We start from the raw sequence: 57,671 nt of genomic DNA, 5'->3' as shown, positions 1-57,671 counted from the left end.
CGGGTGCCCGTCGCCGACTCCCACACCCACCTCGACATGCAGTCGGGCACGGTCGAGGAGGGCCTCGCCAAGGCCGCGTCGGTGGGCGTGACGACCGTCGTCCAGGTCGGCTGCGACATCAAGGGCTCGCAGTGGGCCGCCGAGACGGCCGCCGCCTTCGAGAACGTGCACGCGGCCGTCGCCCTGCACCCCAACGAGGCCCCGCGCATCGTGCTCGGCGACCCCGACGGATGGTCCCGGCAGGGCGCGCGCGTCCCGGGCGGCGACGCCGCGCTCGACGAGGCGCTCGCCGAGATCGACCGGCTCGCCGCGCTGCCCCACGTCAAGGGCGTCGGCGAGACCGGCCTGGACCACTTCCGCACCGGGCCCGAGGGCAAGGAGGCCCAGGAGAGGTCCTTCCGCGCCCACATCGAGATCGCCAAGCGGCACGGCAAGGCCCTGGTCATCCACGACCGCGACGCCCACGACGACGTGCTGCGCGTCCTGCGGGAGGAGGGCGCCCCCGAGCGCACCGTCTTCCACTGCTACTCCGGCGACGCCGACATGGCCCGGATCTGCGCCCGCGAGGGCTACTACATGTCCTTCGCCGGGAACGTCACCTTCAAGAACGCCCAGAACCTGCGGGACGCGCTCGCCGTGGCCCCGCTGGAACTGGTCCTCGTGGAGACCGACGCGCCCTTCCTGACCCCGGCGCCCTACCGGGGGCGGCCCAACGCGCCCTATCTGGTGCCGGTCACCGTGCGCGCGATGGCCGCCGTGCGCGGCATCGACGAGGACGCGCTGGCGACCGCCCTGGGCGCCAACACCGCGCGCGCCTTCGGCTACTGAGCACCTGGGCGCCTGTTCGAGGCGCCACCGTGCGTAGTCGCGTCGCTTTGGAGAGTGACGCCCGCTCCGCTAGGTTCTGGGGGCCCGATCCGGACCCCTCTGGCCCCCTGGAGCGTGTCGGCGTGAGCAAGTCGCCGTACGAGACGTACGACCCCTACGGCGGTGACGCCTGTCCGCACACCGCGCAGACGCTGCCGTACGGGGTGTACGACCCCGACGAGTACCCCGGGATCCCCGCGAGCGACGGGACCGGCTGGAGCGGCAGGGACACCTACCGGCCCGCCTACGAGGCCGAGGCGTACCTCGTCCCCGAGCCGCCGCTGCCGCTGCCCAGGCAGGGGGGAACCGGCGGGGCGTGCTTCGCGGAGACCGTGCCGGACTTCCGGGGTGCCGGGGCCGTGGCCGGGGCCGGGTCCGAGGCGACCGTGCCGGACTTCCGGGGTGCCGGGGCCGTGGCCGGGGCCGGGTCCGAGGCGACCGTGCCGGACTTCCCGGGCTTCGGGGACGGAGGTGCGGGCGCCGGGGCCGGGCGGTCCGGGGAGCCCGCGCGGGACGGCGGCCGCGGGGCGCGCCGGCGCAAGGGGCGGGGCGCCGAGCGCCCCGACTCCGCGGTCCGCCGGCTGCTGCCCCAGGCACTGGTCGTCGCGTTCCTCGCGGGCGGCACCACCGCCTTCGTCGTCAAGGACAAGGCGGTCGAACTGAGCGTCGACGGCCGGCCCCGCACCCTGCACACCTTCGCCGACGACGTGACCGAGCTGCTCGCCGAGGAGGGCGTCCGGGTCGGCGCCCACGACATGGTCGCGCCCGCCCCGGGCGCCGCGCTCGCCAGCGGGGACGAGGTGGCGGTGCGCTACGGCCGCCCCGTACGGCTCACCCTGGACGGCGAGCGGCGCGAGGTGTGGACGACCGCGGACACGGTGGACGGGGCCCTCAGGGAACTCGGGGTGCGCGCCGAGGGCGCCTACCTGTCCGCCTCGCGGTCCCAGGGCATCGGACGGGCCGGACTCGCGCTCGACGTCCGCACCGAGCGTTCCGTCACGATCCTGGCCGACGGCCGCGCCCGCACCGTCCGCACCAACGCGGCCACCGTCCGCGAGGCCGTCGAGGAGGCCGGGATCACCCTGCACGGGCAGGACACCACGTCCGTCCCGGGCGCGGCCTTCCCGCGCGACGGGCAGACCGTGACCGTGCTGCGGGTGACCGGAAGCCGGGAGGTGCGCGAGGAGCCCATCCCGTTCGCGGTCGAACGCGCCGACGATCCCACGATCTTCAAGGGGACCGAGGTCGTCGAGCGGCCCGGCCGGCCCGGGCTGCGGCGGATCACCTACCTCGTGCGCACCGTCAACGGCGTCCGGGAGAGACCGCGCCAGGAGCGCGCGGAGGTGGTGCGCGAGCCGCGCGGGCAGCTGGTGAAGGTCGGCACCAAGCCGCGTCCGGCGTCGGTGAGCGGTGCGGACGGGCTGAACTGGCACGCTCTGGCCGTCTGCGAGTCCGGGGGGCGGCCCGGGGCGGTGGATCCTTCGGGCACGTACGGGGGGCTGTACCAGTTCGACACCCGGACCTGGCACAGCCTCGGCGGCTCGGGGCGGCCGCAGGACGCGTCGGCGGAGGAGCAGACGTTCCGGGCGAAGAAGTTGTATGTGCGGCGGGGTGGGAGTCCGTGGCCGCACTGTGGCGCTCGGCTGCGGTCGTAGGGGCGGGGTCTGGGGTGGGGGTCCCTGTGCGTGTCCCTGTGCGGGTGCGTGGGGGCTGGTCGCGCAGTTCCTCGCGCCCCTTGGGGTGGTTGGGGTGTGTGGTCGGGTGCCTGGCCGTGGGGGCTGGTCGCGCAGTTCCCCGCGCCCCTGAGGGGGTTGGGGTGCGTGGGTCGGTGCGGGTGCGTGGGGGCTGGTTGCGCAGTTCCTCGCGCTCCTTGGGGTGGCTGGGGGGCGTGGTCGGGTGTGGGTGTGTTCGGGCGGGTGGGGGCTGTGCTGCTGGGTGGCTGGTGGGAGTGGGGGGTGGGTGACCGTACTCTTGGGGGGTGAGCAGCCCCACCCCCGACGCCCTCCTCGGTCCCGCCGACATCCGTGAGCTGGCGGCAGCGCTCGGTGTCCGCCCCACCAAGCAGCGCGGCCAGAACTTCGTGATCGACGCCAACACGGTCCGGCGTATCGTCCGGACCGCCGAGGTCCGCCCCGACGACGTGGTCGTCGAGGTCGGGCCCGGGCTCGGTTCCCTCACGCTCGCCCTGCTGGAGGTCGCGGACCGGGTCACCGCCGTCGAGATCGACGACGTGCTGGCCGCCGCGCTGCCCGCGACGATCGCGGCCCGCATGCCCGAGCGCGCCGACCGGTTCGCGCTGGTCCACTCCGACGCGATGGACGTCACCGAACTGCCCGGCCCGCCGCCGACCGCCCTGGTGGCGAACCTGCCGTACAACGTCGCCGTCCCCGTGCTGCTGCACATGCTCGCGACCTTCCCGAGCATCGAGCGGACGCTGGTGATGGTGCAGTCCGAGGTCGCCGACCGCCTCGCCGCCGCACCCGGCAACAAGGTGTACGGCGTGCCCTCCGTGAAGGCGAACTGGTACGCCGACGTGAAGCGGGCCGGCGCCATCGGACGCAACGTCTTCTGGCCCGCGCCGAACGTCGACAGCGGCCTGGTCTCCCTGGTCCGGCGGACCGAGCCCATCGACACGACGGCCTCCAAGAAGGAGGTCTTCGCGGTGGTCGACGCGGCCTTCGCACAGCGCCGCAAGACCCTGCGCGCGGCCCTGTCCGGCTGGGCCGGGTCCGCGCCCGCCGCCGAGGCCGCCCTGGTCGCCGCGGGCATCTCGCCGCAGGCGCGCGGCGAGTCCCTGACGGTCGAGGAGTTCGCGCGGATCGCCGAGGCGAAGAAGGAGACCGCTCAGTGAGCGTCACCGTACGGGTCCCCGCCAAGGTCAACGTCCAGCTCGCGGTCGGCGCCGCCCGGCCCGACGGCTTCCACGACCTGGCCAACGTCTTCCTCGCCGTCGGCCTGTACGACGAGGTCACCGTGACCCCCGCGGACGCGCTCCGTGTCACCTGCGAGGGCCCGGACGCCGCCCAGGTCCCGCTGGACCGCACCAACCTCGCCGCGCGTGCCGCGATCGCGCTCGCCGCGCGCCGGGGCATCGAACCGGACGTGCACATCCACATCGCCAAGGACATCCCGGTCGCCGGCGGCATGGCGGGCGGCAGCGCGGACGGCGCGGGCGCCCTGCTGGCCTGCGACGCGCTGTGGGGCACCGGCGCCTCCCGCGCGGAACTCCTCGACATCTGCGCCGAGCTGGGCAGCGACGTGCCGTTCAGCCTGGTCGGCGGCGCCGCCCTCGGGGTCGGCCGCGGCGAGAGGCTGACCGGACTCCAGGTCGGCGGCACCTTCCACTGGGTGTTCGCGATGGCGGAGCGCGGCCTGTCCACCCCGGCGGTCTTCCGCGAGTTCGACCGGCTGGCGCAGGGGCGGGAGATCCCGGAGCCGGTGGCTTCGGCGGACCTGCTCGACGCGCTGGCGAAGGGCGACCCGGACGCGCTGGCGGCCACCGTCTCGAACGACCTCCAGCCCGCCGCGCTCTCCCTCTTCCCGGAACTGGCCGACACGCTCGCCGCCGGCCGGGGGGCGGGCGCGCTCGCCGCGCTGGTCTCCGGTTCGGGTCCGACGACGGCGTTCCTCACCCGCGACGCCGAGTCGGCGGAGAAGACGGCGGCCGCCCTGCGGGCGTCCGGCACGTGCAGGTCGGTACGGACCGCGGCCGGTCCGGTGCCCGGGGCCACGGTGGTCTGAGAGCGTCGCCTCCGGCCGGCGGTGGTCGGGCCGCCCCCACCCGCTCCGCCACCCCCGCCGCAGGCCCTACGCTTGAAGGCTGACCGACCCCCGCGCACAGGAGTGAAATGGCCGTCAACCTGGTCAATGTCGAGAACGTCAGCAAGGTGTACGGCACCCGTGCCCTGCTGGACGGCGTCTCGCTCGGTGTGTCGGAAGGGGACCGGATCGGCGTCGTCGGACGCAACGGCGACGGCAAGACCACCCTCATCCGGATGCTCGCCAAGCTGGAGGAGGCCGACACCGGCCGCATCACCCACTCCGGCGGCCTGCGCCTCGGCGTGCTCACCCAGCACGACTCCCTCGACCCCGCGGCCACCGTCCGCCACGAGGTCATCGGTGACATGGCCGACCACGAGTGGGCCGGCAACGCCAAGGTCCGCGACGTGCTGACCGGTCTGTTCGGCGGCCTCGACCTGCCGGGCTTCCCCAAGGGGCTCGACACCGTCATCGGACCGCTGTCCGGTGGCGAGCGGCGCCGCATCGCGCTCGCCAAGCTGCTCATCGAGGACCAGGACCTGGTCGTCCTCGACGAGCCCACCAACCATCTCGACGTCGAGGGCATCGCCTGGCTCGCCGAGCACCTGCGGAGCCGGCGCTCGGCGCTGGTCTGCGTCACCCACGACCGCTGGTTCCTGGACCAGGTCTCCACGCGGATGTGGGACGTGCAGCGCGGCGCGGTCTACGAGTACGAGGGCGGCTACTCGGACTACGTCTTCGCGCGCGCCGAGCGCGAGCGCATCGCCGCCACCGAGGAGACCAAGCGGCAGAACCTGGTCCGGAAGGAGCTGGCCTGGCTGCGCCGCGGCGCCCCCGCCCGCACCTCCAAGCCGCGCTTCCGCGTCGAGGCCGCCAACGAGCTGATCAAGGACGTGCCGCCGCCCCGGGACACCTCCGAGCTGATGAAGTTCGCGAGCTCCCGGCTCGGGAAGACCGTCTTCGACCTCGAGGACGTCACCGTGCAGGCCGGCCCCAAGGTGCTGCTCAAGCACGTCACCTGGCAGCTCGGCCCCGGCGACCGCATCGGCCTGGTCGGCGTCAACGGAGCCGGCAAGACCACCCTGCTGCGCGCCATGGCCGAGGCCGCCCGCACCGAGGGCGAGACGCAGCCGGCCGGCGGGCGCGTCGCCGTCGGCAAGACCGTCAAGCTCGCCTACCTCTCCCAGGAGGTCGCCGAACTGGACCCGAACATCCGGGTCCTGGAGGCCGTGCAGCAGGTCCGCGAGCGCGTCGACCTCGGCAAGGGCCGCGAGATGACCGCCGGCCAGCTGTGCGAGACGTTCGGCTTCAGCAAGGAGAAGCAGTGGACGCCGGTCGGCGACCTCTCCGGCGGTGAGCGCCGCCGGCTCCAGCTGCTGCGCCTGCTCATGGACGAGCCCAACGTCCTCTTCCTCGACGAGCCCACCAACGACCTCGACATCGAGACCCTGACCCAGCTGGAGGACGTCCTCGACGGCTGGCCCGGCTCGATGATCGTCATCTCCCACGACCGGTTCTTCGTCGAGCGCACCACCGACCGGGTCTTCGCCCTCCTCGGCGACAGCACCCTGCGGATGCTGCCACGCGGCATCGACGAGTACCTGGAGCGCCGTCAGCGCATGGAGGAGACGGTTGCCGCCTCGGCCGCCGCCACGACGCCCAGGGCCGCCGCCCCGGAGCGCAGCGCCGCCGACCAGCGCGCGGCGAAGAAGGAACTCCAGAAGATCGAGCGCCAGTTGGACAAGATCTCCGAGAAGGAGTCCAAGCTGCACGCCCAGATCGCCGACAACGCCACCGACTTCGGCAAGGTCGCCGAACTCGACGCCCAGCTGCGGGACCTGGCCGGCGAGCGCGAGGAACTGGAGCTGCGCTGGCTGGAACTGGCCGAGGACGCGTGAACCGGACCGCGTGAGCGGGACCGTGTGACCGAGGGAGAGGGGTGTGCGCCGTCGAGGCGCGCGCCCCTCTTCCCGTTCCCCGCCTCCCGCGCCAGGCACCCGGGCGTCGCGCCCCCCGCCGCGCGCACAGTGTGATCCGGCCGCGCGCAACGCTCGTGCGCTCCCCGCGTGAAGGGGGAGTGAAGGCGGGTAACGGCGGCATCACAGGCCGGTCGTCCCTTGGGAACAGCGGCCCGCGGACCCCTCTGCGGTGTCGGTGCCGGGTGATAGAAAGAGCCGACCGGCAACGGTCCGAGAGCGCCCCTGGGGCCGTGACGAACCTCGGGACGTGGCTAAAAATCAGTGAACGAGGGGGAGAGCGCTGATGACTCAGCCGCCCGGCCGGCCGCCGCAGGACGGCTCCGGAGCACCACAGGACCAGCCGCCGCACGACAACGGCCCCGGCGCCCCGCAGACACCGCCGCAAGCACCCCCGCAGGCACCTCCGCCGCCCGCCGCACCTCCCGGCGGCACCCAGCCGCCCCCGCAGCCCGGGTACGGCCACCCGCAACCCGGGTACGGCCACCCCCAGCCCGGCCCCTACGCGCAGCCCGGCCCCTACGGCACGCCCCCCGCCGCCGGCGCCCCGGGCCCCTACAACGCCCCCGGCCCGTACGGCGCTCCGCCGCAGCCGGGCCCGTACGCCCCGCAACCCGGGTACGGCTACCCGCAGTCCGGCCCCTACGCCCCGCAGCCCGGCTACGGCCACCCGCAGCAGCCCCCCTACCCCGGCGCGCCCGGCTTCGGAGGCCCGCCGCCGGCGCCTTCGTCCGGGCGGAGAACGGCGCTGATCATCGGCGCCGCGGCCGCCGCGCTGCTCCTCGTCGGCGGCACCGTCTACGCACTCACCAGCGGCGACGACGGCAGTGGCCCGAGCAGGCCGGTCGCGGGGCACAGCGACGACGCCAAGCCGTCGGCGTCCGGCGCCCCGGTGAACCCGGGTGACGGCAGCGGGGACGGCGGCGCCGACCCGGACGACCTCAACAAGGGCCGCGCGCCCGGCGAGGCGAAGGTGCTCTGGTACAAGAGCGCCCCCGACGCCCCCGGTTCCGGCGCCGACGCGCCCGGCATGTGGATCACCGGCGGCACGGCGGCGAAGGCCGCGTACAAGCAGGTCTTCGGCTACCGCGTCGGCGACGGCGTCCCCGCCTGGGACCCCGTCACCCTGCCGCAGAAGATCTGCGCGGTCACCCCGCGTCCCACGGCCGACGGCAAGGTGGTCGTGGCCTACATGAGCGGCGTCAGCGACCGCGCCAAGTGCAACCGGCTCCAGCAGCTCGACCTGGCCACCGGCAAGAAGGGCTGGAGCGCCGAGGTCGCCGACGGCGGCCTCTTCGACAGCGCCCTCAACGTCGAACTGACCGTCAGCGGCCGGACCCTGATGGTGGGCCGCTCGCAGTCCGGCACCGCCTACGACGTCACCACCGGCCACAAGCTGTACGACAAGAAGAAGTACGGCTCCACCTGCTTCCCCGCGGCCTTCGCGGGCGACGGCGGACGGCTGGTCCAGGTGGCCTCCTGCGACGCCGGCGGGAACGACGAGCACGACGAGATCCAGGAACTCGACCCGGCCACCGGCAAGGTGAAGTGGACCCGGAAGGTCAAGAAGGGCTGGAAGGTCGCGCGGACCTACTCCCTCGACCCGCTCGTGGTCTACCTGACCAACCAGAGCAAGAAGGCCTGGAACATCACCACCTTCGGCAAGGACGGCACGTTCCGCTCCGAGGTCAAGGTCGACGAGAAGTTCGCCCCGCGCTGCGGCTGGGCCATCCTCGAACGCGACCTCCAGGGCTGCCAGGGCGTCGCCGTCGACTCCGGCTCGCTCTACCTGCCCACCGGCAGCAGCACCGGCGCGAACGAGATCGTCGCGATCAGCCTCGCCACCGGCAAGGAGGAGTGGCGGGTCAAGTCCCCGGTCTCCGAGCCGATGTCCCCGCTGAAGACCGAGGGCGGCAAGCTCATCGCCTATGTGCAGCCGTCGTACGACAGCGGCGGCCAGGTCGTCTCCGTCCCCACCGGCGGCGGCTCGCACCGGCCGGTGACGCTGCTGCGGAACCCGGCGGGCACGGCGGAGATCGAGGACAGCTTCTTCGACGGTGACACCGAGTGGTCCGGCGGCCGCTTCTTCATCTCCTCCAGCCGGCTGACCGGCAACGACGAGTCCCAGGAGAAGCTGATGATGGCCTTCGGCAAGTGAGCACCGCCGGCCCCGGGCGGGCCCGGCCCCCGGGCCTCCCGGCCGCCGGCGCTCCCCGGCCCGCTCCCCGCGCCCTCCCCCTGTCCCGCCTGTCCGGCGCCGTTCCCGCGCCGCCCGGCCCCGAGCGCTTCACCGAGGTACCTCCGCCATGACCCAGCCGCCTCCGCCTCCACCCCAGCAGCCCCCGCAGCAGGGCGGTTTCGGCCCCCCGCAGCAGCCCCCCGCCGGACCCCAGCCGCCCCAGCAGCAGCCCCCCGCCGGACCCCAGCCGCCCCAGCCCGGATACGGCTACCCCGGGGCGCCGGCGCCGCACCCCGGCCAGGGCTTCCCGCAGGCACCGGCCGCCCAGCCCCCGGCCGCGCCGCAGCCGGGCTACGGCTACCCCGGCGCGCAGCAGAACCCGTACGCCCAGCCGCCGGCGCCCCCGTCGCCGTACGGCCCGCAGCCCGGGTACGGCCACCCGGGCGGCCCCGGCGTGCCCGGGCAGCCGCCGACCGTGCCGCTCGGTACCGGGGGCGGCGGGAAGAACCACGCCGCCCTCGTCATCATCGTCGCGGCGGCCGTCGCGATCGCCCTGATCGTCGGCGGCGGCATCTGGTACTCCCACTCCTCCCGGGGCGGCCGGGCGCAGGGCTCCGGGGGTTCCACGAACTCCCCCGACGGCGGCACCGGTTCCGGGGGCCTCTCCGGCGGCAAGGAGAAGGTGCCCTCCGATCCGGCCGCGAAGGTCCTCTTCCAGGTGCCGCTGCCCGACACCAAGGACGTCACCCCGACCTCCGGCTCCTGGCTGGCCGGCGGGGTGTACGCCAAGACCGGGGTCGACCGGATCGACGGCTACGACCCCGCCGGGGGAGCCGTGCGGTGGACGCTGAAGCTGCCCGGCCCGGTGTGCGCGGCCTCCCGGCAGGTCACCGGGGACGGCAGGACCGCGGTCGTCTACCAGCCCTCCGACGCCGCGGGCGCCGGCTGCAGCCAGGTCGCGGGCGTCGACCTCGCCAAGGGCACCAGGCTGTGGACGCGGACCGTACGCACCGGTGACTCCCCGGTCTCCTTCTCGAACGTGACGGTCTCCCAGCACACCGCGGCGGCGGGCGGCCTCTACGGCGGCGCCGCGTTCGACCTCGGCTCCGGCAAGGTGCTGTGGCAGCCCAAGCCCGGCGACGACTGCAAGGACGCCGGTTACGGCGGCGGCGCCAAGCTGGTCGCGGTGCGCAGGTGCGGCAGCTACGACGACCCCGTGCTGCACATCCAGACCATCGACGCCGTCTCCGGCCGGGTCGTCTCCGAGTACCGCATGGACCAGGGCGTCCAGTACGCCAGCGTCGTCTCCACCGACCCGCTGGTGGTGGCCGCCGACGTCGGTCACAGCGCGGGCGACGGCAGCGGCATCTCCGACTACTTCTCCATCGACGGCAGGACCGGCAGGCTGCTCGCCCGCATCCCCGCCCCGCGCGACACCTACAGCGGACGCTGCGACGGCATCGACCGGGTCGAGGCCTGCAAGCAGGTCGTCGCCGGCGGCAGCAGGCTCTACGTGCCCACGGCGGAACGCAGCGGCGCGGACGGGAGGGGCAACGGGGTCATCGCCTTCGACCTGGCCACCGGCAGGCAGACCGGCCAGCGCATCTCCTCGGACGAGGGCTACACGCTCTCCCCGCTGCGGATGGACGGCGGCAACCTGCTGGCCTACGAGCGCCCGCCGTACGACAAGGGCGGCCGGATCGTCAGCATCGACGGCTCGTCCTTCAAGGCCACCACCCTGCTGGAGAACCCGGCCGCGCAGAGCGTGCGGCAGGCGGAGACCGGCATGCTCCCGGACTCCGCGGAACTCCTGTACGGCGGCGGACGGTTCTTCATGTCGGCGGTCTACGCCCACAAGGCCTCCACCGTCGGCAAGGAGTACCTGGTGCTCGCCTACGGCACGGACGGCTGACCGCACGCCCCAATCAAGGAGAAGTGCCCCGGATTTCATCGATCCGGGGCACTTCTCTGCATAGGGGCAGCGCGACGTCGAACAAGCGTGTAACTTCCGGGGTCATGACGGGCGAGGAGCCGGGGGGCCCTCTGTCCACGGGACCGGTGGGCGTCCATAGTGGGGCATCCGTGGGGGTACTGGGGGGTTGCTCTATGGGAGTGCGGCTCATGGTCGTCGACGACCACCGCTTGCTGGCGGAGGCGTTGGCGTCGGCGCTGAAACTGCGCGGGCACCGGGTGCTCGCCGCGGCGGCGCCGGCCGCGGGTGCGGCCGAGCTGGTGATCACGCGGGCGCCGGAGGTGTGCCTGCTCGGCACGGCGGCCCCGGCCGAGCCGGGGACCTTCGACCCGGTGGTGCGCATCAAGCGGGAGCGGCCGCAGGTCGCGGTGCTGGTGCTCGGCCCCGTGCCCTCGCCGCGCGGCATCGCGGCGGCCTTCGCGGCCGGCGCCTCGGGATACGTACGGCACGACGAGCGCATCGAGGGTGTCGAGCGGGCCATCATGAAGGCCAGGGCGGGGGAGGCCGCGGTCGCCCCGCAGCTGCTCCAGGGCGCCTTCGGTGAACTGCTCAACCCCGCCGCCCAGCCCGACGACGAGGGCCGGCGCCTGATGGAGATGCTGACGCCCCGCGAGGTCGAGGTCCTCGTCCGTGTCGCCGACGGCGAGGACACCCGGCTCATCGCCGCCGGGATGGGAATCGCCCCCAGCACCGCCCGCACCCATGTGCAGCGGGTGCTGATGAAGCTGGGGGTCGGCTCCCGCCTGGAGGCGGCGGCGCTGGCGGCGCGGACGGGGCTGCTGGACCGGGCGGCCTCGGAGTCCTGACGCCCGCTCCCCGGCCCGGTGGCGCGGGGCCGGGCCGGCCGCCCGCCCGGTCGCGCCGGGCTCCGTTACGGCGCCTCCGCCCCTTCCTCGGCGTCCGCCGCGGGCGGCGGCGGGGGAGTGGGCCGCAGCTTCAGCCAGGCCAGGAAGAAGACCCCGAGGAGCAGCATCCCGATGCCGGTCCACAGGTTGATGTTGACGCCCTGCGCCTTGTCGATGGCGGACTGGGAGTCGGTGATCCCGGCGATCGTCACTATGACGCCGTAGACCACGAACAGGCCGCCGATGATGCGCCGCAGGTCGAAGATGCGGGCGGCCGTGGCGGACCTGCCCTCCAGCTCGGTGACCTCCCGCTGGACGTCCTGCTCGGAAGGGTCGTGGTGCTCGGTCATGGTTTCCTCATCCTCCCGCGATCAGAACGAGAACGGGATGTAGCAGGCGGCGGCGATGATGACGGCACCCCAGCCCAGCAGGGCCGGCTTGCGGTACCAGGCGTCGTCCCCCTCGGCCGGTGCCTCGGACATGCCCGGGGACCGGGTGCCGTAGACGAGGCCCTGGAGCTCCTCCTCCGGCTTCGCCTTGGTGAACAGCGACACCGCGACCATCACGACCGCGCCGGCGACGAATCCCGCGATCGCGGAGACGAAGTTGGCGCCCTGGTCGGTGGGGATCGAGATGATCCCCTTCTTGTAGAGGACGAAGTAGTTGACCATCGCGGTCGCGGTGCCGGCGAGCAGACCCCAGAAGCCGGACTTCGCCGAGGCGCGCTTCCAGAACATGCCGACGATGAACACGACGAACATCGGCACGTTGAAGAAGGAGAACAGCGTCTGCAGGTAGCTCATGATGTTCGAGAACGACGAGGCGAGGAACGCCGTGCCGACGGAGGCGCAGACACCGATCACGGTGATCAGGCGGCCGAAGCGGACGTAGTAGCCGTCCTCCTGGCCGGGCTTGACGTAACGGGCCCAGATGTCGGTGGTGAACACCGTGTTGAACGAGGACACGTTGGCCGCCATGCCGGCCATGAACGCGGCGAGCAGACCGGTGACCGCGATGCCGAGCACGCCGTTGGGCAGCAGTTCCTGCATCAGGTACGGGATGGCGTCGTTGTACTGCAGGCCCGAGCCGGAGGTGCCGATCTTCGGGACCAGCGCGGCGGCGACCAGGCCCGGGATCATCACCAGGAAGACGATGAAGATCTTCGGGTAGGCGGCGATCAGCGGCGTGCGCTGGCCCGCCGACAGGTTCTTCGCGGACAGCGCGCGCTGGACCTCGGCGAAGTTGGTGGTCCAGTAGCCGAAGGACAGCACGAAGCCGAGACCGAGCACGATGGTCAGCCAGTTGGCGCCGAGCGGGTTGGCGTGGCCGATGCCGGTGCCGCCCCAGGCGGTGGTGAAGTTGTGGCCGTGCGCCGCGTCGAGCTTGTGGGTCAGCCCGCCCCAGCCGCCGACCTTCTTCAGGCCGAGGACGGTGATCGGGATGAGGGCGGCCAGGATCACGAAGAACTGGAGGACCTCGTTGTAGATGGCCGAGGACAGGCCGCCGAGGGTGATGTACGCCAGCACGAAGGCGCCGGCGACCACGATGGCCACCCACTGCGGCCAGCCGAGCAGCGCCTCCACGACGATCGCGAGGGCGTAGAGGTTGACGCCCGCGATCAGGATGGCGGCGAAGGCGAACAGGATCGAACTCAGCAGGTGGGCGGCCTTGTCGAAGCGCAGCAGCAGGAACTCGGGGACCGAGCGGACCTTGCTGCCGTAGTAGAAGGGCATCATCACCAGGCCGAGGAAGACCATGGCGGGGATGGCGCCGACCCAGTACCAGTGCACGGTGTAGGCGCCGTACTGGGCGCTGTTCGCCGCCATGCCGAGGATCTCGGTGGCCGCCAGGTTGGCCGAGATGAAGGCGAGGCCGGTGATCCAGGCCGGGAGCGAACGGCCGGAGAGGAAGAAGTCGAGGCTGGTCTTCACCGAACGGCGGGCCGCGAAGCCGATGCCGAGGACGACGACGAAATAGATCGCCAGGATCGTGTAGTCCAGCCAGTTGGTGGGGAGCCGTAGCTCCGCCGCCAGATAGGTGGGTCCGTATGGGCGGGTTTGCATGAGAACTCGCTTCGTTGCGCGAACTGATCCAGAGCGGAACCTACGCCGCCGCCTTCAGATTTTGAACAGTTCTGTTGATGTTCTTTGTTTGATTGTGATCGTCCTCGATGTTGTCGAGTTGTGGTCTGTTATGTTTGATTGTGTTGGTCGATCGGGTGGCGCGACCGAGCGGCCTCGGCGCAGAGGGAAGGCGAGTTGCTGTGAAGAAGACCTCGACCCGGCTGGCCGACGGTCGTGAGCTGATCTACTACGACCTCCGCGACGACACCGTGCGCGACGCGGCCGACCGCCGTCCGCTGACACCCACGGTCACCACGTCCGAGATCCGCCGCGACCCGCTGCTCGGCGACGCGGTCGCCGTCGCCTCCCACCGGCAGGGCCGCACCTACCTCCCGCCCGCCGACGAGTGCCCGCTCTGCCCGACCGCCGGCGAGCGCCTCAGCGAGATCCCGGACTCCTCCTACGACGTCGTCGTCTTCGAGAACCGCTTCCCCTCGCTCGCCGGCGACTCCGGCCGCTGCGAGGTCGTCTGCTTCACCCCCGACCACGACGCCTCCTTCGCGGACCTCACCGACGAACGCGCCCGGCTGGTCCTGGACGCCTGGACCGACCGGACCGCGGAACTGTCCCATCTCCCCTCCGTGGAACAGGTGTTCTGCTTCGAGAACCGGGGCGCCGAGATCGGTGTGACCCTCGGCCACCCCCACGGCCAGATCTACGCCTACCCCTTCACCACCCCCCGCACCGCCCTGATGCTGCGCTCACTCGCCGCGCACAAGGCCGCGACCGGAGGGGAGAACCTCTTCGACGCCGTCCTGGAACGCGAACTCGCCGGAGAACGGGTCGTCCTTGAGGGTGAACACTGGGTCGCCTTCGTGCCCTACGCGGCACACTGGCCCTACGAGGTCCACCTGTACCCCAGGCGCCGGGTGCCCGATCTGCTCGCGCTCGACGAGGCCGCGCGCACAGAATTCCCCCAGGTCTATCTGGAACTCTTGAGGCGCTTCGACCGGATCTTCGGAGAAGGGGAGTCCGTGACGCCGTACATCGCCGCCTGGCACCAGGCGCCGTTCGGCGCGGCCACACCGGCGGACGGCGTCACCCGTGACGACTTCGCGCTCCACCTCGAACTCTTCACGATCCGCCGTACCACCGGCAAGCTGAAGTTTCTCGCGGGTTCCGAGTCCGGCATGAACGTGTTCATCAACGATGTGCCGCCGGAGCGCGCGGCCGAGCGACTGCGAGAGGTAGCGAGTTCATGAAGTACCTGGTGACGGGTGGCGCGGGTTACGTCGGCAGTGTCGTGGCCCAGCATCTGCTGGAGGCCGGCCACGAGGTCACCGTCCTCGACAACCTCTCCACCGGCTTCCGCGCGGGCGTCCCCGCCGGCGCCGCGTTCATCGAGGGCGACATCCGCGACGCCGCCAAGTGGCTCGACGCCTCCTTCGACGGCGTCCTGCACTTCGCCGCCTTCTCGCAGGTCGGCGAGTCCGTCGTCAAGCCCGAGAAGTACTGGGAGAACAACGTCGGCGGCAGCATGGCGCTGATCGCCGCGATGCGCCAGGCCGGCGTGCGCCGCCTGGTGTTCTCCTCCACGGCCGCCACCTACGGCGAGCCGGAGCAGGTCCCCGTCACCGAGTCCGCGCGCACCGCCCCCACCAACCCCTACGGGGCGTCCAAGCTCGCCGTCGACCACATGATCACCAGCGAGGCGGACGCCCACGGCCTGGCCGCGGTCTCCCTGCGCTACTTCAACGTGGCCGGCGCGTACGGCACGTACGGCGAACGCCACGACCCCGAGTCGCACCTCATCCCGCTCGTCCTCCAGGTCGCCCAGGGCCGCCGCGACGCGATCTCCGTCTACGGCGACGACTACCCCACCCCCGACGGCACCTGCGTCCGCGACTACATCCACGTCGCCGACCTCGCGGAGGCCCACCTGCTGGCCCTGACGGCCGCACGGCCGGGCGAGCACCTCGTCTGCAACCTCGGCAACGGCAACGGCTTCTCCGTCCGCGAGGTCGTCGAGACCGTCCGCAAGGTCACCGGCCACCCCATCCCCGAGATCACCGCCCCGCGCCGCGGCGGCGACCCGGCGGTCCTGGTCGCCGCGGCGGACAGGGCCCGCGAGACACTGGGCTGGAACCCGTCCCGCGCGGACCTCGCCGGGATCGTCGCGGACGCGTGGGAATTCGCGCAGAGCATCGCAAGGGAGCAGTAGTGGGGGCACAGCAGGCGCAGGTCCGGGACCGCTTCGCCGAGTTGTACGGAGCGGCACCGGAGGGGGTGTGGGCGGCGCCGGGCCGGGTCAACCTCATCGGCGAACACACCGACTACAACGACGGCTTCGTCATGCCGTTCGCCCTTCCGCACCAGGTGACGGCGGCCGTGTCCCGCCGCACCGACGGCGTCCTGCGCCTGCACTCGGCCGACGTGCCCGGCGGCGTCGCCGAACTCTCCCTGGACGCGCTCGCCCCGGGCGCCGACCCGGAGTGGACGGCGTACCCGGCGGGCGTCGTCTGGGCGCTGCGCGAGGCGGGCCACCCGGTCACCGGCGCGGACGTCCACCTGTCCTCCACGGTCCCGACCGGTGCCGGCCTGTCCTCCTCGGCGGCCCTGGAGGTCGTCGTCGCGCTCGCCCTGAACGACCTGTACGGCCTCGGCCTCCAGCGCTGGCAGCTGGCCCGCCTGTGCCAGCGCGCCGAGAACGTCTACGTCGGCGCGCCGACCGGCATCATGGACCAGACCGCGTCCGCCTGCTGCGAGCCGGGCCACGCCCTGTTCCTCGACACCCGCGACCTCTCCCAGCGGCAGATCCCCTTCGACCTCGCCGCCGAGGGCCTGCGCCTGCTGGTCGTCGACACCCAGGTCAAGCACGCCCACAGCGGCGGCGAGTACGGCAAGCGCCGGGCCGGCTGCGAGAAGGGCGCGGCCCTGCTCGGCGTCGACGCCCTGCGCGACATCGGCCACGACGGCCTGGACGCGGCCCTGGCCGGGCTCGGCGACGAGGAGGAGGTCGTCCGCCTGGTCCGCCACATCGTCACCGAGAACCACCGCGTGGAGCGCGTCGTCGACCTCCTGCGCGCCGGCGACCCGCGCGCCATCGGGCCGGTCCTCACCGAGGGCCACGCCTCGCTGCGCGACGACTTCCGCATCTCCTGCCCCGAGCTGGACCTGGTCGTCGACACCGCGCTCGCGGCCGGCGCCCTCGGCGCCCGGATGACCGGCGGCGGCTTCGGCGGCTCGGCGATCGTGCTGACGGAGGCGGCCGAGGTCGACACCGTCACCAAGGAGATCGAGAAGGCCTTCGCCACGGCCGCCTTCACCGCCCCGCGCGTGTTCGAGGCGGTGCCGTCGGCGGGGGCCCGCAGGCTGGACTGACGCCGTCGGCGACGGCCCCGTGCGCGCGGTGCGCACGGGGCCGGCCCGCTGCCTAGTAGGCGGGGTTGCCGTCCCAGCTGGACTCGTCGCAGCCCAGCTGCGTGCTGCCCTCGTACACACAGACCTGGATGCGCATCGCCCAGATGCCGCGGTTGTCCTGCAGCGAGGTCACCCACGTCTGCTCGGTGTCGGCCCCGGTGGTGACCGAACGCCAGGCGTAGCTGGTCACGACGCGGCTCGTGGTCTCGGACTGCACCCGGATCTGGACGTGGTGCCCGTCGGGGGCCGTGTCGGCCAGCGTCAGGTAGATGTGGTCGGCGATGTACTTGCCGTCGTACTGGAAGGTCGCGGAGCCCCATGCCCCGGGCAGGCTCGCGCCGACGTCACCGGCGGACGCCGGACCCGCCGCGAAGGCGACGGCACCCAGGGCTGCGGCACCCACCGCGAGGGTGCGGAAGATTCTGCTCTTCAAGGATTCACTCCTGTTTCCATGGTCGGCGATCGCGCCGGCCCGCATCCTATGAGAGCCATGTGCATGCCACCCCCGCTCCGCGTCCTTGTGACCGGAGTCACGCGACAGGAGCCGCCGGACAGTCTGCCGGGCGAAAGCCGCCTGCGCTCCCCGGCACGCCCGCACCCACCACGCCCGGCCCCGGCCGCCGACCGGATCCGGCGCATCGGCCCGTCGGCGATGAACACGGGTGTGCAAGGCTGTTGCCGTGAAGGCCGAAGCGGCCGACCGGCACCCCACACGGATGCAGCTCAACCACCGGCCGGCGGACGAGGGCGGCACGGCCACCCGGCCATCTGCGGTTCACCCGGAACCAGCACGCGGCCGACGACGGCTGCATCGCGGGGGCCGTCAGCGGCATCGCCACGCTCGACGAGGGCTTCGACGACCGGAAGGGCCACTGACGCCGATGGACCTCGACGCACTGCGCCACGGCAATTTCGCCAAGCTCGGTGAGGCCGTCACCGACCGGGAGGCCGACTCCGTCGACCGAGGACGCACTCGCCCGGCACCACGTGAGATTTCCCCAGGACGACGCCGACGATCTCATCCGCAACTCCGTCAACGAGGGCTGGGACGCGAGCAGTGAGTACCTCAGCAACACGAAGGAGCGTCCCTAGTGGAAACGGCACCGGCGGAGCGAGGACGGCGTGGGGTGCGCCGGGATACGAGGGTCGTCCTTCTGTTCTTCGTCGTGCTCGGACTCTTCTGCGGCGGGGGGTGGATGTTCCTGAACAAGGGCCTGTATCTGCTCCCGGGAAAGATGTGCGAAGGCACGCTCGGACGGGACACGGTCAAGGAGGTGCTGCCCAGAGCGAGATCGGCGGACAGCGGATCCGACGCCCAGGGCGCGGGGGACGGCTTCACGTTCTGGTGCCATGTCACCACCAGTGACGATGTGTCTCTCTCCGGGGAGGCGAAGGTCCAGCCGGGTTCCCTCGACGAATGGCTCGACAACTACCGGGGGACCGGGATCCGGCACCGGATCATCCGTGTCTCCGCCCACGGCGTAGAAGCTCTGGCCCAGACGGACCCCGGCGCGCACACGGCGTCGGTGTACGTGCCCTGCACCCCGCCCGGCCTCACCGCGAAGGAGGCCTCCGAGCCTTACGCGGTCGTCGGAGAGACCCGGACCTACGGAGATGCCAGGGCCACGGGCACGCCGCTGCACCAGGCCCTCACCGACTTCGCCTACCGGCTCACCGAGCACGCCTACAAGCTGGCCGGATGCAAGGCGCATCGTGACTTCCCGGAGCGGCTTCCGCGCTACGGGGGCCGGTGATGAAGGACGACGAGGCCCGGTCCCGGTTCGACGGGCGGGGAGCGGTGGAGATCCAGCTGCTCTACGGGTGGGGGGCGCGCCGGGTCGAGGCGATCGGGCATGTGCTGGGGTACGAGCTGCTGTCGAGCCGCCATGTCAGGCGGCACGTGCTCCAGCTCGTGTTCCGGCGGGACGACGATCCCCGGGCCCGGCGCCGCGCCGAGCGGACCGTCGAGCGGCTGCGGGCAGGTGGTCCCGTGCTGGTGGAGGACGAGGAGCCGGAGCCTCCGCCGCCGCCTCCGGCCCCGGCTCCGCCGCTCGACGCCCGGCCGCCCGCGCCCCGGCCCCGGCGCTCGATGGAGCCCCAGCCGCCGCCACCGGTGGGCCCGCCCGGGACGCGGATCCCGCCCCGGCCGGCCCACCCGCCGGCGTCCGCCCCGCCGTCGGCCCACCCGTCGGCGTCCGCCGACCCGGCGGACGGGGCGCCGTCGCCTCCGTTCGCGCCGCCCCCGCCCCCGCCCCCGTTCGCGCCGCCTCTGCCCTCGGACGCGCCGCCCTCGCCCGTGGGCGCGCCCGCTCCGCCTCCGTTCGCACCGCCCCCGCCTCCGGACGCGCCCCCTCCACCTCCGTTCGCCCCGCCACCGCCCGCGGAGTGACAGGCCGTCAGGTCAGGGGTTTGGTGAGGGTGAACTCCGTCAGGCCCGGGGGGTAGTCGGGGATCACGCAGACCACGTCGTAGCCCTGTTTGCGGTAGAAGTCCGGGGCCTGGAAGTCCCAGGTCTCCAGGCGGGCCGCCGCGCAGCCGCGGTCGGTGCGGGCGAGGTGTTCCGCGTGGGCGAGCAGGCGGGAGCCGAGGCCCGTGCCGCGGTGGGCCGCGTCGACCCAGAGGTAGGTGACGTGCAGCCAGCCCGCCCAGGTGTGGCCGACCAGTCCGCCCGCCAGCCCGCCCGCGCCGTCCAGGCCCCAGACGTGCAGCGGCGCCTGCCGCTCGGCGGGTGTTCCGCGCAGGGCGGCCAGGACCGGGGACGCCGCCGTGTTCGTCTCCAGCAGCCTGGCCCGCAGCAGATCACGTCGGTCTTTGTCGACTTCCGCCTCGATACGAAACATGCGGCACACCATAAACGCGACGGACGGCCAGTTCCGCAAAACGGCTTCCGCCGGGGCATCCCATCCGTACTCTGATGAACAGCGCCGGTGGGGGCCGGTGCTGTTCAGGGGGCGAGACAGGCGGGTACGGCGCCCGCGGTGGGGGTAGCAGTCTCCGCAACGGCGGCGGCCGTGCGGTCGACGTTCACCGTGGTGTCGTACCCGCGTGGGCCGTCGTTCTCTCCGGACCTTGGTTGTCCCCTGCTCCGCGCGGAGCCTGGGGAAGGGGGTTTCGTGGTTCGCATCCGAGTCCTGGTCGTCGACGACCACCGCATCTTCGCCGAGTCGCTGGCCGCCGCCCTGGCGGCCGAGCCCGACGTCGACGTGTCCGCCGCGGGCAGCGGCCCGGCAGCACTGCGCTGTCTGGAGCGCGCGGTCGGCGAGGGCCGCCGTTACGACGTCCTGCTGGTCGACGCCGACCTCGGCGGCGGCCTGTCCGGCGCCCGCCCCGCGGTGTCCGTGCGGGACGGCGACGAGGACGGGCTGGTCGACGGGATCTCTCTGGTCACCGGGGTGCGCACGGCGCAGCCCGCGGTGCGGACCGTCGTCCTCGCCGAGAAGGACGACCCCCGCCGCGCGGCCCTCGCGCTCCAGGCCGGCGCCTCCGGATGGGTCGCGAAGGACTGCTCGCTGTCGCGGCTGCTGACGGTGATCAGAGGCGTCCTGCGCGACGAGACCCATCTGCCGCCCGCCCTGCTCACCGGCGTCCTCAAGGAGCTGACGGCGGCACGCAAGCACCGCACGGAGAGCGAGCGGCTGGTGCAGTCGCTGACCCCGCGGGAGCGGGAGGTGCTGCGCTGCATGGTCGCCGGACTGGGGCGCAAGGCGGTCGCCGAGCGGCTGTTCCTGTCCCCGCACACCGTGCGCACCCACATGCAGAACGTCCTCGGCAAGCTCGGCGTCCACTCCACGCTGGCCGCCGTCGCCCTGGCCCGGCGCGCCGGAGTGGGCCCGGCGGACCTAACCGGGGATGTTGTCGAACGGGGCGGTCAGCTGGCGTAGCAGACCGGCGAGCTCGGCGCGCTGTCCGCCCGACAGCTCGACGAGGATCGCCCGCTCCTGCTCCAGCAGTCCCGCCAGCGCCTGGTCCGCGCGGTCCTGGCCGGTGTCGGTCAGCCGCACCAGCACGCCCCGCCGGTCGCTGGGGTCGGGGAGCCGCTCGACCAGGCCCTTCTTGGCGAGCCGGTCGATCCGGTTGGTCATCGTGCCCGAGGTCACCAGGGTCTGCGTCAGCAGCTGTCCGGGGGAGAGCTGGTACGGCGTCCCCGCGCGCCGGAGCGCGGTCAGCACGTCGAACTCCCAGGGTTCGAGCTGGTGCTCGGCGAACGCGAGCCGGCGCGCGCGGTCCAGGTGCCGGGCCAGCCTGCTCACGCGGCTGAGCACCTCGAGCGGCTCCACGTCGAGGTCCGGGCGCTCCCGGCGCCATGCTGCGACCAGCCGATCGACCTCGTCCTCCATGGAGATCAGTGTAGTGGTTGTGTCGACGTGAAGTCTCTTGACTTCAAGTGTCTTGACATCGAGATACCTGCCGGGGAGGGTGAGCTCCATGACGACGCCCACCTGGGACCCGGCCCAGTACCTCCGCCACGCCGGCCACCGCGCCCGCCCCTTCGCCGATCTCCTCGCCCGCGTCCCCGACCTCCCGGACCACCCCGGCCGCCCTCCCCGCATCGCCGACCTCGGCTGCGGCCCCGGCAACGTCACCGCCCTGCTCGCCGCCCGCTGGCCGGCCGCCCGCATCACCGGCTACGACAACTCACCCGACATGCTCGACGAGGCCCGCGCCGCCCACGAGGGCCCCACCACCGGCGGTGGCCTGCTGGAGTTCGCCCACGCCGACGCCCGCACCTGGACCCCCGGGCGGCCGCACGACCTGATCGTCTCCAACGCCACCCTCCAGTGGGTGCCCGGACACGCCGACCGCTTCGCCGACTGGACCGCCGCCCTGGAACCCGGCGGCACCTTCGCCTTCCAGGTCCCGGACAACACCGACGCCCCGCTCCACGCCCTCATGCGCGAGCTGGCCGCCACCCCCCGCTGGAAGGACCGCCTCGCCGGCGTCCTGCGCGCCACCGACTCCGTCCTCACCCCCGCCGCCTACCTGGACCGCCTCACCCGGCTCGGCTGCGCCGCGGACGTGTGGCAGACGACGTACTTCCACGTCCTCGAAGGCGAGGACCCCGTCCTGGACTGGGTCAAGGGCACCGGCCTGCGCCCCGCGCTCACCGCCCTCGGCGACGACCCCGGGGCCCGCGACGCCTTCGTCGCCGAATACCGGGACCTGCTGCGGCAGGCCTACCCCCGCGCGTCGTACGGCACGGTCCTGCCGTTCCGCAGGCTGTTCGCCGTCGCCGTCAAGGAGGGCCGGGCGTGATCACCGCGCTCGACCACGTCCAGCTCGCCGTCCCGCCCGGCACCGAGGACGTCCTGCGCGCCTTCTACACCGGCGTCCTCGGCCTGGCCGAGATCCCCAAGCCGCCGGCCCTCGCCGCGCGCGGCGGATGCTGGTTCGGCGCCGGCCCGGTGCAGCTCCATCTGGGGGTCGAGGAGGCCCTCGCCGGAGGCGGAAGATGTCACTGTCGGCCCGCGCGCAAGGCCCACCCGGGGCTGCGGGTCACCGGCATCGAGGCGTTCGCCGCCCTGATCGCCGCCCACGGCACGGCCGTGACCTGGGACGACGACCTTCCCGGCCGGCTGCGCTTCTTCGCCCACGACCCCGTCGGCAACCGTCTGGAGTTCCTCGAACCGACCGGGCCGGACACCCCGCACCCCTGACGCCCCGCACCCCTGAAGCCGGGGCCTCTGAGACTCGCGTCCCTGACGCCCGGGACGCCCGGGACGCCCGGCGCCCCTGAAGCCCCGCGCCCCCGACAGCCGTCAGTTCTTGCGGTGCCCTATCAGCCGCGGCTTCTGCTCCAGCCCGTCCAGACCGTGCCAGGCCAGGTTCACCAGGTGCGCCGCGACCTCCGCCTTCTTCGGCCGGCGCACGTCCAGCCACCACTGGCCGGTCAGGGCGACCATGCCCACCAGGGCCTGCGCGTACAGGGGGGCCAGCTTCGAGTCGAAGCCCCGGGACTTGAACTCGCGGCCCAGGATGTCCTCGACCTGCGTGGCGATGTCCGAGATCAGCGAGGCGAAGGAGCCCGTGGACTGCGGGATCGGCGAGTCCCGGACCAGGATGCGGAACCCGTCCGTGTACTCCTCGATGTAGTCCAGCAGCGCGAAGGCCGCCTGCTCGCACAGCTCCCGCGGATGCCCCGCCGTCAGGCTGCCGGTCACCATGTCCAGCAGGCGCCGCATCTCGCGGTCCACCACCACCGCGTACAGCCCCTCCTTGCCGCCGAAGTGCTCGTACACCACCGGCTTGGACACCCCGGCCTTCGCCGCGATCTCCTCCACCGACGTGCCCTCGAAGCCCTTCGCCGCGAAGAGGGTGCGACCGATCTCCAGAAGCTGCTGACGGCGCTCCGCGCCGGTCATACGGGTACGGCGGGTCCGCCGCTGCTTGTCGTTGCCCTGGGTGCTGGAGTCGGTCGCCACGGCGTCAATCATGCCGCCTCGACCGTCTCCTTCCCGCGCCGGGAGCCGCCTTCCCCGGTGTTGCGCCGCGAATCGATACGTGAGCGTGACGGCCAGCGCACGTCGTACGCCCAGCCGAGCAGCTCGAACCAGCGGATGATCCGCGCCGAGGAGTCGATCTGCCCGCGCTCCACGCCGTGCCGCGCGGAGGTCGGGTCGGCGTGGTGCAGGTTGTGCCAGGACTCCCCGCACGACAGCACCGCCAGCCACCACACATTGCCCGAACGGTCACGCGACCGGAACGGCCGCTTGCCCACCGCGTGACAGATCGAGTTGATCGACCACGTCACGTGATGCAGCAACGCCACCCGGACGAGTGAACCCCAGAAGAACCCGGTGAACGCACCCCACCAGGACCACGTCACCAGACCGCCGATCAGCGCCGGCAGCAGCAGCGACACGATCGTCCACAGCGCGAACTGCCGGGAGACCGCCCGCATCGCCGGGTCCCGCACCAGATCCGGCGCGTACTTGTCCTGCGGGGTCTGCTCCTCGTCGAACATCCAGCCGATGTGCGCCCACCACAGGCCCTTCATCAGCGCCGGAAGCGTCTCCCCGAACCGCCACGGCGAATGCGGGTCGCCCTCCGCGTCGGAGAACTTGTGGTGCCTGCGGTGATCGGCCACCCAGCGCACCAGCGGACCCTCGACCGCCATCGACCCCATGACCGCCAGCGCGATCCGCAGCGGCCGGTTGGCCTTGAACGCGCCATGGGTGAAGTACCGGTGGAAACCGATCGTGATGCCATGGCAGCCGAGGTAGTAGAAGAACACCAGCAGCCCGACGTCGAGCCAGCTGACCCCCCAGCCCCAGGCCAGCGGCACGGCCGCGACCAGGGCCACGAACGGTACGACGATGAACACCAGCAGCGCGATCTGCTCGATCGACCGCTTCTGCTCCCCGCCCAGCGTGGCGGAGGAGCCGGCGGCGCCGGCGCCGCCGTGTGCTTCGTCGATCACATCGGAACTTGAGGTCATGCGCGTCCCCTGTGGGGTCGAGGGTCGAGGCAGATGCCAGGCCGCCGGGACCCGGCGGGAGTCGAAACCGTATTCCCTACGGCTCCGTAACCTACGGCGTCGTAAGTATGGCAGCGTGTCGCCCGGCGGCAAGGGCCCAGGCGACTGCGCGCCCGCACGGACACCTATCCTTGGAAACGGTCGGACAGCGCGGTCCGCTCTCAATCCTTCCCGGACGTTCCGGCCCTTATGCGGCATTCGCCGCGTGGTGGATGGGATGACCGGGTTCCCTCCCAGACGAGCTTCAACACCGCAAGGAGCCGCACCTGTGAGCAGTGCCGACGACCAGACCACCACGACCAGCAGCGAGCTGCGCGCCGACATCCGGCGCCTGGGCGACCTCCTGGGCGAGACCCTCGTGCGGCAGGAGGGACCCGAACTCCTCGAACTCGTCGAGAAGGTCCGCCACCTCACCCGCGAGGACGGCGAGGCCGCCGCCGAGCTGCTGCGCGGCACCGAACTGGAGACCGCCGCCAAGCTGGTCCGCGCCTTCTCCACCTACTTCCACCTCGCCAACGTCACCGAGCAGGTGCACCGCGGCCGCGAGCTGCGCGCCCGCCGCGCCGCCGAGGGCGGCCTCCTCGCCCGCACCGCGGACCGCCTCAAGGACGCCGACCCCGAGCACCTGCGGCAGACCGTCGAGCACCTCAACGTCCGCCCGGTGTTCACCGCGCACCCCACCGAGGCCGCACGCCGGTCCGTCCTCAACAAGCTCCGGCGCATCGCCGAGCTCCTGGACACCCCCGTCGTGCCCTCCGACCGCCGCCGCCACGACATCCGCCTCGCCGAGAACATCGACCTCGTCTGGCAGACCGACGAACTGCGCGTCGTCCGCCCCGAGCCCGCCGACGAGGCCCGCAACGCCATCTACTACCTCGACGAGCTCCACGCCCACGCCGTCGGCGACGTCCTGGAGGACCTCACCGCCGAACTCGAGCGCGTCGGCGTCCGCCTCCCCGACGACACCCGCCCGCTCACCTTCGGCACCTGGATCGGCGGCGACCGCGACGGCAACCCCAACGTCACCCCCCAGGTCACCTGGGACGTCCTCATCCTCCAGCACGAACACGGCATCAACGACGCCCTGGAGATGATCGACGAGCTGCGCGGCCTGCTCTCCAACTCCATCCGCTACACCGGCGCCACCGAAGAACTCCTGGAATCCCTCCAGGCCGACCTCGACGGCCTGCCCGAGATCAGCCCCCGCTACAAGCGCCTCAACGCCGAAGAGCCCTACCGCCTCAAGGCCACCTGCATCCGGCAGAAGCTGGAGAACACCAAGAAGCGCCTCGCCACCGGCACCCCCCACGAGACCGGCCGCGACTACCTCGGCACCGACGAGCTCCTCGGCGACCTGCGGATCATCCAGACCTCCCTGCGCGAACACCGCGGCGGCCTCCTCGCCGACGGCCGCCTCGCCCGGACCATCCGCACCCTCGCCGCCTTCGGCCTCCAGCTCGCCACCATGGACGTCCGCGAACACGCCGACGCCCACCACCACGCCCTCGGCCAGCTCTTCGACCGCCTCGGCGAGGAATCCTGGTGCTACGCCGACATGCCCCGCGAGTACCGGGCCCGGCTCCTCGCCAAGGAACTGCGCTCCAGGCGCCCCCTGGCCCCCACCCCGGCACCCGTCGACGCGGCCGGCGAGAAGACCCTCGGCGTCTTCCAGACCGTCAAGCGCGCCCTGAAGACCTTCGGCCCCGAGGTCGTCGAGTCCTACATCATCTCCATGTGCCAGGGCGCCGACGACGTCTTCGCCGCCACCGTCCTCGCCCGCGAGGCCGGCCTCATCGACCTCCACGCCGGCTGGGCCAAGATCGGCATCGTCCCCCTCCTGGAGACCACCGACGAGCTCAAGGCCGCCGACACCATCCTCGAGGACATGCTCTCCGACCCGTCCTACCGGCGCCTCGTCGCGCTGCGCGGCGACGTCCAGGAGGTCATGCTCGGCTACTCCGACTCCTCGAAGTTCGGCGGCATCACCACCAGCCAGTGGGAGATCCACCGCGCCCAGCGCCGGCTGCGCGACGTCGCCCACCGCTACGGCGTACGCCTGCGCCTCTTCCACGGCCGCGGCGGCACCGTCGGCCGCGGCGGCGGCCCCTCCCACGACGCGATCCTCGCCCAGCCCTGGGGCACCCTGGAGGGCGAGATCAAGGTGACCGAGCAGGGCGAGGTCATCTCCGACAAGTACCTGATCCCCTCCCTCGCCCGGGAGAACCTGGAACTGACGGTCGCCGCCACACTGCAGGCCTCCGCCCTGCACACCGCGCCCCGCCAGTCCGTCGAGGCCCTCGCCCGCTGGGACGCCGCCATGGACGTCGTCTCCGAGGCCGCCCACACCGCCTACCGCGAGCTCGTCGAGGACCCCGACCTGCCCACGTACTTCCTCGCCTCCACCCCGGTCGACCAGCTCGCCGAACTGCACCTGGGCTCGCGGCCCTCCCGCCGCCCCGGCTCCGGCGTCTCGCTCGACGGCCTGCGCGCCATCCCGTGGGTGTTCGGCTGGACCCAGTCCCGGCAGATCGTCCCCGGCTGGTTCGGCGTCGGCTCCGGCCTCAAGGCCCTGCGCGAAGCCGGCCTCGACACCGTGCTCGGCGAGATGCACGAACAGTGGCACTTCTTCCGCAACTTCATCTCCAACGTCGAGATGACCCTCGCCAAGACCGACCTGCGCATCGCCCAGCACTACGTCGACACCCTCGTCCCCGACGAGCTCAAGCACGTCTTCGACACCATCAGGGCCGAACACGAACTGACCGTCCGCGAAGTGCTCCGCATCACCGGCGAGGACGAACTCCTCCAGGCCACCCCCGCACTCCAGCAGACCTTCACCATCCGCGACGCCTACCTGGACCCCATCTCCTACCTCCAGGTCGCCCTCCTCAAGCGCCAGCGCGACGAGGCCGCCGCCGGCGCCGAACCCGACCCCCTGCTCGCCCGCGCCCTCCTCCTCACCGTCAACGGCGTCGCCGCCGGCCTGCGCAACACCGGCTGACCGCCCCCCCACACCACAGGAGGGTGCCCCCGGGGTCCTGGACCCCGGGGGCACCCTCCTGTCGTATCCACGGTCACCGCACGGCAGTCCGGTCTCCGGTCACCGCACGGCTGTCCGGTGTCCGGTCACCGCACGGCCACGAACGCCGCCGTCAGCAGCGCCGCCCCCGCGATCCCCAGCATCCACGCCGGACGCGGCAGTCCCAGCCCGCCCGCGACCACCACCGCCGCCAGCAGCAGCGCACCCCCCAGCGGAATCCACGCGTACAGCACCCCCGCCGTCCCCGCACGCAACGCGTCCGTCGTCCCCGGCTTCAGCACCACGTCGTACACCCGCCCCTGACGCACCGCGACCGACCGCGCGAGCACCACCCGCGCATGCCCCGGCGCACCCGCCGACGCCGGCGTGAACGGACCCGAGCACCGGTCCCCGGCACACCCGGTCACCCGGACCGTCCCCGTCTCCCGCCCCTTCGTCAGCATCACGTACTGCGCGGCTCCCCAGGACCCCCACACCCCGGCGAACAGGACCAGCACCGCGATCAGACCCATCGTCACGACCCGGCCGAACCGCAACGCGGACACGGACGACCGGCGGGCGGAGGAGGCTGAGGCAGGCATGGCCGGGATCATTGGCCATACCCGCACGACCGGTCAACTCCGCCGTGGAACAAGCACGGACAAGTCAGGAGTTGTACGTCCCCTGCGCCCGCTCCAGCCCCTCCACCACCAGACACTCCACCGCGTCCGCCGCACGGTCCACGAAATAGTCCAGCTCCTTGCGCTCCGCCGACGCGAAGTCCTTCAGCACGAAGTCCGCGACCTGCATCCGCCCCGGCGGCCGCCCGATCCCGAACCGCACCCGGTGATAGTCCGCCCCCATCGCCTTCGTCATCGACTTCAGACCGTTGTGCCCGTTGTCCCCGCCGCCCAGCTTCAGCCGCAGCGTCCCGTAGTCGATGTCCAGCTCGTCGTGCACCGCGACCACGTGCGCGAGCGGCACCTTGTAGAAATCACGCAGCGCGTTCACCGGACCGCCCGACAGATTCATGAACGACATCGGCTTCGCCAGGATCACCCGCCGGCTCGCCGGCCCCACCGGACCGAGCCGCCCCTCCAGCACCTGCGCCTGCGCCTTGCCCGCCCGCTTGAACCTGCCACCCATCCGCTCCGCGAGCAGATCCACCGCCATGAACCCGACGTTGTGCCGGTTCATGGCGTACTCCGGCCCGGGATTGCCGAGCCCCACGACGAGCCAGGGAGCGTCGGCGTCGGTCGTCACGTTCATGTCTCCTTGATACGCCCGGCGGGCGGTCCGTGGATACGAGCCAGCCGCTGCCCCCCGAGGGAACAGCGGCTGACCCGGCGATGACTTACGAGGCTCAGGCCTCGGCGACCTCGTCGCCCTCGGCGGCCTCGGCGGCCTCCTCGACCTGCGCCTGCAGAACCTGCAGCACGACGGCGTCGGCGTCGACGGCCAGCGAGACACCGGCCGGCAGCGTGATGTCCTTGGCGAGGACGGAGGCACCGGCCTCCAGGCCCTCCACGGAGACCGTGACGGACTCGGGGATGTGCGTGGCCTCGGCCTCGACCGGCAGCGCGTTCAGCACGTGCTCGAGCAGGTTGCCACCCGGGGCCAGCTCGCCCTCGGTGTGGACCGGGACCTCGACCGTGACCTTCTCGCCACGCTTGACCAGCAGCAGGTCGACGTGCTCGAGGAAGCCCTTGACCGCGTCACGCTGCACGGCCTTCGGGATCGCCAGCTCGTTGGTCTTGCCGTCGATGTCCAGGGAGAGCAGGACGTTCGGCGTACGCAGCGCCAGCAGCAGCTCGTGGCCCGGAAGCGTCAGGTGCAGCGGCTCGGAACCGTGACCGTAAAGGACACCCGGAACCTTGTTCTCACGACGGATACGACGGGCGGCACCCTTGCCGAACTCGGAACGAGCCTCGGCGGCGATCTTCACCTCGGACATGTGATCACTCCTCGTAGAAAGTAGGAACGTCCCCGCTCGTCAGAGCTTGGGGAGGTCACCCGGCCACGAACGGCCTGCTACGAAGAGCGCGTCGATAACGGACAACCATGAACCGCCGAAACGGACACGGCCTCCCTCGCCGAGCAACCTGGTCAGTCTACTCGGCCGGGAGGCCGTGCCCAAAAGGATCTCCAGCGGACCCCTCGTGAGGTCTACTGCTCGTCGAACAGGCTCGTCACCGAACCGTCCTCGAACACCTCACGCACCGCGTTCGCGATCGTCGGCGCGATCGACAGCACCTTGATCTTCTCCAGGTCCGCCGCCAGCTCACCCGGCGTCGGCAGCGTGTTCGTGAACACGAACTCGCTCACCCGCGAGTTCTTCAGACGGTCCACCGCCGGACCCGACAGCACACCGTGCGTCGCCGTCACGATGACGTCCTCCGCACCGTGCGCGAACAGCGCGTCCGCCGCGGCGCAGATCGTGCCACCCGTGTCGATCATGTCGTCGACCAGGACGCACACCCGGCCCTCGACCTCACCGACGACCTCGTGCACGGTCACCTGGTTCGCCACGTCCTTGTCACGGCGCTTGTGCACGATCGCCAGCGGCGCGCCCAGCCGGTCGCACCAGCGGTCCGCGACCCGCACCCGGCCCGCGTCCGGAGACACGACCGTCAGCTTGTCCCGGTCCACCTTGTCGCCCACGTAGTCCGCCAGCAGCGGCAGCGCGAACAGGTGGTCCACCGGACCGTCGAAGAAGCCCTGGATCTGGTCCGTGTGCAGGTCCACCGTCAGGATCCGGTCCGCACCCGCGGTCTTCATCAGGTCCGCGATCAGACGCGCCGAGATCGGCTCACGGCCGCGGTGCTTCTTGTCCTGCCGCGCGTAACCGTAGAACGGCACGATCACCGTGATGGAACGGGCCGACGCGCGCTTCAGCGCGTCGATCATGATGAGCTGCTCCATGATCCACTTGTTGATCGGAGCCGTGTGGCTCTGGATCAGGAAGCAGTCCGCACCACGGGCCGACTCCTGGTAGCGGACGTAGATCTCACCGTTGGCGAAGTCGAAGGCCTTCGTCGGGACGACCCCGACACCCAGCTGGTGGGCGACCTCCTCGGCAAGCTCGGGGTGGGCGCGCCCGGAGAAGAACATCATCTTCTTCTCGCCGGTCGTCTTGATCCCGGTCACAGCACTGTCTCCTCAGAGGGTGTCTCAGCCAGCCGGCCGCTCGGCGGCCTCTCGGCTGGGTGTGAGAGGCCGAATCGGCTGGCAGGGGTGCGGGTGTGCACTTATCACGGTACGCCGTATTTGGCGCACCTGTTTCCGGTCAGTCCTCGTCCGAGCCCTGGCGTGAAGCCGCCTCAGCCGCCTTCGCCGACGCACTCCCAGGACGCTTACGGGCCACCCAGCCCTCGATATTCCGCTGCTGGCCACGGGCCACGGCCAGCGAACCGGGCGGCACATCCTTCGTGATCACGGACCCGGCGGCGGTGTACGCACCGTCCCCGACCGTGACAGGCGCCACAAACATGTTGTCCGAACCCGTCTTGCAATGCGACCCGACCGTCGTGTGGTGCTTGCTCTCACCGTCGTAGTTCACGAAGACACTCGCCGCACCGATGTTCGTGTGATCACCGATCGTCGCGTCACCCACGTACGACAGATGCGGAACCTTCGTCCCCGCACCGATCGCCGCGTTCTTCGTCTCCACGTACGTACCGATCTTCGCGCTCTCACCGAGCCGCGTACCCGGACGCAGATAGGCGTACGGCCCCACCGACGCCCCCGCACCGACCCGCGCCCCGTCCGCGACGGTGTTGTCCACCCGCGCCCCCGCACCCACCCGGGTGTCGTGCAGACGGCTGTTCGGACCCACCGAGGCACCCTCGCCCAGATGCGTCGCACCCGTCAGCTGCGTGCCCGGGAACACCACGGAGTCCTGCTCGAACGTCACCGTCACATCCACCCACGTGGTCGCGGGATCGACCACCGTGACCCCGTCCAGCATCGCGCGGGTCAGCAGACGGTCGTTCAGCGTGCGGCGCGCCTCGGCCAGCTGCACACGGTTGTTGATGCCGGCGATCTCCCGGTGGTCCGCCGCCACCGAGGCACCCACCCGGTGCCCGGCCTCCCGCAGGATGCCGAGCACATCGGTCAGGTACTCCTCGCCCTGGCTGTTGTCGGTGCGCACCTTCTTCAGCGCGTCCGCCAGCAACTGCCCGTCGAACGCGAACACACCGCTGTTGATCTCCCGGACCGCCCGCTGGGCCTCCGTCGCGTCCTTGTGCTCCACGATCGCCGTCACGGCGCCGGTCGCCCCGTCCCGCACGATCCGGCCGTAACCCGTCGCGTCCGGCACCTCGGCGGTCAGCACGGTCACCGCGTTGCCGTCCGAGTGGTGCGTGGCGGCGAGCCGCGCGAGGGTCCCGCCGGTGAGCAGCGGCGTGTCGCCGCAGACGACGACCACGGTCCCGTCCACCGCGCCGCCCAGCTCCTCCAGCGCCATCCGTACGGCGTGGCCGGTGCCCTTCTGCTCCTCCTGCACGGCGGTGCGGACCGCGGGGTCGGCCTCGGCCAGATGCCCGGTCACCTGCTCGCGGGCGTGGCCCACGACCACGACCAGGTTCTCGGGGTCCAACTCGCGGGCGGAGGCCAGCACATGGCCGACCAGGGAACGGCCGCAGATCTCGTGCAGGACCTTGGGTGTGGCCGACTTCATACGGGTGCCCTCACCCGCTGCGAGAACGACGACGGCTGCCGGGCGAATGGCGCTCACGGAGTTGCCCTTCGGCTCTGGATGGGTGGGGGTGACAGCCGCAGGATACCGGGGCGGGTTGGGGCGGACATGAGTGTGGGCCCTGACTGGGGAGTCAGGGCCCGGGAGTACAGCTCCGCCGCTAGGACTCGAACCTAGACCGAAACACCTCCAAAGGGTGCCGTGCTGCCAATTACACTACGGCGGATCACTGCGTCAGACCTTACCGGAGGGTGGGGCCGGCGCGACCCCGGAGACGCCGTCGACCATGCCGGTCCACCACCCTTCGATGCGCCGGTACAGGTCGGCGCCCTGGAGGACGCTGATCACGAGGCAACCCCGGTAGCCCTCACCCACGTTCTTGCGGACGGTCTTCGGACTGTGCTTCTTGATCGTGGTGCTCCGGAGCTCCGAGACGTCGATGCCGACCAGGTCGGACCAGTAGCGTTCGGCGCCCTCGACGTCCGCCGTCATGTGGATCATGACGCGGTACCGCAGGCGTCCACGCTCCACTCCGAGCATGTCGAGCCAGGCGAGGTAGATCCGGATCACACCGGGATCGCTGTTGACGAACTGCACGCTCTCGCGCCGGGCGTACGGCTTGTCCTTGGCGCCCTCGGCCCAGTAGAGGGCCACGCCGGTCATGAACAGGTCGCGGGCGGTCATCGGGCCGATCTCGTCGGCGGCCGCCGCCTTGGTCTTCCGGCGCTGGTCGTCGCGGACGGCCAGCTCGTGCCGCCATCGCAACTGTGCCGCCAGTTTTGCCTGCTCGGAGGGGTCCCGACGTTCCGGTTTCGGCAGGTCGCGGACCCAGAGGGAGATCGAGCTCTTCGAGCAGCCGAGCGCCACCTGGATCTGGTCGTACGTCCGGCCCTGGAGCCGTAGCTCCCTGGCCTTCTGCCGCAGGTCGTCCTTCGCGTTCGGACGCTTCGTCCATTCCGGTGGCGGCTCCCCTTTCACCAGCCGGTTGAGGATGTCGTTGTTGAAGACCTTCAGCTCGTCCCGGATCTGCCGGAGGCTGCGGCCCGCGCGTCGCAGTGCGATCGCCCGGTCCCGCAGTTCCTCGAAGTCCCCGTACCTGCCGCTCGTGCCCGATGGATGTGCCATGGGCATACCGTCCGGCCGGAAAGACCGGTTCCGGGATCGAACGGGTGTGGTTCAGCAGTTCGAGGGATACCGGTGGGTTTCGAGGCCTTCGCCGGGCGGCGCATGGTGGGGGCGGGTAGGCGAAAGTCACCGGAAAAGCCCCCGTCCCCGCCCGTAGGCTGGAGGCATGACCGCGACGGGGGAAGAGCATGCCCGGGCCCTGACCGGCCCGTGGTGGTGGGAGAGGCGGCGCGGTGCGGCGCTCGACGTGAGCCTCGCGCTGGTGTCGGCCGTGGAGTGCGGCGCGGAGGGGATCCCGTTCGCCCGGGACGCGGGTGTCCCGCTGTCGCTGGGGATCGTGTTCGGGCTGGTGGCCGGTTCGGTGCTGCTGGTGCGGCGGAAGTGGCCCATCGCCGTGGTGCTGGTCGCGATCGCGATCACGCCGGCCCAGATGGGTTTCCTGATGGGCATCGTGGGGCTGTACACGCTGGCGGCCGCGGAGCTGCCGCGGCGGATCATCGTGGCGCTGGCGGGCATGTCGTTCCTGGGCACGATGATCGTGACGTTCGTGCGCGTGCGCCAGGACATGGCGCGGGGCGATCTGACGCTGGGCGACTGGTTCGTGCCGTTCGCGGCGATCGCGACGTCGCTGGGGCTGACGGCTCCGCCGTTGCTGCTGGGGCTGTACGTGGGTGCCCGGCGCCGGCTGATGGAGAGCCTGCGGGAGCGGGCGGACAGCCTGGAGCGGGAGCTGCAGCTGCTGGCGGAGCGGGCCGAGGAACGGGCCGAGTGGGCGCGGGGCGAGGAGCGGACGCGGATCGCGCGGGAGATGCACGACGTGGTGGCGCACCGGGTGAGCCTGATGGTGGTGCACGCGGCGGCGTTGCAGGCGGTGGCGCGCAAGGACCCGGAGAAGGCGGTGCGGAACGCGGCGCTGGTGGGGGACATGGGGCGCCAGGCGCTGACGGAGCTGCGGCAGATGCTGGGGGTGCTGCGGGCCGAGGGCGGTGTGGGCGGTGCGCCGGTGGCGCCGGGGCCGCTGGCGGCGGTGGGGGTGGCCGCGGCGGAGGCCGCTTCGCGGGCGGTGGCCGAGGCGCCGGTGCCGGGTGAGGGGCCGTGTCTGTCGGAGCTGGAGGAGCTGATCGGGCAGTCCGCGGCGGCGGGGATGGTGGTGGACCTGTCGGTGGAGGGGGAGGTGCGGGGGTACGCGGCGGAGGTGGAGCAGACGGCGTACCGGGTGGTGCAGGAGGCGCTGACGAACGTGCACAAGCACGCGGCGGGGGCGAAGACGTACGTGCGGCTGGCGCACCGGCGGGCGGAGATCGCGATGCAGGTGGAGAACGAGCCGCCGCCGGAGCCGGGGTCGGCGTCGGCGGCGGGGCTGCCGTCGGGGGGCAACGGTCTGCTGGGGATGCGGGAGCGGGTGCTGGCGCTGGGCGGGGTGTTCGTGTCGGGTCCGACGGACGCGGGCGGTTTCCGGGTGTCGGCGGTGATCCCGGCGGCGGCGTAGCCGGTTCGGAGTGCTGCGGGTGCTCTGCTGCGGGTGCTGCGGGTGCTGCGGGTGCTCGGGGTGCTCGGGGTGCTCCCGGGCGGCTCGGGGTGCTGCGGGGGCGCAGGGTGCTCGGGGTGCTCCCGGGTGGCTCGGCATGGCTCCGCGCTCCGAGCTTGTTGAGTGCCGCCCCGCGTGATTCGGGGGCGGCTCTGCGCCCCCGGTGAGGCCCTGTGCGGCTCCGGGCCTGCTCCGAGGCGCTCTGAGCGGCTTCGGGTGCCTCGGCGCGGCTCCGGTCCGGCCTGCGGTGGCTCCGGGTTTTCCCTGCGGGCCTCCGGTCCGGCCTGCGATAGCTCCGGGCTTTCCCTGCGCGGCTCCGGGCGGCCTGCGTGGTTTCGGGCTTGCCCTGCGCGGCTTCGGACCGGTCCTGCGGTGGCTCCGGGCTTGCCCTGCGGTGGCTCCGGGCCGGTCCCGCGCGGCTCCGGGTCTTCCCTGCCCGACTCCGGGCCGGTCTGCGTGGCTCCGGGCCGGCCGGCGCAGCTCCGGGCCGGCCCGGGAGGGCGCGTCCCCCGTGCGGGGGGACGGGTGGACGGCGCGGGGCGGGGCGGCGGACGCCGGTGGGGGCCGGGGTGCGGGCGGGGTCAGGCGGTGGTGAGGCGGGTGGGTTTGAGGCCGGTGACGAGGCCGGCCAGGGCGTGGTCGATGTCGGGGCCGAGGTACCAGTCGCCGGTGTGGTCGAGGGCGTAGACGCGGCCTTCGGCGTCGATGGCGAGGAGGGTGGCGGTGTCGGTCTCCTCGCCGAGCGGGCAGACCTCGGTGGACAGGGCGCGGCCGAGGTCGCCGAGGGTGCGGGCGAGGTGGAGGCCGTGCAGTGGGTCGAGGTGGAGGGTGGCGGCGGCGATCTGGCGGCCGTGGGCGTGGGGGCTGACGCGCAGTCCGCCGAATTCGGCCCAGGCCTCGACGGCGGCGGGGAAGACGGTGTGCCGGTGGCCGGCGGGTGAGGTGTGTTCGCGCAGGACGTCGGCCCAGATCTCGGCCTGTTTTATGTCCCAGCGTCCCGGCTGCCATCCGGCGGCGCGCAGGGTGGCGTCGACGGGGGTGGCGAAGCGGGTGGTCGCGGTCGCGGTGCGGTCGGGGTGCATCGGCCCTTCGATCGTCGTGCTTGCGGGTGGTTCCGGGGTGCGCCGGGCTGGGGCCGGGTGGTGCGGGTGCGGGTGCGGGTGCGGGTGCCGGGGCGGTGTCCGGTGCGGGTGTCGGGCCGGCGGTCGCCGGGGCGGGTGTCCGGTGGTGGTGTCAGTTTCCGGGGGTGGCCGGGTTGACGATGTAGATGCCGAAGTGCGCGCTGAGGGCGGTGCAGGCGCGGCAGGGGGTGGCGAAGCGGCCGTGCAGGGGGTCGCCGTCCTCGCGTATGCGCCGGGTGGTGAGTTTGGCCTGCTTGAGGGCGCGTCGGGCTTCGCCGTTGGTCATGGGTCTGCGGGCGGCGCGTTTGCTGCGGGTGGCGTCGACGGCGGCGATGTGCCGGGAGATGAGGATCGTCTCGGCGCAGCGTCCGGTGAAGCGGTCGCGCTGCCCGCTGGGGAGGGTGTCGAGGAAGTCCTGGACCAGGGGGTGCAGGGGTGGTGGCTGGTCGCCGCGGGCGGCGGTGCCGGTGAGGGTGGCGCCGCGCACGGAGAGGGCCGCGGCGACGGTGGGCAGGATGCCGTCGCGGCGGTGCAGAAGAGTGGGTGCGGACGGTGTCTCGGTGCCGCTCCAGCCGATGCGAGGGTCGCCGGCGCGCACGTCGGTCCCTCCGGTCTGCATCGTATTCATGATCGTTCTTTCCTCCCCGGGCTTCCCCCGAAGGACACAGAGTGCCAAATGCCGTGGCTGGTGCGGTAGCTGGGGCGGTGCGACACGCGGGGGCGGGGCGAGGTGTGACGGCGGGGTGACGGCTGGTCACGGAAGTGACGGGGTGGGCCGCCGGTGGCCGGTGACCGGTGTGCGTGTACGGCATAGGCTGTCGGCACCGCGACGGGCGCGGTCAAACGCGTCGGTGACGTTGGAGAGACAGTCGGATACGGGTCGTGGCGTGCCGGACAGGGTGCGGCGCCGGCTCGTACAGAGTGCCGCAGGGGGCAACCGCCATGACGACAGGTCGGCTCGGGCAGCAAGCCGCGCCGCCGAACGCGGCCTATGCCGGGCAGGTCGTGAACTTCCCGGATCCGGTGCGGGCGGCGCGTCACCCGCGCGGGGTACGGGTGGACGAGGGCGGGTACCCCGATTTCGCGCCGTACGCGCGTGCGGCGGTGGAGATCGCCGAGCCGCCCGAGGGTTTCGGCGTCGACGAGTTGCGGCTGACGGACTACGTGTCGGCGAACGCGGCGCTCGCGGCGACGGGGCACGAACTGTGGGACACCGTGCCCGCGGTGTCGACGCCGCACGGCTGGACGTGGCATCACGTGGCGGGTTCGCGGCGGCTGGAGCTGGTCCCGGTGGACGTGAAGGCGCTGCTGCGGCATCACGGTGGTGTGGCGACGGCGGCGGTGGATCACGGCAAGCGCGGGACGCGGCCGTTGAACGAGACGCGTCCGGCGCACTTCGGGCTGCCGAAGTCGGGTGTGGCGGTGACGGAGTCGCAGGTCCAGGGTGTCGAGGAGGATCTGGGCTACCGGCTGCCGGGTGCCTACCGTTCGTTCCTGAAGGCGGCGGGCGGGTGCGCGCCGGTGGGCGCGGCGCTCTACGCCGAGCTGGGGCTGCTGCTGGACCAGCCGTTCTTCACGGTGCGGGACGAGGCGGCGGTCAACGACCTCGTCTATGTGAACAAGTGTCTGCGCGACCACCTGACGAAGGACTACCTGGGTGTCGGGTTCGTGCAGGGCGGTCTGCTCGCGGTGAAGGTGAAGGGCGAGCGGGCCGGTTCGGTGTGGTTCTGCGCGTACGACGACGCGCGGGACGTGGATCCGTCGTGGCCGCCGGCCGAGCGGGTGGAGCGGTTGCTGCTGAACTGCGGTGACGACTTCGACGCGTTCCTGTCGCGGCTGGCCGGTGATCCGCCGGAGCTGGAGACGGTGGCGAACCTGATGGTGGACGGCGGGTTCGCGCGTGCCGTCCCGGTGTCCTCGGCGTCGGTGGGGGAGTGAGCTGCGGGTCATGGTGACGTTTGCGCAGGCGCAGGAGCGCGCCGAGGAGTGGATCAACGGGGATGTCCCGGCGTACCAGCATCGTGAGGTGCGGGTGCGGGAGTTCGAGCTGGGCTTCGTGGTGTGGGGCGAGGACCGCGCCGAGGGTCCGCGGGCGGACGCGGGCGGTCAGCGGCTGGTGATCGCCCGGGACAGCGGGGAGGCCACGCTGTGGCCGGCGCTGCCGGTGGGTGAGGTGATCCGCCGCTACGAGGAGGAGTACGGGCGGCGTGACGAGGTCGAGGACGCGGTGCCCGCGCCGGCGGCCCGGGTGGATCTGAACCAGACGTCGTTCCTGCTGAGTCCGCCGGAGTGGCTGCAGGAGGCGGCGGACAAGCTGGGGATCCCGGACCGGCGGGGCGGGAGCGCGGCGGACCCGTCTTCGGCTCCGGCGCCGTCTCCGGCGGCCGTTCCGTCTCAGGCACCCGCTCCCTCGCCGTCGCACTCGCCGTCGCCGTCTCCGGCCGCCGGTGCGGGTGGTGGCTCCGGTGACTTCGGGGCCGTCGGTGACTTCGGTGCCGTCGGCGGGGGTTCGGCCGGTGGCGGCCTCGCGCCGACACAGCCGGGGATGCCGTCGGCTCCCGCCGCGGCCGGTGGCCCGGCGTGGCCCGCGGCGGCCGCGGGCGGTGCGCAGGGCGCCGGTGCGCCCGCCGGGTCCACGCCGTGGGCCGGTACGGACACCAACGCCGATGCGGGCGAGGACCGTTCGGTGCCTCTTCCCGCGACGGTGTTCGCTCCGCCGCTGAGCGGCACGGACGAGGGGGCCGGGCGGCCGTCGGCGGCCGTGGACGCGAAGACGGCGCTGATGTCGGGGGGCAGCCAACTGCCGCCCACGGCGGTCTCCCCGGCCGTCGGTGCCTCCGGTGCCCCGGGCGGGCCCGCGGCTCCGGGTGCGCCCGGTGCCCCGCAGGCTCCAGGGGTTCCGCACGGGCCTGTTCCGGGTGCCGGCGCCTCTCCCGCGCCGGGGGTTCCCGGGGCTCCGCAGGGGAGTACGCCGCCGCCGGCTCCGGGTGGTGCCCCGTACGGCTACCCGCAGGGCTCCGGTGCGCCGGGCGCGCCGAGCGGTCCGCAGGGTGTCCCCGGTTACGGCTATCCGCAGGCTCCGGGTGACTCTCCGGGCGCGCCGCAGTCCCCGGCGGGTGGTCCGGGCGCGCAGGGGCGGCCGCTGCCGCCCGACGCCGGTGACATCGCCGACGCCGCGACGAGCAAGGCCGCGCCGCCGCCGCGCAAGGGGCGGACCGGGCTGGGCGCGCCGCCCCATCCGCCGGGTGCCCCCGGTGCCCCGGGCGCCCGCCCGGGGAGCCCGCCGCCCCCGCCCGGCACGCCGGGTACGCCTGGCGCTCCCGGCGCGGGCGGATACGTGCCGACCCAGCTGATGTCGCCGTCCGGCGGCCCCGGTGGTCCGGCCGCTCCGCAGCCGCCGGGTGTTCCCGGCGTCCCGAACCCGCCCGGCGCCCCCGCGGGCCCCGGTGCTCCGGGCGTGCCGCCCGCTCCGGGTGCGCCGCAGCCCTCCGGTGTCCCTGGCGGACCCGGTGCCGCCGGTGGCCCGGGTGTGCCGCCCGCTCCCGGCGTGCCTCACGCGCCCGGTGCCCCGCAGCCGCCGGGTGCTCCGGCGGCGCCCGGTGTTCCCGGTGGGGCGCCCGGTGCCGTGCACCATGCCGAGACCGTGCTGTCGGCTCCTCCGGTGGGCGGACCGGGTGTCCCCCCGCCGCCGCCCGTCCCGGGCGTTCCCGGCATGCCGCCCGGTGCGATGCCCCCGCCGCCCCCTGGCGCGATGCCGGTGGGTTCGATGCCTCCGCCGCCCGCCGGTGCGATGCCGGTCGGTGCCATGCCGCCGCCGGGCATGATGCCGCCCGGCGCGATGCCTCCGCCGCCGGGCGTGATGCCGCCCGGTCCGATGCCCGGGCCCGGGGCGCCGGTGCCGGGGCAGCCTCCGGCGTACGGGTATCCGCAGGCGGCCGCGCCGACGGTCGGCCCGGGGTACCAGGCGGTGCTGCGCTACCGCGCGCAGGACGGCTCGGAGCAGCAGCTGATCCGGCGTTCGGCGCCGGGCACCCCGCACCCGGAGTGGCAGATCTTCCATGAGCTGCGGGGCATGAACGTGCCTCCGGGCCAGGTGCTGGAGCTGCACACGGAACTGGAGTCGTGCGAGCTTCCGGGCGCGTACTGCGCGCGGATGATCCGGGAGCAGTGGCCGCAGGCGCGGATCACGAGCATCGCGCCGTACGGCACGGATCACGCGAGCCGGCAGCAGGGCATGCAGCAACTGCTGGCGCACCAGGGTGAGTTGCATCAGGTGGCGGACGGTCCCGCGCGGCCGGGTCCGGTGCGGGCGCCGCTGGCGCCGGTGCAGGCCGCGCCCCCGGTGCCGCCCGAGGCGATCGCGCAGGAACTGGCGGCGGTGTTCGGGCCGGGTGTGTTCCGGTTCGAGCAGCAGGCGGTGTCCCGGCAGGGAGTGCCGCCGATCGTCGCCCACATGCTGGTGGTGGCCGGACTCCCGGTGGATCTGGGCCCGTTCTTCTGGGCGCAGGCGCAGCCGGGCCGTCCGGTGCCGACGCTGACGGAGCTGGCGGCGGAGCGCGGGGTGCAGCCCGCCTCGGACGCGGGGTCGTACCTCGTGATGGGCACGGACTTCGGCAAGGCGCTCTGTGTGCAGTACGGGACGGCGAACATCGTGGCCGTGCCCGTGGAGGCGGGGCCCGGCGGTGCTCCGGTGCCGCCGCAGTTCGTGAACACCGGTCTGCCCGAGTTCACGCGCTGCCTGGCGCTGCTGGGCCGGATGTGGCGGCTGCGGTTCGGGCTGAACCAGGAGCAGGCGGGGCGCTGGACGGTCGACTTCCAGGCGCAGCTGGCCTCGCTGGACCCGGCGGCGCTGGGGTCGCCGGACAGCTGGTGGTCGGTCCTGCTGGAGCAGATGTGGGACGGCCTGCTCTGACCGGACGCCGGTTCCCGCCAGCGGAGTGGGACCGGTTCCCGCCGTCGGAGTGCGACCGGAGTGAGAGAGGTACCGCGCCCGGCCCCGTGATCAGGGGCCGGGCGCGGTGCTGTGCGGGCCCGCGGGCCCGGTCGGGCAAGCCGGTCCGGCGGCCGTTCGCCCGGTTCCCGGGTGACGCCGTTCATCCGTTCGGCGGTGGTTGCCTCACCCGGGTGCAGCGGGTCTCGGCGAGGGGTGCGAGGGATGTCGCGCCGTAGTGCGCTGACCTGCGAGAACGTCCGTCGGGCGGGTTCCGCGGTGAGGCCCGTATCCACGTTCTACCGTGACATGTGCCCGGTGTGTCGCGTTATGACCGGTCACCTCGGATCCCTGAGGATATGCGCGAAATCATCCTGTCGTGTATGTCCACCGGAGAGGGGTGCCCTGGGTGAGCAGCGCATCGATGACGTCACACGGTTTCGTGACCGTCCGGGGCCGCGGCTACCGCCCCGGCCAGGTCGACGCCTGCGCGGAGGCGCTGTCGCGGGACCGGGACGCCGCGTGGGAGCGCGCCGCGCGGCTGACCGTGCTCGCCAAGGAGATGGAGGCGGAGGCCGCGCGGCTGCGGGAGGTCGTCGCGCGGCTCGCGCCGCAGGCGTACGAGACGCTCGGGGAGCGCGCGCGGCGGCTGTTCGAGACCGCGCGGGAAGAGGCCGCGGACGTACGGCAGCGGGCACGGGACGCGGCACGGCGGCGGGTCGCGGACGCCGAGGCGGACGCCGCCGGTGTGGTCCGGGCCGCGCGGGAGGCCGCGGACGCCCTGCGCGCGGAGGCGGAGGACGGGGCGGCGCGGCGGCTCCTCGCCGCCCGGGCCGAGGCGGACGGACTGCGGGTCGGTGCCCGGCGTGAGGTGAAGGAGCGGCGCGGGAAGGACCTCGCCGGGGTGCGCGAGGCGCGCCGGAACGCCGCGGGCGCGCTCGCCGCGCAGCGCGCGGAGCAGGCGGGGCGGTGGGCCGCGGCCGGCCGTGCGGAGGCCGGCGCCGCGGCCTCCTTCGAGGACCGGTACGCCGAGCGGGCCCGCCGTGCGGAAGCCGCCCTGGCGCAGCAGCGGCTGGGGCTCGCGCAGGCCGAGGAGTCCGCGCGCCGCTGCCAGGAGGAGGCGCGTGCGCGGGCCGCCGAGATCGTCGCCGGGGCCCGGCTGCGGGCGGAGCGCACCGCCCGGGAGACGGAACGCGTGCTGCGCGAGCACGGCGAGCGCTGGGACGAGGTCCAGGCGCAGATGGACGAGGTCCGCGACCGCCTCATGGCGCTGACCGGGAGGGCGGCGGCCCTGGAGCAGTGACCGCCGGCTCCGGAGCGGGCGGTGCGTTCGGTGCGCCGCCCGCCCGCCGCGCCCTCACCTGCGCGCCGCGCCCCGCCTGCCTCCTGCGTGCCGCTCCCTCACCTGCGAGCCCGGCCCGCGGCACCGCTTCCTCACCCGCACCCCCGGCCCACCGTGCCGCGCCCTCACCTGCCCCTGCGTACCGCGCCCGCCAGGATCCAGCCCTCCACCGCCTCGTACTGGCGGCGCTGTTCCTCCGCCTTGCGGCGGCCGGAGGCGATGGTGCCGAGCCAGCCGAAGAGGAAGCCGGCCGGGATGGAGACGATGCCGGTGGTCGTGAACGGGAACCAGTTGAAGTCGGCCTGCGGGAAGGCCGACACCGGGGAGCCGGAGACGAGGTTGGTGCCCGGCATGAGCACCAGCACCGTCAGCGAGCCGCCGAGGAGCGTGGCCATCAGCCCGGTGCGGGTGTAGCGGCGCCAGAAGAGTCCGTAGACCAGGGCGGGGGCGAGGGCGGAGGCGCCCATGCAGAAGGAGAACGTCACCAGCGGCTGCAGGCTGTGGTGCTGCACCAGCGTGGCCAGCAGGACCGCCGGCGCGCCGACGGCGAGTGCCGACAGGCGGGCCAGTGCCATCTCGCGGCGGGCCGGCATCTCCCGTACGCGGGCGGCGAAGACGTCGTGGGCCAGGGAGTTGGCGCAGGCGAGGATCATCCCGGCGACCGAGGCGAGCATGGTCAGGAAGATGGCCGTGGTGACCAGGGTGAACAGGAAGGTCTCCGCCGTGGACACCTCGGCGCCGAAGGCCGCGCGGGAGCCGAGCAGGTAGGCGGTGTTGCCCTGCGGGTCGGCCGCGGCGACCGCCGGACGGCCGAGCAGGGCCGTGGCACCGAACCCGACGACCGCGACGACCAGGACGAACACGGCCACGATGGACACCGCCCAGGACATCGAGCGGCGCACCTGGCGGGCGCTGGAGGCGGTGTACATGCGCATCGTGACGTGGGGCAGGCAGGCGCCGCCGAGGACGACGGTCAGTTCCGAGGCGATCATGTCGAGGCGGGGGTGGGCGCCGCCGCTGAACTGGAGCCCGGAGTGCAGGAAGGCGGACCCGGCCCCGCTGTTGCGCGCCGCGGTGCTGAAGAGGGCGCCCGGGTCCCAGTCGAAGCGGTGCAGGATCAGAACGGCGATGACACCGCCCGAGCCGAAGAGCATCACGATCTTCAGGATCTGGATGAGCGCGGTGCCCTTCATGCCGCCGATCGCCGCGTAGCTGATCATCAGCGCGCCGAGCCCCACGACGCAGCCGGTCTTCAGCGCCTCGCTGGAGAAGCCGAGGACGAACGCCATCAGCTGTCCCGTGCCGGCGAGCTGGACCAGCATCAGCGGCAGCAGCGCGGAGATCGTCACCACGCAGGCCGCGATGCGCACCGCGCGTCCCGGGAGCCGGCGGGCGAGCGCGTCGCCCATGGTGAACCGGCCCGCGTTGCGCAGGGGTTCGGCGAGCAGGAACATCAGCAGCATCAGCGACAGGGCGGTGCTGAGGGCGAGGACGAGTCCGTCGTACCCGCACAGGGCGATCACGCCGCCCGTGCCGAGGACGGTGGCCGCGGAGATGTAGTCGCCGGCGATGGCCAGGCCGTTGCGCAGCGGGGACAGCGAGCCGTAGCCGGTGTAGAACTCGTCGAGGTCGTCGCGGTCGGGGCCGGTCATCACGCACAGCAGCAGGGTGAGGGTGGCGACGGCGGTGAAGGCGACCAGTGACATCGCCTGGGCCGAGCCGCTGAACCCGCTGAACCCGGTGAGCCCGCCGAGGCCGGGGGCGCCGGGACCGGAGGAGCCCGGAGAGCCGGCGCCCGGGGCGGTGTCACCGGCGAGCGCGAGGGCGGTGCCGAAGGGGATGAGGGTGGTCATCGGGCCGCTCCTCGGCGCGCGTTCACTTCGGCCTCCCGGCGGATGCGGTCGGCGAGCGGGTCGACGTGGCGGCGCGCGGTGTGCTCGTAGAGGGCGATCGCCAGCCAGGTGACGGGGAGTTGGACCAGGGCCAGCAGCAGGCCGGCGGGTATCCGGTCGGCGACCGTGGCGCTCATGACGCCCGGCGCGAACGCGGACAGGATCAGGAACAGCGTGAAGTAGCCGAGCGCGGTGAGCGTGGCGGTGCGCCGCTGCCAGCGGTACGCGCGGCGCAGCACGCGCAGGTCGCTGTGGCGGCCGAGCGCTTCGCGGGGCGCCTGGTTCCGCACGGTGGGCGGCTGCCGGGGCGGCGGCTGCCAGGGATAGGTGACCTGGGACTGCGGGTGCTGCGGGGGTGCCGGGTACGGCGGGGACTGTGGGTGCTGCGGGGGCGCCGGATACCGCGGGGACTGCGGGTACGGCGAGGGGTACGGCTCGTACGGCTCGTGGCGGTCATGCGGGTCGTAGGACATCCCGGTGCTCCTTGCGCGGCTCGGGTCCGTGGCGGCGGACCGCAGGGAGGTGGGGGGTGGAGAGCGGAGTCACGCACGTTACTCGCGGGTTACGTGTTGCGGGGCGTTTTCCCCGAAGTGGGCGGAGGTACGCGCTTACCAGGGCGGATCCGGGGTCGGGACCGGGCTGTGGCGCACGCCGGGCGCCCCGCGGGCCGGACGCCCTGTGCCCCGTGCCGGGTGCCGCGCACCCCGTGCCGGATGCCCCGCACCCTGTGCCGGACGGCCCGCGGGAGGGTGTCCGCGCACGGCGCCGACCCTGAGAACGCTCCCGCCCGGCGGCCGCGCACCCCTAGGGGAAGGGCCGTACCGGGCCTCCGGGAGGGGTCGTCCCCGCGGAGGACGAGGGGGGCCCGGAGCCGTCCTTAACCTGGCTTTACGCCGCTGAGGGGCGGCCGGCCGGACCGGCGGGGGTGGGGTTTGCCCCACCACGGGACGGGGTCCCGCACCAGCGCGCCGCACCCCCTTCTCCCGCCAGACTCGTCGACGAACCCGAACGAACGAGCGCCCGGACACCGGGCGTCCGCGCACAACTGCCTCTTCACGTACGACATATACGACATAGGAGATCAACCGTGACATCGGCTGTGACCATTCCCGGGCACGAGAGCACTGGAGGGCCTACGGCCGTCGCCGCGAGGGCTCGCCAGGTCGTGAAGTCCTACGGAGCGGGGGAGACCCGGGTCGTCGCCCTCGACCATGTCGACGTGGACATCCACCGAGGCAGGTTCACCGCGATCATGGGTCCCTCGGGGTCCGGCAAGTCCACCCTGATGCACTGCCTCGCCGGCCTCGACACGGTGACGAGCGGCCGGATCCACCTGGACGACACCGAGATCACCGGCCTGAAGGACAAGAAGCTCACCCAACTGCGCCGGGACCGGATCGGCTTCATCTTCCAGGCGTTCAACCTGCTGCCCACGCTGAGCGCGCTCGAGAACATCACGCTCCCCATGGACATCGCGGGCCGCAAGCCCGACCAGGCGTGGCTGGACCAGATCGTGGAGACCGTCGGACTCGCCGGCCGGCTGAAGCACCGCCCCTCGCAGCTCTCCGGCGGCCAGCAGCAGCGCGTCGCGGTCGCCAGGGCGCTCGCCTCCCGGCCGGAGATCATCTTCGGTGACGAGCCGACCGGAAACCTCGACTCGCGCGCCGGGGCCGAGGTCCTCGGCTTCCTGCGCCGCTCGGTCGACGAGCTGGGCCAGACCATCGTGATGGTCACCCACGACCCCGTCGCCGCCTCCTGCGCGGACCGCGTCCTCTACCTCGCCGACGGCCGCATCGTGGACGAGATGGACCGGCCGACGGCCGATCAGGTCCTGGACCGCATGAAGGACTTCGACGCCCGGGGGCGCACGTCATGACCGTCCTGAAGACTTCCGCGCGCAACTTCCTCGCGCACAAGGGCCGGATGGCGCTGTCGGCGGTCGCGGTGCTGCTGTCGGTGGCGTTCGTCTGCGGCACCCTCGTGTTCACCGACACCATGAACACGACGTTCGACAAGCTCTTCGCGGTCACCGCGTCCGACGTGACGGTGCTGCCCAAGGCGGCCAAGAGCGACGGCACCCCGCAGAACGGGAAGCCCGAGTCGCTGCCGGCCTCCGCGCTGGCGCGGGTGCGGCAGGCGGACGGCGTCGCCTCGGCCGAGGGCGCCGTCAGCTCGATGAACGTGACCGTCGTCAACGGCGACAACGAGAACATGGGCTCCACCACGGGCGCCCCGACCATCGCCGGCAACTGGACGCACAACGACCTGCGCTCCATGGAGATCACCTCCGGGCACGCCCCGCGCGGGCCGGGCGAGGTCATGGTCGACGCGGACACCGCCGCCAAGCACCACCTGAGGGCGGGCGACGAACTGCGCACCATCGCCGTCACCGGTGACTTCAGGGCCAGGATCGTCGGCGTCGCCACCTTCAAGGTGACCAACCCCGGTGCCGCCGTCGTCTACTTCGACACCGCCACCGCCCAGCGCGAACTCCTCGGCGCCACCGGCCGGTTCACGCAGCTGCACGTCACCGCCGCGCCCGGCGTCTCCGACACCCGCCTCAAGCGGGACGTCTCCTCCGTGCTCGACGGGTCCTACCGGGTCCAGACGCGCGCGGAGAACGCTGCCGAGAACAGCCAGGGTGTCGGCTCGTTCATGGACGTCATCAAGTACGCCATGCTCGGCTTCGCCGGTATCGCGTTCCTGGTGGGCATCTTCCTGATCATCAACACCTTTTCGATGCTGGTCGCCCAGCGCACCCGCGAGATCGGCCTGATGCGCGCCATCGGCTCCTCCCGCAAGCAGGTCAACCGCTCGGTCCTGGCCGAGTCCCTGATCCTCGGCGTCGTCGGCTCGGTCCTCGGTGTCGGCGCGGGCGTCGGCCTGGCGGTCGGCCTGATGAAACTCATGGCCTCCATGGGCATGGACCTCTCCACCCGCGATCTGACCGTCAAGGCGGCCACCCCTGTCGTCGGCCTGCTCCTCGGCGTCGTCGTGACCGTCCTCGCCGCCTATCTGCCGGCCCGGCGCGCCGGCAAGGTCTCCCCGATGGCCGCGCTGCGCGACGCCGGCACCCCGGCCGACGGCCGGGCCGGGCTCGTGCGCGGCCTGGCCGGCCTGGTGCTCACCGGCGCCGGAGTCTTCGCGCTGCGTTCGGCGGCCGCCGCGGACAAGGCGGCCGACGGTTCGCTGATGCTCGGCGCGGGCGTCGTCCTCACCCTGATCGGCTTCGTGATCGTCGGCCCGCTGCTGGCCGGCGGTGTGGTCCGGGTGATCGGCGCGCTGCTGCTGCGGATGTTCGGACCCGTGGGCCGGCTCGCCGAGCGCAACGCGCTGCGCAACCCGCGCCGCACCGGCGCCACCGGCGCCGCCCTGATGATCGGCCTGGCCCTGGTGGCCTGCCTGTCGGTGGTCGGCTCCTCCATGGTGGCCTCGGCGACCGACGAGCTCGACAGGTCGGTCGGCGCGGACTTCATCGTCCAGGGGCAGCAGCGGATCGTCCCGAAGGCCGAGCAGGCCATGGAGCGGACCCCGGGCCTCGCCCACGTCACCCGCTACAAGGACCTCGCGGCCGTCATGACCTCCCCGGACGGCAGGTCCGAGCACACCACGGTCACCGCGGCCGACCCCTCCTACGCCCAGGACCTGCGACGCGTGACGACCGCGGGCGAGCTGACGGCGGCGTACGGCGAGGACGCCATGTCGGTCGGCTCGCGGTACGCGAAGAAGCACCACGTCCGGGTCGGCGACACCCTGACCGTCGCCTTCGACGGCGGCGCGACGGCGAAGCTGAAGGTCGCGGCCGTCACCGACGACGACGTCGCCATCGACAAGGGCGCCCGGTACACGAGCATCGCGACGATGAAGAAGTACGTGCCCGCGAACAGGATCCCGCCGAACGAGATCATGTTCGCCAAGGCCGAGAAGGGCCACGAGAAGCAGGCGTACGCGGCCCTGAAGAAGGCGATGAAGCCGTACCCGCAGTACCAGGTGCGCGACCAGACCGACTACAAGCAGGAGCTCAAGGACCAGGTCGGCCGGCTCCTGAACATGGTCTACGGCCTGCTCGGCCTCGCGATCGTGGTGGCGGTCCTCGGCGTCGTCAACACCCTGGCGCTGTCGGTCGTCGAGCGGACCCGGGAGATCGGCCTCATGCGGGCCATCGGCCTCTCCCGCCGCCAGCTGCGCCGCATGATCCGCCTGGAGTCCGTGGTGATCGCCCTCTTCGGGGCCCTGCTCGGCCTCGGCCTCGGCATGGGCTGGGGCGCCACCGCCCAGAAGCTCCTCGCCCTGGAGGGCCTGAAGGTCCTGGAGATCCCCTGGCCGACCATCATCGGTGTCTTCGTCGGCTCGGCCTTCGTGGGCCTCTTCGCCGCCCTGGTCCCGGCCTTCCGGGCGGGCCGGATGAACGTCCTGAACGCGATCGCGACGGACTGACCGCCGAAGGCCGCGGACCCGCACGCCGCGGACCCGCACGCCGCGGACCCGAAGGCCGCGGACCCGCACGCCGCGGCCTCGCACGCCGCGGAGGAGACCCCGGCACCGGAGAGCCCCTGAGGCTCCCGGTGCCGGGGTCGTCGGGTGTGCGGGGTGCGGCGCCGGGTGACGGTGCGGCGCGCGTTGTCCACAGGCCCCGGCACGGCCGCCGGTGGAGTCGTACGCTGGAGACCCCCGGCCCGTTCCACGAGTCGGGCCGTTCGTGTTGCCCACCCTCGACGGAAAGCCCCTCCATGAGCCTGCACGGTCTGCTCGACGCCGTCGTCAAGGACGCCGCCCTCGCGGAAGCGATCACCGCGGCCGAGGACGGCAACCGCATGCACGTCGACCTCGTCGGCCCCCCGGCGGCCCGCCCCTTCGCCATCGCCGCTCTCGCCCGCGAGTCCGCGCGCCCCGTCCTCGCCGTCACCGCGACGGGCCGTGAGGCCGAGGACCTCGCGGCGGCCCTGCGCTCGCTGCTGCCCTCCGAGGGCGTCGTGGAGTACCCCTCCTGGGAGACCCTGCCGCACGAGCGCCTCAGCCCCCGCAGCGACACCGTCGGCCGCCGCCTCGCCGTCCTGCGCCGCCTCGCGCACCCCCGCCCCGACGACCCCGAGACCGGCCCGGTCTCCGTCGTCGTCGCACCCGTACGGTCCGTGCTCCAGCCGCAGGTCAAGGGCCTCGGCGACCTGGAACCGGTGTCCCTGCGCACCGGGCAGACCGCCGATCTGAACGAGATCGTGGAAGCCCTCGCGGCCGCCGCCTACGCGCGCGTGGAGCTGGTCGAGAAGCGCGGCGAGTTCGCCGTCCGCGGCGGCATCCTGGACGTGTTCCCGCCGACCGAGGAACACCCCCTGCGCGTCGAGTTCTGGGGCGACGACGTCGAGGAGATCCGCTACTTCAAGGTCGCCGACCAGCGCTCCCTCGAAGTCGCCGACCACGGCCTGTGGGCGCCGCCCTGCCGCGAACTGCTCCTCACCGAGGACGTCCGCGGCCGCGCGCGTGCGCTCGCCGAGGAACACCCCGAACTGGGCGAACTGCTCGGCAAGATCGCCGAGGGCATCGCCGTGGAGGGCATGGAGTCCCTGGCCCCGGTGCTCGTGGACGACATGGAGCTGCTGCTGGACGTGCTGCCCAAGGGCGCCATGGCCGTCGTCTGCGACCCGGAGCGGGTCCGCACGCGCGCCGCGGACCTCGTGGCCACCTCGCAGGAGTTCCTCCAGGCGTCCTGGGCGGCCACCGCGGGCGGCGGCGAGGCCCCCATCGATGTCGGCGCCGCTTCCCTGCGGTCCATCGCCGACGTCCGCGACCGCGCGCGCGAGCTGGACATGATGTGGTGGTCGGTGTCGCCGTTCGCCGCCGACGAGGCGCTCACCGGTCCCGCAGGCGGGCCGGGCGACGGCGACACGCTCAAGCTCGGCATGCACGCCACCGAGCTGTACCGGGGCGACACCGCCAGAGCCCTCGCCGACACCAAGGGCCGGCTCGCCGACGGCTGGCGCACCGTCTTCGTCACCGAGGGCCACGGCCCGGCGGCCCGCACCACCGAGGTCCTCGGCGGCGAGGGCATCGCGGCCCGTCTCGACGCCGACCTCGGCGAGCTGAGCCCGTCCCTCGTGCACGTCGCGTGCGGCTCGATCGACTACGGCTTCGTCGACCCGGTGCTCAAGCTCGCCGTCCTCACCGAGACCGACCTGTCCGGGCAGAAGGCGGCCGGCAAGGACGGCGCCCGGATGCCGGCCCGCCGCCGCAAGACCATCGACCCGCTCACCCTGGAGCAGGGCGACTACATCGTCCACGAGCAGCACGGCGTGGGCCGCTACATCGAGATGGTGCAGCGCACCGTGCAGGGCGCCACCCGCGAGTACCTGGTCGTGGAGTACGCCCCCGCCAAGCGCGGCCAGCCCGGCGACCGCCTCTACATCCCCACCGACCAGCTGGAGCAGATCACCAAGTACGTCGGCGGCGAGGCGCCCACCCTGCACCGCCTGGGCGGCGCGGACTGGACGAAGACCAAGGCGCGAGCGAAGAAGGCGGTCAAGGAGATCGCCGCCGACCTCATCAAGCTCTACAGCGCCCGCATGGCCGCCCCCGGCCACACCTTCGGCCCCGACACGCCCTGGCAGCGCGAGCTGGAGGACGCCTTCCCCTACGCGGAGACCCCCGACCAGCTCACCACCATCGCCGAGGTCAAGGAGGACATGGAGAAGTCCGTCCCCATGGACCGCCTGATCTGCGGCGACGTCGGCTACGGCAAGACCGAGATCGCGGTCCGCGCCGCCTTCAAGGCCGTCCAGGACGGCAAGCAGGTCGCCGTCCTCGTGCCCACCACCCTGCTGGTGCAGCAGCACTTCGGCACGTTCTCCGACCGGTACTCGCAGTTCCCGGTGAACGTGAAGGCCCTGTCCCGCTTCCAGACCGACGCCGAGGCGAAGGCCGTCCTGGCGGGGCTGAAGGAGGGTTCGGTGGACGTCGTCATCGGCACCCACCGCCTGTTCTCCTCGGAGACCAAGTTCAAGGACCTCGGCCTGGTCATCGTCGACGAGGAGCAGCGCTTCGGCGTCGAGCACAAGGAGCAGCTGAAGAAGCTCCGCGCCAACGTCGACGTGCTGACCATGTCCGCCACCCCGATCCCGCGCACCCTGGAGATGGCGGTCACCGGCATCCGCGAGATGTCCACGATCACCACCCCGCCGGAGGAGCGGCACCCCGTCCTGACCTTCGTCGGCCCCTACGAGGAGAAGCAGATCGGCGCCGCGATCCGCCGCGAACTGCTGCGCGAGGGCCAGGTCTTCTACATCCACAACCGCGTCGAGTCCATCGACCGTGCCGCCGCCCGGCTGCGCGAGATCGTGCCCGAGGCGCGCATCGCCACCGCCCACGGCCAGATGTCCGAACAGGCCCTGGAGCAGGTCGTCGTGGACTTCTGGGAGAAGAAGTTCGACGTGCTCGTCTCCACGACGATCGTCGAGTCCGGCATCGACATCTCCAACGCCAACACCCTGATCGTCGAGCGCGGCGACAACTTCGGGTTGTCGCAGCTCCACCAGCTGCGCGGCCGGGTGGGCCGCGGCCGCGAGCGCGGCTACGCGTACTTCCTGTACCCGCCGGAGAAGCCCCTGACGGAGACCGCGCACGAGCGGCTCGCGACCATCGCCCAGCACACCGAGATGGGCGCCGGCATGTACGTGGCCATGAAGGACCTGGAGATCCGCGGCGCCGGCAACCTGCTCGGCGGCGAGCAGTCCGGCCACATCGCGGGCGTCGGCTTCGACCTGTACGTCCGCATGGTCGGCGAGGCCGTCGCCGACTACCGGCGCCAGCTGGAGTCCGGCGGCGCCGAGGAGGAGCCGCCGCTCGAGGTCAAGATCGAGCTGCCCGTCGACGCGCACGTCCCGCACGACTACGCGCCCGGCGAGCGGCTGCGCCTGCAGGCCTACCGGGCCATCGCCTCGGCCAACTCCGAGGAGGACATCAAGGCCGTCCGCGAGGAGCTCACCGACCGCTACGGCAAGCTGCCCGAGCCGGTGGAGAACCTGCTGCTGGTGGCCGGGCTGCGGATGCTCGCGCGGGCCTGCGGCGTCGGCGAGATCGTCCTGCAGGGCACCAACATCCGCTTCGCGCCGGTGGAGCTGCGCGAGTCGCAGGAGCTGCGCCTCAAGCGTCTGTACCCGGGCACCGTCATCAAGCCGGCCGTGCACCAGGTGCTGGTCCCGCGCCCGAAGACGGCCAAGGTCGGCGGCAAGCCGCTGGTCGGACGGGAACTGCTGGGCTGGGTCGGGGAGTTCCTCGCCTCGGTGCTGGGGTCGTAGCGCCGCCGCGCCGCCGCGCCGCCACCCCCGCCGTCGCTGCCGTCGCCCGCCGTAACCCCGGCGCGCGGCGTCGCACCCCGGGGGCAGGGGGGGGCGGGACCGCCGGGTCCCGCTCCCCTCTGCTTCTCCGCGGCGGAACACATCCCCGGAGCGGTCCTGTTCGTCCCGGTATGCCGGTTAAGGCGCCATCTGCTCGGAGCCGTGGGGCGGTTACGGTGGAAGGCGGAACGATCCGCCCCGTGAGCGGGGGCGGGCCAGGGCGACTGAGGGGGAACGCGCGTGTCGCGTCTGAGGGGAGGGGCGGCCGTCGCGCTGATCGTGCTGGCGGCCGCGACGGGCTGCAAGGCGGACGGCACCAAGGGGGCCGCCGGACCCGGCGGGCAGGGGAGCGGCGGGGCCGCCCTGTCCGCGGCCGAGGCGCTGCCCGTCAAGGGCCGCGCGCCGAAGACGGGTTACTCCAGGGAGCGGTTCGGCACCGCCTGGGCCGACACCGACTCCAACTCCTGCGACACCCGCGACGACATCCTCAAGCGCGACCTGAAGTCGGTGAAGTTCACCGGCGGCACCTGCAAGGTCACCTACGGCCTGCTGGACCCGGACCCCTACTCCGGCAAGGACGTCACCTACCGGCGCGGCCGCAGCCTGGTCGACATCGACCACGTCGTCGCCCTGTCCGACGCCTGGCAGAAGGGCGCCAAGTACTGGGCGCCGGCCAAGCGCATCGCGCTGGCCAACGATCCCCTCAATCTGATCGCGGTCGACGCGAGCACCAACCGGGGCAAGGGGGACGGCGACACGGCCACCTGGGTGCCGCCGAACAAGTCGTACCGCTGCGACTACGTCGCCGCGCAGGTCGCCGTGAAGAAGAAGTACGGCCTGTGGGTGACCTCGGGCGAGAAGGCCGCGATGAAGGACGTGCTCTCCTCCTGCCCGGGCGAGAAGCTGCCGTCGGGCGGCAATCCGACCGAGGCGCCGGCCCGCTTCCACGCGCGCTGAGCCGCGCCGGGTCCGTGACACGGACCCGGGTGCGGGAAAGGGGCCGGCGGGTGGTGCGCACCCGTCGGCCCCTGCCGTTCCCCCGGGTCAGGACTTGGCGGCCTTGGCCTTCAGCGCGTCCACGATGTGGGTGATCACGGCGCCGGCGGTGGCGGCGCCGTCGTCGTTGCCGGCCGTGGACATCACGGTGGCGACCGAGTTGCCCACGCGGGCGGCCACCAGGGTGGAGCCGTTCTCGAAGCGGGGGCTGGTGAGGCGGATGGTGTAGGCCTCGTCACCGAGCCCGGGCGCGGCGTGGCCCTCGGCCTTGACCTGGGCGTGGGCGTCGGTGTCCGTGAACGTGGGGCACGCGGCGACGGCGTCCCGGATGCCCTTCATGACCGACTTCGCGGTCTCCCCCTGGAACGCGTCGATCTCGTCGGCGATCTCCTCGGTCTGGGCCTTGTTCACGAAGTCGCCCTGGGCGAACGACACGCCGCCCTGGTAACCGCTCAGGCTGGGCCAGGCGTTGCTCTCGAAGTCCGAGCACTTCGGCTTGGCCGTGCTGCGCGGGGACTGGTCCATGAAGTCGTCGCCGCTGTCGGGCGAACCGCCCTTGACGGGGAGGAGGGACGCCGGGGTGACCGACTTCGGCAGGGCCGCCTTCAGCTGCGTGCCCGTCAGCAGGCCCGCGTTCGGGTCCGCGGCCTTCGCGGCCTTCTCGGGCTTCGCCGAGGAGTCCGTGCCGGTGGAGCAGGCGGCCAGGGCGAGCGGGAGCGCCGCGACGGCGAGGGTCTTGGCGAAGCGGGACGTGACGCGCATGGGGAATCCTTGGGGGAGTCGTTCAAAAAAGGAACATTATGCGTTGAGCGTGGTGTGTTCTTTTCCGGGCGGCCTTGACCGGATGTAAGGCCTTTGTCCGAGCGGGGGGTTGAGGCGGGCCGTCGCGGCGCGGGAGCCCGTCGGGCGTCCCGCGCCGCGAGCGTGCCCGGGGTGCCGGGCGCGACGGCGCGGCGGGGCGGCCGTCAGGCGGTCTTCTTCCACTTCCCGCAGCCGGTCGTCTTGAAGTAGGCGTCCGTGGAGCGGATGGTGACGACGGCGTTCCCGGTCACGTTGTCGTTGGCGATGATCGAGTCGAGGCCGTGCTCGGCGTCCTTGGTGCGCTCCCAGTAGCAGGAGTCGTCGGCGTTCCCGGTCGAGCGGTAGGTGCCCGGCTCGATGTCCGGACCGACCTTGAACATGCCCCCGTCGCCGGCCATGGAGGCGGCGGGCGTGCCCTTCGCCTTCGGGTCGACGGCCTCCCAGTCCTTGCAGCCGCTGGACTTGAACAGCTTGTCCGTGGCCTTGACGGTCACGTAGCTCGTGCCGGTGACGTTGTCGTTGGCGAGCGTGGAGTTCATCTCGCCCGAGGAGTCCTTGTCGCGCTCCCAGTAACACATGTCGTCGGTGTTGCCGGTGGTGCGGTAGGTGCCGGGCTTGACGTCGGAGCCGACCGTGAAGTCGCCGTCCCCGTCGAAGGCGGCCTTCTTCGCGGCCCCCTTCGCGCCCCCCGAGGACCTGCCCGCCCCGGGCTTCTGGTCGGCGGTGGCCGAACTGTCCTTGGTGCCGCCGTCCTTGCTGTCGTGTCCGGCGTTCGCCGACACGGCACCGATGACCACGAAGCCCACGACGGCGCCCAGCGCGATCTTGCCCTTCATGCCCATGACGGGTCCCCCTCCCGATGCGGCGACCGCCCCCTCGGCTGGCCGCTCGTTCGCTGGGTCAATAAGAACAGAGTCTGTGAACCGAGTCAACACGGTTCACAGTGAACTCCCCGTACACGCACGTGAATGCGTGTGGAATGTGTACGTCGGTATGCTCGGTGCACACATGGGACGAGGGGAGTGGGGCCGGTGCAGGACAACGCGACAGAGGTGACCGCCGCCGGTATCGCGCGGCTCGCCGGAGTGGGCCGCGCCGCCGTGAGCAACTGGCGCCGCCGGCACGCCGATTTCCCCAAGCCCGTCGGGGGCACCGAGACCAGCCCGTCCTTCGCCCTCGCCGAGGTGGAGGGCTGGCTGCGCAAGCAGGGCAAGCTCGCCGAGGTCCCGCTGCGGGAGCGCGTCTGGCAGCAACTGGCCGGCCATCCCGACGGGCCCGTCACCGCGCTGGTGCACGTGGGCTGCGTCCTGCTGCTCATCCATGAACGCCCCACCGTCTGGCTGGACCTCGGCGCGGGCTCCGACGAGCGTCTCGCCGCGGCGCTGCCCGGCGCGCTGGACCAGGTGCTCGGCCCGCGCTTCGGCATCGCGGCCGGGGGTGCGGGGCCCGGCCTCCCGGCGCCGGGGACCGCGAACACCCCGCCGCCGACCGGCGGCACCGCGCCCGGTCTCACCGCCTCCGGCGCCACCGAGCCCACCGGACCCGTGGTGCGCACGCCCACCGCCGACCGGCTCCTGCCCTCGGTGCCCCTCCTGCGCGGCGCCGCCGAACTGGCCGCCGAGTCAGGGGCGCGGCAGGCGTTCGAGTTCCTGCTGGGCCGCCACCTGGACGCCAACCCGCGCCAGTACACCCTGACCCCGGCCGAACTCGCCCGCCTCATGGCCGACCTCGCCGGCCCCGCGCGCAGCGTCCTGGACCCGGCCTGCGGCACCGGCGCCCTGCTGCGCTCCGTGGACAGCCGCCCCGGCCAGGAGCTGTACGCCCAGGACAGCACCCCCGAACTCGCCGCGCTCACCGCGCTCAGGCTCGCCCTGCACACCCGTGCCGCCGTCCGCGGCGCCGCAGGCGACTCCCTGCGCGCCGACGCCTTCCCGCAGCTGCGCGCCGACGCCGTGGTGTGCCACCCGCCGTTCAACGAACGCAACTGGGGCCACGACGAACTCGCCTACGACCCCCGCTGGGAGTACGGCTTCCCGGCCCGCACCGAGTCCGAACTGGCCTGGGTGCAGCACGCGCTGGCCCGGCTCGCCGACGGCGGCACCGCCGTGCTGCTCATGCCGCCCGCCGCCGCCTCCCGCCGCTCCGGGCGCCGGATCCGCGCCGACCTGCTGCGCCGGGGCGCGCTGCGGGCCGTGGTCGCGCTGCCGGTCGGGGCCGCGCCGCCGTACAACATCCCGCTGCACGTGTGGGTGCTGCGCCGCCCGGACCGTACGCCCGCCGCGCCCGAGGTGCTGCTCGTGGACACCGGGCGGTTCGCCGGCGAGGCGCGCGGCGGCCCGGACTGGCAGGCCGTCCGGGACGCCGTCCTGGACACCTGGCGCGCCTTCGACCGGGAGGGGCGGACAGCGCAGAGGCCCGGCCTCGCGCGGTCCGTGCCGGTCATCGAACTCCTCGACGACGACGTCGACCTGGCCCCCGCCCGCCATCTGCCGCCCGCCGCGGCCGACGGGGCCGAGCAGCTCACCGCCGTACGCGAGCGCCTCGGCACCACCCTGCGGCTGACCACCGAGCTCACCCCGCCGGCCGCCGTCCCCGCGCCGCCCGCGCGCTGGCCGCTCACCACCGTCGGTGAACTCGCCCGCGGGGGAGCACTGGTGATGCGTACCGGGGGCAACGGCGGATCCGCGCGTGTGCCCGTCCTCACCGACCACGACGTCCTCGCCGGCACGGGACCCTCCGGGACGCTCCCGGAGAGCGACGAGGAGGCGGTGCTGACCGAGGCGGGCGACATCGTCGTACCGGTGCTCGGCGGCGGTTCGATGGCCCGTGTGGTCGACGAGGAGTCGGCCGGTGCCGTCCTCGGCCGCAACCTCGTGCTGCTGCGCCCCGATCCCGCCGCGCTCGACCCCTGGTTCCTCGCCGGGTTCCTGCGCGGCACCGCCAACAACCGCCAGGCCAGCAGCTACGCGTCCACCGCCACCCGGCTGGACGTGCGCCGGCTCCAGCTGCCCCGGCTGTCGCTGGACGAACAGTGGCGCTACGGGGCAAGGTTCAGGGACCTGGACGCGTTCGAGCGGGCGCTGCGCCGGGCGAGCAGGCTCGGGGAGCAGCTGGTGCGCGGGATGTACGACGGGCTGACGGACGGGACGGTCGCGCCGGACTGAGCTCGGGCGGCGGGACGGCCGCGAGGCGGTGTGTGATCAGCACGACAACGGTTCGGTACAACCCGGGACCGGTTGTCCTTGTCGGCCTATACGCTCGGACCGGCACCCACGTCCGTCCCCAACAGGCCCACAGGAGCAGCCATGCACGGCCACGGTTACGGCTATGTGCCGCCTC

Annotated in this window: 46 protein-coding genes and 1 tRNA gene (2 of these 47 only partly in view); 27 read left to right on the top strand and 20 right to left on the bottom strand. The window is 72.8% G+C overall.

Annotation, left to right across the window (positions count from 1 at the left end; all coding sequences use genetic code 11):
- From ACIPRD_RS22395 to ACIPRD_RS22360, 8 genes are all read left to right on the top strand, one after another.
- On the top strand, positions 1–828 hold the 3' portion of the coding sequence (locus ACIPRD_RS22395) for a TatD family hydrolase (protein ID WP_401565370.1). 69 nt of this gene lie to the left of the window's left edge; only the last 828 of its 897 coding nucleotides appear in the window; its start codon lies off the left edge, out of view; it ends in the stop codon at positions 826–828.
- Positions 829–950: 122 nt separating this feature from the next.
- Positions 951–2,522 carry a ubiquitin-like domain-containing protein gene (locus ACIPRD_RS22390; protein ID WP_401565368.1) on the top strand — a complete coding sequence of 524 codons (1,572 nt, stop codon included), beginning with the start codon at positions 951–953 and terminating at the stop codon, positions 2,520–2,522.
- A gap of 323 nt (positions 2,523–2,845) precedes the next feature.
- On the top strand, positions 2,846–3,718 hold the full coding sequence (gene rsmA, locus ACIPRD_RS22385; RefSeq protein WP_356406295.1) for a 16S rRNA (adenine(1518)-N(6)/adenine(1519)-N(6))-dimethyltransferase RsmA: 873 nt from the start codon (positions 2,846–2,848) through the stop codon (positions 3,716–3,718).
- Complete coding sequence (locus tag ACIPRD_RS22380; RefSeq protein WP_356406293.1) at positions 3,715–4,608, top strand: 4-(cytidine 5'-diphospho)-2-C-methyl-D-erythritol kinase; 894 nt, start codon at positions 3,715–3,717, stop codon at positions 4,606–4,608. The genes rsmA and ACIPRD_RS22380 overlap by 4 nt, the downstream gene beginning before the upstream one ends.
- Positions 4,609–4,715: 107 nt before the next feature.
- Positions 4,716–6,524, top strand: coding sequence for an ABC-F family ATP-binding cassette domain-containing protein (locus ACIPRD_RS22375; RefSeq protein WP_356406291.1), 1,809 nt, complete (start codon positions 4,716–4,718; stop codon positions 6,522–6,524).
- Positions 6,525–6,888: 364 nt separating this feature from the next.
- Complete coding sequence (locus ACIPRD_RS22370) at positions 6,889–8,760, top strand: PQQ-binding-like beta-propeller repeat protein (RefSeq protein WP_401565365.1); 1,872 nt, start codon at positions 6,889–6,891, stop codon at positions 8,758–8,760.
- Between the two features lie 148 nt (positions 8,761–8,908).
- Positions 8,909–10,693 (top strand): PQQ-binding-like beta-propeller repeat protein, encoded by a 1,785-nt coding sequence (locus tag ACIPRD_RS22365; protein WP_401565362.1) that lies wholly within the window; start codon positions 8,909–8,911, stop codon positions 10,691–10,693.
- A gap of 194 nt (positions 10,694–10,887) precedes the next feature.
- Positions 10,888–11,559, top strand: a complete 672-nt coding sequence (locus ACIPRD_RS22360) for a response regulator transcription factor (RefSeq protein ID WP_356406285.1) — start codon at positions 10,888–10,890, stop codon at positions 11,557–11,559.
- Between the two features lie 65 nt (positions 11,560–11,624).
- On the opposite strand, the gene ACIPRD_RS22355 is transcribed toward ACIPRD_RS22360, so the two are convergent.
- Together ACIPRD_RS22355 and ACIPRD_RS22350 are read right to left on the bottom strand one after the other, a co-directional pair.
- The gene (locus tag ACIPRD_RS22355) at positions 11,625–11,948 is read right to left on the bottom strand and encodes a hypothetical protein (protein ID WP_356406283.1); all 324 of its coding nucleotides are present in this window, start codon (positions 11,946–11,948) and stop codon (positions 11,625–11,627) included.
- Between the two features lie 21 nt (positions 11,949–11,969).
- Positions 11,970–13,661, bottom strand: coding sequence for a sodium:solute symporter family protein (locus tag ACIPRD_RS22350; RefSeq protein WP_401565359.1), 1,692 nt, complete (start codon positions 13,659–13,661; stop codon positions 11,970–11,972).
- A 200-nt stretch (positions 13,662–13,861) separates the two neighbouring features.
- Here ACIPRD_RS22350 and galT point away from each other — a divergent pair, with 200 nt between their 5' ends.
- The 3 genes from galT to galK are packed head-to-tail and all read left to right on the top strand — an operon-like array spanning position 13,862 to position 17,042.
- Complete coding sequence (gene galT, locus ACIPRD_RS22345) at positions 13,862–14,923, top strand: galactose-1-phosphate uridylyltransferase (RefSeq protein ID WP_401565358.1); 1,062 nt, start codon at positions 13,862–13,864, stop codon at positions 14,921–14,923.
- Positions 14,920–15,882: a UDP-glucose 4-epimerase GalE gene (gene galE / locus ACIPRD_RS22340; RefSeq protein WP_356406277.1), complete on the top strand. Its 963-nt coding sequence runs from the start codon at positions 14,920–14,922 to the stop codon at positions 15,880–15,882. Before galT ends, galE begins: the two co-directional genes overlap by 4 nt.
- Entirely contained in the window at positions 15,882–17,042 is a 1,161-nt protein-coding gene (gene galK / locus ACIPRD_RS22335) for a galactokinase (protein WP_356406275.1), read from the top strand. Before galE ends, galK begins: the two co-directional genes overlap by 1 nt.
- Positions 17,043–17,094: 52 nt before the next feature.
- Here galK and ACIPRD_RS22330 read toward each other — a convergent pair whose 3' ends face one another.
- Positions 17,095–17,514: a hypothetical protein gene (locus ACIPRD_RS22330; RefSeq protein ID WP_356406273.1), complete on the bottom strand. Its 420-nt coding sequence runs from the start codon at positions 17,512–17,514 to the stop codon at positions 17,095–17,097.
- Positions 17,515–18,208: 694 nt separating this feature from the next.
- Between ACIPRD_RS22330 and ACIPRD_RS22325 the strand changes: the two genes are divergently transcribed.
- Positions 18,209–18,835 (top strand): hypothetical protein, encoded by a 627-nt coding sequence (locus ACIPRD_RS22325; RefSeq protein ID WP_401565353.1) that lies wholly within the window; start codon positions 18,209–18,211, stop codon positions 18,833–18,835.
- Positions 18,835–19,470, top strand: a complete 636-nt coding sequence (locus ACIPRD_RS22320; RefSeq protein ID WP_401565351.1) for a hypothetical protein — start codon at positions 18,835–18,837, stop codon at positions 19,468–19,470. Before ACIPRD_RS22325 ends, ACIPRD_RS22320 begins: the two co-directional genes overlap by 1 nt.
- A 7-nt stretch (positions 19,471–19,477) precedes the next feature.
- Here ACIPRD_RS22320 and ACIPRD_RS22315 read toward each other — a convergent pair whose 3' ends face one another.
- Positions 19,478–19,933 carry an N-acetyltransferase gene (locus ACIPRD_RS22315; protein WP_356406263.1) on the bottom strand — a complete coding sequence of 152 codons (456 nt, stop codon included), beginning with the start codon at positions 19,931–19,933 and terminating at the stop codon, positions 19,478–19,480.
- Positions 19,934–20,194: 261 nt separating this feature from the next.
- Between ACIPRD_RS22315 and ACIPRD_RS22310 the strand changes: the two genes are divergently transcribed.
- Complete coding sequence (locus ACIPRD_RS22310; RefSeq protein WP_356406261.1) at positions 20,195–20,962, top strand: response regulator transcription factor; 768 nt, start codon at positions 20,195–20,197, stop codon at positions 20,960–20,962.
- Here ACIPRD_RS22310 and ACIPRD_RS22305 read toward each other — a convergent pair.
- Positions 20,921–21,418, bottom strand: a complete 498-nt coding sequence (locus ACIPRD_RS22305; RefSeq protein ID WP_356406259.1) for a MarR family transcriptional regulator — start codon at positions 21,416–21,418, stop codon at positions 20,921–20,923. The two genes, ACIPRD_RS22310 and ACIPRD_RS22305, sit on opposite strands and share 42 nt — an antisense overlap.
- Before the next feature lie 88 nt (positions 21,419–21,506).
- Between ACIPRD_RS22305 and ACIPRD_RS22300 the strand changes: the two genes are divergently transcribed.
- Together ACIPRD_RS22300 and ACIPRD_RS22295 are read left to right on the top strand one after the other, a co-directional pair.
- A complete protein-coding gene (locus ACIPRD_RS22300; RefSeq protein ID WP_401565347.1) occupies positions 21,507–22,334 on the top strand; it encodes a trans-aconitate 2-methyltransferase in 828 nt (275 codons plus the stop codon).
- Positions 22,331–22,735, top strand: a complete 405-nt coding sequence (locus ACIPRD_RS22295; protein ID WP_401565344.1) for a VOC family protein — start codon at positions 22,331–22,333, stop codon at positions 22,733–22,735. The genes ACIPRD_RS22300 and ACIPRD_RS22295 overlap by 4 nt, the downstream gene beginning before the upstream one ends.
- Before the next feature lie 102 nt (positions 22,736–22,837).
- Here ACIPRD_RS22295 and ACIPRD_RS22290 read toward each other — a convergent pair whose 3' ends face one another.
- Positions 22,838–23,512 (bottom strand): TetR/AcrR family transcriptional regulator, encoded by a 675-nt coding sequence (locus tag ACIPRD_RS22290; RefSeq protein WP_356406253.1) that lies wholly within the window; start codon positions 23,510–23,512, stop codon positions 22,838–22,840.
- Complete coding sequence (locus ACIPRD_RS22285) at positions 23,509–24,516, bottom strand: fatty acid desaturase (protein ID WP_356406250.1); 1,008 nt, start codon at positions 24,514–24,516, stop codon at positions 23,509–23,511. The genes ACIPRD_RS22290 and ACIPRD_RS22285 overlap by 4 nt, the downstream gene beginning before the upstream one ends.
- 307 nt (positions 24,517–24,823) lie before the next feature.
- Between ACIPRD_RS22285 and ppc the strand changes: the two genes are divergently transcribed.
- Positions 24,824–27,556 carry a phosphoenolpyruvate carboxylase gene (gene ppc / locus ACIPRD_RS22280; protein WP_356406248.1) on the top strand — a complete coding sequence of 911 codons (2,733 nt, stop codon included), beginning with the start codon at positions 24,824–24,826 and terminating at the stop codon, positions 27,554–27,556.
- 125 nt (positions 27,557–27,681) lie between these two features.
- On the opposite strand, the gene ACIPRD_RS22275 is transcribed toward ppc, so the two are convergent.
- The 7 genes from ACIPRD_RS22275 to ACIPRD_RS22245 form a co-directional block, all read right to left on the bottom strand.
- A complete protein-coding gene (locus ACIPRD_RS22275; protein ID WP_356406487.1) occupies positions 27,682–28,188 on the bottom strand; it encodes a hypothetical protein in 507 nt (168 codons plus the stop codon).
- Positions 28,189–28,240: 52 nt separating this feature from the next.
- Positions 28,241–28,843: an aminoacyl-tRNA hydrolase gene (gene pth, locus ACIPRD_RS22270; protein WP_356406245.1), complete on the bottom strand. Its 603-nt coding sequence runs from the start codon at positions 28,841–28,843 to the stop codon at positions 28,241–28,243.
- Positions 28,844–28,937: 94 nt separating this feature from the next.
- Positions 28,938–29,528, bottom strand: a complete 591-nt coding sequence (locus tag ACIPRD_RS22265; protein WP_356406243.1) for a 50S ribosomal protein L25/general stress protein Ctc — start codon at positions 29,526–29,528, stop codon at positions 28,938–28,940.
- A 212-nt stretch (positions 29,529–29,740) separates the two neighbouring features.
- A complete protein-coding gene (locus ACIPRD_RS22260; RefSeq protein ID WP_356406241.1) occupies positions 29,741–30,721 on the bottom strand; it encodes a ribose-phosphate diphosphokinase in 981 nt (326 codons plus the stop codon).
- Positions 30,722–30,860: 139 nt separating this feature from the next.
- Positions 30,861–32,309: a bifunctional UDP-N-acetylglucosamine diphosphorylase/glucosamine-1-phosphate N-acetyltransferase GlmU gene (gene glmU / locus ACIPRD_RS22255; protein ID WP_401565337.1), complete on the bottom strand. Its 1,449-nt coding sequence runs from the start codon at positions 32,307–32,309 to the stop codon at positions 30,861–30,863.
- A 113-nt stretch (positions 32,310–32,422) separates the two neighbouring features.
- A tRNA-Gln gene (locus tag ACIPRD_RS22250) sits at positions 32,423–32,496 on the bottom strand.
- Between the two features lie 8 nt (positions 32,497–32,504).
- Positions 32,505–33,395, bottom strand: a complete 891-nt coding sequence (locus ACIPRD_RS22245) for a hypothetical protein (RefSeq protein WP_401565334.1) — start codon at positions 33,393–33,395, stop codon at positions 32,505–32,507.
- A gap of 166 nt (positions 33,396–33,561) precedes the next feature.
- Between ACIPRD_RS22245 and ACIPRD_RS22240 the strand changes: the two genes are divergently transcribed.
- Positions 33,562–34,884 carry a sensor histidine kinase gene (locus ACIPRD_RS22240; protein ID WP_401565330.1) on the top strand — a complete coding sequence of 441 codons (1,323 nt, stop codon included), beginning with the start codon at positions 33,562–33,564 and terminating at the stop codon, positions 34,882–34,884.
- Between the two features lie 620 nt (positions 34,885–35,504).
- Here the strand turns inward: ACIPRD_RS22240 and ACIPRD_RS22235 are convergent.
- Entirely contained in the window at positions 35,505–36,005 is a 501-nt protein-coding gene (locus tag ACIPRD_RS22235; RefSeq protein WP_356406233.1) for an SUKH-3 domain-containing protein, read from the bottom strand.
- Between the two features lie 151 nt (positions 36,006–36,156).
- A complete protein-coding gene (locus ACIPRD_RS22230; protein WP_356406231.1) occupies positions 36,157–36,672 on the bottom strand; it encodes a YwqJ-related putative deaminase in 516 nt (171 codons plus the stop codon).
- Between the two features lie 314 nt (positions 36,673–36,986).
- Between ACIPRD_RS22230 and ACIPRD_RS22225 the strand changes: the two genes are divergently transcribed.
- The 3 genes from ACIPRD_RS22225 (at position 36,987) to ACIPRD_RS22215 (ending at position 42,277) form a co-directional block, all read left to right on the top strand.
- Positions 36,987–37,982, top strand: coding sequence for an SMI1/KNR4 family protein (locus ACIPRD_RS22225; protein ID WP_356406229.1), 996 nt, complete (start codon positions 36,987–36,989; stop codon positions 37,980–37,982).
- Positions 37,983–37,992: 10 nt separating this feature from the next.
- Positions 37,993–40,956: an SUKH-4 family immunity protein gene (locus ACIPRD_RS22220; protein WP_401565325.1), complete on the top strand. Its 2,964-nt coding sequence runs from the start codon at positions 37,993–37,995 to the stop codon at positions 40,954–40,956.
- Between the two features lie 442 nt (positions 40,957–41,398).
- Positions 41,399–42,277 (top strand): cellulose-binding protein, encoded by an 879-nt coding sequence (locus ACIPRD_RS22215; RefSeq protein WP_401565322.1) that lies wholly within the window; start codon positions 41,399–41,401, stop codon positions 42,275–42,277.
- Positions 42,278–42,441: 164 nt separating this feature from the next.
- Here ACIPRD_RS22215 and ACIPRD_RS22210 read toward each other — a convergent pair whose 3' ends face one another.
- Entirely contained in the window at positions 42,442–44,022 is a 1,581-nt protein-coding gene (locus tag ACIPRD_RS22210) for a cation acetate symporter (protein WP_356406484.1), read from the bottom strand.
- 143 nt (positions 44,023–44,165) lie between these two features.
- Complete coding sequence (locus ACIPRD_RS22205) at positions 44,166–44,681, bottom strand: DUF485 domain-containing protein (RefSeq protein WP_401565320.1); 516 nt, start codon at positions 44,679–44,681, stop codon at positions 44,166–44,168.
- Positions 44,682–45,295: 614 nt separating this feature from the next.
- On the opposite strand from ACIPRD_RS22205, the gene ACIPRD_RS22200 reads away from it, so the two are divergent.
- From ACIPRD_RS22200 to ACIPRD_RS22185, 4 genes are all read left to right on the top strand, one after another.
- A complete protein-coding gene (locus tag ACIPRD_RS22200) occupies positions 45,296–46,084 on the top strand; it encodes an ABC transporter ATP-binding protein (RefSeq protein ID WP_356406221.1) in 789 nt (262 codons plus the stop codon).
- Positions 46,081–48,645 carry an ABC transporter permease gene (locus ACIPRD_RS22195; RefSeq protein WP_401565317.1) on the top strand — a complete coding sequence of 855 codons (2,565 nt, stop codon included), beginning with the start codon at positions 46,081–46,083 and terminating at the stop codon, positions 48,643–48,645. The genes ACIPRD_RS22200 and ACIPRD_RS22195 overlap by 4 nt, the downstream gene beginning before the upstream one ends.
- A 293-nt stretch (positions 48,646–48,938) precedes the next feature.
- Positions 48,939–52,496: a transcription-repair coupling factor gene (mfd, locus tag ACIPRD_RS22190; protein ID WP_356406217.1), complete on the top strand. Its 3,558-nt coding sequence runs from the start codon at positions 48,939–48,941 to the stop codon at positions 52,494–52,496.
- A gap of 279 nt (positions 52,497–52,775) precedes the next feature.
- A complete protein-coding gene (locus ACIPRD_RS22185) occupies positions 52,776–53,492 on the top strand; it encodes an HNH endonuclease family protein (RefSeq protein ID WP_356406215.1) in 717 nt (238 codons plus the stop codon).
- Between the two features lie 87 nt (positions 53,493–53,579).
- Here ACIPRD_RS22185 and ACIPRD_RS22180 read toward each other — a convergent pair whose 3' ends face one another.
- On the bottom strand, positions 53,580–54,293 hold the full coding sequence (locus ACIPRD_RS22180; RefSeq protein WP_401565315.1) for a hypothetical protein: 714 nt from the start codon (positions 54,291–54,293) through the stop codon (positions 53,580–53,582).
- Between the two features lie 203 nt (positions 54,294–54,496).
- Positions 54,497–55,174, bottom strand: coding sequence for a hypothetical protein (locus ACIPRD_RS22175; RefSeq protein WP_401565313.1), 678 nt, complete (start codon positions 55,172–55,174; stop codon positions 54,497–54,499).
- Between the two features lie 189 nt (positions 55,175–55,363).
- On the opposite strand from ACIPRD_RS22175, the gene ACIPRD_RS22170 reads away from it, so the two are divergent.
- Positions 55,364–57,496 (top strand): N-6 DNA methylase, encoded by a 2,133-nt coding sequence (locus tag ACIPRD_RS22170; protein ID WP_401565310.1) that lies wholly within the window; start codon positions 55,364–55,366, stop codon positions 57,494–57,496.
- A 141-nt stretch (positions 57,497–57,637) separates the two neighbouring features.
- Positions 57,638–57,671, top strand: partial view of a hypothetical protein gene (locus tag ACIPRD_RS22165; protein ID WP_356406207.1) — the beginning only. The gene runs 584 nt beyond the window's last position; only the first 34 of its 618 coding nucleotides appear in the window; its start codon is at positions 57,638–57,640; its stop codon lies beyond the right edge, outside the window.

The organism is Streptomyces sp. NPDC090108, from assembly GCF_044747185.1.
Taxonomy (GTDB): domain Bacteria; phylum Actinomycetota; class Actinomycetes; order Streptomycetales; family Streptomycetaceae; genus Streptomyces.
This window is presented reverse-complemented; position numbering and strand designations above follow the sequence as displayed.

What these genes read in the sequence shown, in the direction of transcription:
- ACIPRD_RS22290 (WP_356406253.1), bottom strand. Translation starts at nt 23,512, where the DNA reads ATGATTGACGCCGTGGCGACCGACTCCAGCACCCAGGGCAACGACAAG.
- ACIPRD_RS22305 (WP_356406259.1), bottom strand. Translation starts at nt 21,418, where the DNA reads ATGGAGGACGAGGTCGATCGGCTGGTCGCAGCATGGCGCCGGGAGCGC.
- ACIPRD_RS22375 (WP_356406291.1), top strand. Translation starts at nt 4,716, where the DNA reads ATGGCCGTCAACCTGGTCAATGTCGAGAACGTCAGCAAGGTGTACGGC.
- pth (WP_356406245.1), bottom strand. Translation starts at nt 28,843, where the DNA reads ATGAACGTGACGACCGACGCCGACGCTCCCTGGCTCGTCGTGGGGCTC.
- ACIPRD_RS22365 (WP_401565362.1), top strand. Translation starts at nt 8,909, where the DNA reads ATGACCCAGCCGCCTCCGCCTCCACCCCAGCAGCCCCCGCAGCAGGGC.
- ACIPRD_RS22235 (WP_356406233.1), bottom strand. Translation starts at nt 36,005, where the DNA reads ATGCACCCCGACCGCACCGCGACCGCGACCACCCGCTTCGCCACCCCC.
- ACIPRD_RS22205 (WP_401565320.1), bottom strand. Translation starts at nt 44,681, where the DNA reads ATGTCCTACGACCCGCATGACCGCCACGAGCCGTACGAGCCGTACCCC.
- ACIPRD_RS22370 (WP_401565365.1), top strand. Translation starts at nt 6,889, where the DNA reads ATGACTCAGCCGCCCGGCCGGCCGCCGCAGGACGGCTCCGGAGCACCA.
- ACIPRD_RS22220 (WP_401565325.1), top strand. Translation starts at nt 37,993, where the DNA reads ATGGTGACGTTTGCGCAGGCGCAGGAGCGCGCCGAGGAGTGGATCAAC.
- ACIPRD_RS22315 (WP_356406263.1), bottom strand. Translation starts at nt 19,933, where the DNA reads ATGGTGTGCCGCATGTTTCGTATCGAGGCGGAAGTCGACAAAGACCGA.
- ACIPRD_RS22360 (WP_356406285.1), top strand. Translation starts at nt 10,888, where the DNA reads ATGGGAGTGCGGCTCATGGTCGTCGACGACCACCGCTTGCTGGCGGAG.
- ACIPRD_RS22355 (WP_356406283.1), bottom strand. Translation starts at nt 11,948, where the DNA reads ATGACCGAGCACCACGACCCTTCCGAGCAGGACGTCCAGCGGGAGGTC.
- ACIPRD_RS22195 (WP_401565317.1), top strand. Translation starts at nt 46,081, where the DNA reads ATGACCGTCCTGAAGACTTCCGCGCGCAACTTCCTCGCGCACAAGGGC.
- ACIPRD_RS22215 (WP_401565322.1), top strand. Translation starts at nt 41,399, where the DNA reads ATGACGTCACACGGTTTCGTGACCGTCCGGGGCCGCGGCTACCGCCCC.
- ACIPRD_RS22275 (WP_356406487.1), bottom strand. Translation starts at nt 28,188, where the DNA reads ATGATCCCGGCCATGCCTGCCTCAGCCTCCTCCGCCCGCCGGTCGTCC.
- mfd (WP_356406217.1), top strand. Translation starts at nt 48,939, where the DNA reads ATGAGCCTGCACGGTCTGCTCGACGCCGTCGTCAAGGACGCCGCCCTC.
- ACIPRD_RS22230 (WP_356406231.1), bottom strand. Translation starts at nt 36,672, where the DNA reads ATGAATACGATGCAGACCGGAGGGACCGACGTGCGCGCCGGCGACCCT.
- ACIPRD_RS22350 (WP_401565359.1), bottom strand. Translation starts at nt 13,661, where the DNA reads ATGCAAACCCGCCCATACGGACCCACCTATCTGGCGGCGGAGCTACGG.
- ACIPRD_RS22240 (WP_401565330.1), top strand. Translation starts at nt 33,562, where the DNA reads ATGACCGCGACGGGGGAAGAGCATGCCCGGGCCCTGACCGGCCCGTGG.
- ACIPRD_RS22175 (WP_401565313.1), bottom strand. Translation starts at nt 55,174, where the DNA reads ATGGGCATGAAGGGCAAGATCGCGCTGGGCGCCGTCGTGGGCTTCGTG.
- ACIPRD_RS22285 (WP_356406250.1), bottom strand. Translation starts at nt 24,516, where the DNA reads ATGACCTCAAGTTCCGATGTGATCGACGAAGCACACGGCGGCGCCGGC.
- ACIPRD_RS22245 (WP_401565334.1), bottom strand. Translation starts at nt 33,395, where the DNA reads ATGGCACATCCATCGGGCACGAGCGGCAGGTACGGGGACTTCGAGGAA.
- galE (WP_356406277.1), top strand. Translation starts at nt 14,920, where the DNA reads ATGAAGTACCTGGTGACGGGTGGCGCGGGTTACGTCGGCAGTGTCGTG.
- ACIPRD_RS22320 (WP_401565351.1), top strand. Translation starts at nt 18,835, where the DNA reads ATGAAGGACGACGAGGCCCGGTCCCGGTTCGACGGGCGGGGAGCGGTG.
- ACIPRD_RS22180 (WP_401565315.1), bottom strand. Translation starts at nt 54,293, where the DNA reads ATGCGCGTCACGTCCCGCTTCGCCAAGACCCTCGCCGTCGCGGCGCTC.
- ACIPRD_RS22225 (WP_356406229.1), top strand. Translation starts at nt 36,987, where the DNA reads ATGACGACAGGTCGGCTCGGGCAGCAAGCCGCGCCGCCGAACGCGGCC.
- ACIPRD_RS22265 (WP_356406243.1), bottom strand. Translation starts at nt 29,528, where the DNA reads ATGTCCGAGGTGAAGATCGCCGCCGAGGCTCGTTCCGAGTTCGGCAAG.
- ACIPRD_RS22210 (WP_356406484.1), bottom strand. Translation starts at nt 44,022, where the DNA reads ATGTCACTGGTCGCCTTCACCGCCGTCGCCACCCTCACCCTGCTGCTG.
- ACIPRD_RS22300 (WP_401565347.1), top strand. Translation starts at nt 21,507, where the DNA reads ATGACGACGCCCACCTGGGACCCGGCCCAGTACCTCCGCCACGCCGGC.